This is a genomic window from Ferrovibrio sp. (assembly GCF_035304305.1).
Lineage (GTDB): Bacteria > Pseudomonadota > Alphaproteobacteria > Ferrovibrionales > Ferrovibrionaceae > Ferrovibrio.
The window spans coordinates 1-54,641 of the sequence record NZ_DATGQG010000023.1 but is presented as its reverse complement, the minus strand read 5'-3'; the positions used below and the strand labels follow the sequence as shown (position 1 = coordinate 54,641).

Below are 54,641 nucleotides of genomic sequence, written 5' to 3'. Positions count from 1 at the left end.
GCATCGCGCGGCCCTTCGCGATCGCCAGTCTCGACCGGCAGGCGCTGATCGACGACTTCCTCGCGGAATATGCGAAATGGAAGGGCTGGTGACGCTGCGCGAGGTTATCGTTTCTTAACTTTGTGTTACCGAGCCGTAACTTTCGGCGCCGGGCCATATGCCTACATTCACCCCCGACGGCATTCCGCCGCGGGGTTGAGGTTTCATGCTCAGGACACAGGAAGCGGCTGAATTCGGCGTCGGCACGGAAGGGATCGGCCTCATCTGCGAGGCGATGTGCCTGGACACCATCGAGGTGACGTCGGCCACCCGCGCCAGTGTCTGGTTTTTCGACAACAAGGGCGACATGGTCTGCCACCGGCTGGTGGACAGCCGCGACGGCCGCATCCAGCAGGGCGCGGTGATTCCGCGCGCGGCGGCAGAGCCCTATTTCAAGGCCGCGCTCGAGGGCCTGGCGTCCATCACCAGTGACGACGTCGTGCCCGAGGCGGGCGAGGCGCCGGCCGAGCGCAGTCGGCTGGACCTTCTGCTGGTCGACGGCCGCCGGCATCCGGCGGCGGTGTTCCGCGCCGAGCGGCTCACCAGTGGCGCGGACTGGTCCGAACGCGATCTGAAGCTGCTGCGCGAACTGGCGCAGGCGCTTGCCTGGGCGATCCGCAAGCAGTGCCAGCGCGAGGCGGAAAGCCGCGAGCAGCAGGGCCGCCGGCCCGACCGGATGATTGCCACGCAGTCTTCCGCCGAGCGCAATCCGCGCGGCTATCGCGAGATCGGCTCGACCAGGCCGGACATCTCCTGGCTGCGTTCCGATCCGGAGAACGACATCCGACTGCCGCAGCCCAAGCCGCAGCCGCAATCCGACCAGGACCGGCTTGCCGCGATGCTGACGGACGAAGACGGCTGGGAATGCTGAAGCGATTCGCCGCGGCCGAACCGGCCGCGGCGTCACGGGGTCATCCCGAGGGGTGACAGCCTCCTTGTTGGTACCGACTTGCCCGCGATCCCTGATCGCGGGCTTCTTTTTGCCGGGATCAGAAGGAGAGCGTCGCGGCGCCTTCCCGGATCTGGGCATGCATCACGCTGGCGCCGGTGATGATCACGCCGTCCAGCAGGTCGGCCTGTTCGTAGCCGCGCGACTGGACACAGGGCGTGCAGGCCCAGATCGTGCCGCCGCGCTTCTGGAAATCCTCGATCATCGCCGCCAGCGGCTGCAGCGGCGGTACATGGGTCATGGCCTGACCCCGCTTGCGCACCAGGTCGACGGCGGCGCTGGTCAGGAAGATCGAGACTTTCAGGCCGGCCGTCAGGCCGCCGAGGGCGATGGTGAAGGCCACCGAGGACAGCTCCGAATCGATGCCCTTGGTGGCCAGGATCACGAGTTTGTCAGTGCCGGTCGTCATGGTGCAATCTCCGCAGTTGGTATACCTGAAGGCGAGGGCGGCTCTATACGGCGGAAGGAGTGACAGGTCTTTGGCCGGTTTGCCGAATCACTTGACCGAAAAACCGCGTCTGCGGCGGGCTGCCGACGGCTCCGGCGCGGCGGCGCAGTCCGTGCGGGCGGTGGGCCGGGCGGGCGCCATGCGCAACCCTGCGCCTGCCGGGCCTTCCGGAGCCGACGTGCTGTCGGATGTGCTGCAGACCATCCGGCTGGCCGGCTCGCTGCAGTTCTGCTTCATCTCGAACGGCGACTGGGAAACCGGGCATGGATCGGAACTGGGCGAACTCGGCGCCGGCGTCGTCATGCCCTTCCACATCATCGTCGAGGGCCGCTGCTGGATGGTGCTCGACGGGGTGAGGACCGAGCTGGAGGCCGGCGACGTGGTGGCCTTTCCCTTTGCCAGCGGGCATCAGCTCGGCGCCGGCCGCGGCGGATCGCTCGTCTCCCCCACCGCCGGCCTGCCGCCCAGGCCCTGGCGCGACCTGCCGATCGTGCGCCATGGCGATCCGGCGGCGGGAAACCGCGTGCGGATTCTCTGTGGCTTCCTGCAATGCGACTCGCTCGGCTTCCGGCCGCTGCGCGAGGCCCTGCCGGTGCTGATCCATGTACGCACGCGCGGCGCCAATGACGGCGACGGCGGCCTGAGCTGGCTGCGTGCCACGGTGTCGCAGATCATCGCCGAAGCCGAGATGCCGCGCGCCGGCAGCCGCGGCATGCTGGAGCGGCTGACCGAGATCCTGTTCATCGAACTGCTGCGGCATCGCCTGGTCGGCGCCGGCGGCGCGACGGCAGGATGGCTGGCGGCGCTGGGCGATCCGGCGCTCTCGCGCTGCCTGTCGCTGATCCATGAGGCGCCGCGCCGCGACTGGTCGGTGCAGCAGCTTGCCGCCGCCTCGGGCCTGTCTCGCAGCGTGCTGGCGGAACGCTTCGAGACGGTGCTCGGCACCTCGCCGATGCGCTATGTGCGCGACTGGCGGCTCTGTCTTGCCAGCGTCGCGCTGGGCACGACGCGCCGGACCATCGCCGCGATCGCCGAGGAAGCCGGCTATGGCACCGAGGCCGCCTTCAACCGTGCCTTTTCCCGCACCTACGGCATTCCGCCCGCCGCCTGGCGACAGAAGGCGCGGCGTCAGGCCTGACGGAATGATTGCGAAACCGGCCGGTTCGGACCGCCAGGCAACAAAAAACCCGGCGGATTGCGCCGCCGGGCTGTCGTTTCCGAATGTCGGGCCGGATGATCAGGCCGTCGCCACCGCCTCGCCGGCATCGCGTCGCGCCGCGGCGCCGCGCACGGCCTTCTGCAGTTTCTCGAAGGCGCGCACCTCGATCTGGCGCACGCGCTCGCGGCTGATGCCGTAGCGCGTCGACAGGTCTTCCAGCGTGGTCGGCTCGTCGGTCAGCCGGCGCTGCACCAGGATGTCGCGCTCGCGCTCGTTCAGGTTCTGCATGGCCTGGGCCAGCAGCTCCCGGCGGCTGTCGAACTCATCGCCTTCCACCAGACGGGTTTCCTGGTTCGGAGTTTCGTCCACCAGCCAGTCCTGCCATTCGCCGCCGTTTTCCTCGTCGCCGCGCAGGGGCGCGTTCAGTGAGGTATCGCCGCCCGCCAGTCGGCGGTCCATGGTGATGACCTCTTCCTTGCTGACATCCAGCTGGTTGGCAATCTTCTCAACCTGGTCCGGGGTCAGCTGGCCGCCGTCGATGGCCTTCATCTGGCCGCGCAGGCGGCGCAGGTTGAAGAACAGCTTCTTCTGGGCGGCGGTGGTGCCGATCTTCACCAGCGACCAGGAGCGCAGGATGTATTCCTGGATCGAGGCGCGGATCCACCACATGGCATAGGTGGACAGGCGGAAGCCCTTGTCGGGATCGAAGCGCTTCACCGCCTGCATCATGCCGACATTGCCCTCGGAGATCAGTTCGCCGACCGGCAGGCCGTAGCCGCGGTAACCCATGGCGATCTTGGCCACCAGCCGCAGATGGCTGGTCACCAGCTTGTGCGCCGCCTCGACATCGCCGTGGTCGCGCCAGGCCTTGGCCAGCATGTACTCCTCCTCCGGTTCCAGCATGGGAAACCGGCGGATTTCAGCCAGATAGCGGGCAAGGCCGCCTTCGGTGGCAGAAATTGCAGGAAGGCTCGCTGCGGTGCTCATTACTGATTAACTCCCCCGGCCGACCCCCGGGCAATCCCGGAGTGGCTCGGCATCAACATGGTATCGCTCTTCATCGTTGCAAGGAGTTAACGGGCCGAATATGGCGCCAATGGGGCGGTAATCCGGGAATTCTGTGTGCCGTCGGTCACAAAACCGGCCGAACCCGGCCCGGTCCTCAGCCCAGCGCCGCCAGCAGGGCGGCGAAATCCGGCGGCAGGGGCGCCTCGAACCGCAGAACCCGGCCGCCGACCGGATGCCGGAAACCCAGGGTGGCGGCGTGCAGCGCCTGGCGGCGGAACCCCGCCAGCGCCGCCCGTGCCGCGTCGTCCAGGGCGAATCGCTGCAGGCTGCGCGAGCGGCCATAGGTCTGGTCGCCGACCAGCGGGTTGCCGCGGCTGGTCATGTGGACGCGGATCTGATGCGTGCGGCCGGTCTCGAGCCGGCAGCGCACCAGGGCGCAGACCGGCTGGCCCTTCGCGTCGTAGACCAGCTTCCGCGTCTCGTAATGGGTCACCGCCGGCTTGCCGTTGCGGCTCACCACCGCCATGCGCTTGCGGTCGCGCGGGTCGCGGCCGATATCGCCCTCGATGGTGCCATGGGGCGGATTGGGATGGCCCCAGACCAGCGCGTCATAGGCGCGCTCGATGTCGTGCTCGGCGAACAGCGCGGCGAGGCCCTGATGCGCGCGGTCGGTCTTGGCAGCGACGACGAGGCCCGAGGTGTCCTTGTCGATGCGGTGCACGATGCCGGGCCGCTTCACGCCGCCGATGCCCGAGAGGCTGTCGCCGCAGTGATGCAGCAGGGCATTCACCAGCGTGGCTTCCGGATTGCCCGGCGCGGGATGCACCACCAGGCCGGCCGGCTTGTTCACCACGATCAGATGCTCGTCCTCGTAGACGATGTCGAGCGGGATGTCCTGCGCCTGAGGGTCGGCGGCGACCGGCGGCGGCTCGCCGACCGCGTAGATCTCGCCCGGTTTGATCTTGCGGGAGGGGTCGGTTATCGTCGCGCCGCCTGCGGCGTCGACCAGTCGCACGTGCCCCTCCAGGATCAGCGCCTTCAGCCGCGAGCGCGAGCGGGCGGCATCCGCCAGGCGGGTGGAGAGATAGCGGTCGAGCCGCTCGCCGGCATCGCTGTCGGTCGCCGGCGGCAGGATCTGGACGTTCATCGCCTGAGTCGGGGCGGAAGGCATCGGGAGCGTTATGGCCGATCGGAATGCGGATGTGTTGCGGCAGGCCGCCGCCCAGCAGGAGCCCAGCATAAAGTGGCTGACCCGGCTCGTCATCGGTCTGGGCGTGGTGCTGATCGGCGGCGTGATCCTGCTTTTCGTGCTGCTCGCCACCGGCGCGCATCTGAAAAACCGGCCCGAGGCGGCGCCCGCAGCGGCGGAGCCGCGCAGCATCGCCGTGGAGGACTTCGCACTCACCCTGCCGAGCAACAGCCGCGTGACGGACGTCTTCGCCACCGGCAGCCGCGTCGTGGTACGCGTGCGGCTGGCCGATGGCACCGAGCGGCTCTATGCGCTGGACGCCACCACGCTGAAGCCGCTCAACAGCCTCACCATCCAGGTCGAGAGATGACGCTGGTGCTGACCTCGGCGCAGGCCGCGCATCTTGTGCGGCTGGCGGAAGCCGCCTATCCGCGCGAGGCCTGCGCGCTGCTGGTCGGCCGCGAGACGGAAGCACGCCGCGTCGTGTCGGAAATCGTGGAAGGCGCCAATGTCGCCGCCGCGCCGGAACAGGAATTCGAATTCGATCCCGCCACCCATATCGCGCTGCTGCGTCGCTTGCGCGAGAGCGGCGGCGACGAGCGGCTGATTGCGCATTTCCATTCCCATCCCGATGGCCGCGCCGAGCCTTCGGCGAAGGACGCCGCCATGGCGAACGATCCCTCCCTGCTCTGGCTGATCAGCGCGGTGGAGAAGGGCAGGGCGGGCTTGCCGCGCGCCTTCCGGTTCACTCCCGATCACGGCTTCGCGCCGTTTCCGCTTGATATCGTACGGCAGGATTCCTGACATGGATTTTCGCAGCGACAATATCTCCGGCGCCGCGCCGGAAATCATGGCCGCCCTGGCGGATGCCAATCACGGCACGGCTTCGGCCTATGGCAATGACGAGTGGAGCCGCAAGCTGGATGCCGCTTTCTCGGCGCTGTTCGAGACCGAATGCCGCGTCTTTCCGGTTGCCACAGGCACGGCGGCTAACGTGCTCTCGCTCAGCGCTATCACCCCGGGCCACGGCGTGATCTACTGCCATGAGGAAAGCCATATCGCGGTGGACGAATGCAATGCGCCGGAATTCTTCACCGGCGGGGCAAAACTGTTCACGCTGCCGGGCGTGGCCGGCAAGATCGATGTGGATGCGCTGAAGACGGCGCTCGGCCAGGGCTGGCGCGGCGTGCAGCATCATCCGCAGCCGGCCGCCGTCAGCATCGGCCAGGCCACCGAATCCGGCACGGTCTATGCGCCTGACGAGATCGCGGCGATCGCCGCGATCTGCCGCGAGCACGGCCTGCGCCTGCATATGGACGGCGCGCGCTTTGCCAATGCGGTGGCCGGCATCAATGCCAGCGCGGCCGATCTGAGCTGGCGCGCCGGCGTCGATGTGATGAGCTTCGGCGCGACCAAGAACGGCGCCGTTGCCGCCGAGGCGGTGGTCTTCTTCCGGCCGGAGCTGGCGCAGGATTTCCTCTACCGCCGCAAGCGCGGCGGACATCTCTTCTCCAAGATGCGGTTTATCTCCGCGCAGCTCTTGGCGATGCTGCAGGACGGATTGTGGCTGAAGCTGGCGCGGCAGGCCAATGCGCGGGCGAAGCAGCTGGCGGATGGCCTGCGGACGCTGCCCGATGTCACCGTCGCTTATCCGGTGCAGGCGAACGAGGTCTTCGCGACCATGCCCGATGCCATGGTGGCGCGCCTGAAGGCCGGCGGGGCGCAGTTTCACCCATGGTCATGGGACGGCAGGATGCACCGCTTCGTCTGCTCTTTCGACAAGACCGAGGCGGATGTCGCCGCACTGCTGAAGCTCGCGGCGGGCTAGGCTTTCCCGATCGCCCAGGGCGGCGTCGGGCTGAAATGCTCGACGAGGAAGTCGACGAAGACGCGAACCTTGGCGGCCAGGTGCTTGCGCGCCGGATAGACGGCGTAGATCGGCCATGTCGTCGGCACGGAGCAGTCCTGCAGCACCGTAACGAGACTGCCCTCCCGCAGGGCCTCGGCGATGCCGAAATCGGCGGCGTAGCACAGGCCTACGCCATCGAGCAGCAGCCGGAACAGTGCGTCGCCGCTGTTGGCCCTGAAATTGCCGCGTACGGAAATCCGCTCGATGCTGCCGTCCGGCCGGTAGAAGGGCCAGTGGTTCAGGCTCTCCGCGCTGTCGAACAGCAGGCAGTTGTGATGCAGCAGATCCGCCGGCTTCTGCGGCACGCCGTGGCGTTCGAGATAGGAGGGCGCGGCGCAGACCAGCCGGGCATGGCTGCCGAGCTTGCGTGCGATCAGGCTGTCGTCGCCCGGCGTGCCCATGCGGATGGCGATGTCGTCCCCCTCGGCCACCAGGTCGACGACATGGTCGGCAAACGTGATGCGCACATCCACCTTGGGATAGCGGGCCATGAAGCGGGGGATGATCGGCACGATCTGCGTCATGCCAAAGCCATGGGCGACGTTGATGCGGAGCTGACCGCGCGGCTCGGCCTCGGCGCCGCCGACACTCGACTCCACGGCATCGATGTCGGCGAGGATCTGGCGCACCTGGTCGAGATAGGCGCGGCCCTCGGGCGTGAGACTGACCCGCCGCGTGGTCCGGTGCAGCAGCCGGGTTCCGAGCCGGTCTTCCAGCCGGCCGATCACCTTGCTGACCGCCGACGGGGTGATGCGCAGGCCGTCGGCCGCGGCGGTGAAGCTGCCCGCTTCTGCAACCGCGACAAAGACTTCCATGTCGGCCAGGCGACTCATGGGGCCTCATTGATGAATCTGTGTCATCAAATAGTGCCATTTCTCCATATTAATGAACAGATGGATCTGGCCTACCTGAGTCAAGCCACCCACAAAAAAAGGACCGGCGCCATGACCCAGACCACCCATTTCACCGCAGGGCTCGACGCGCGTCTGCCGACCGCCGAGGCCTTCTCCATCCGCTATGTCTCGGCCGCCGAGCAGGCCTATTACCGCAACCGGGCCCGGGACCTCCGGAGCCAGCAGGTGGGCCGTCTCATCCGGGGCTTCGGCCGGTTCCTGCATGCTTTGGTGCATGCGCCGTCGCGGCTGCCGGACCGGCAGGTCGGCCGCAAGCTGCTGGTGACCGCGGAGTAACGTCTTGCGGCGGCGCGGCGGCGGGCATAGGTGAAGTCCGACGTTCCATTCGAGGCTTTTCCCATGACCCGCCTGCCGGCTGTTTTCGTCAGCCATGGTTCGCCCATGCTGGCACTCGAACCCCATCGCCCGGCGCACCAGTTCCTGCGCGGTGCGTCGCAGCACTGGCCGAAGCCGAAGGCGATACTGGCCGTTTCCGCGCATTGGGAAACCGAGGCGCCGGAAATCGGCGCCACGGCGCAGCCGGCCACCATCCACGATTTCTACGGATTTCCACCGGCGCTGTATCAGATGCGGTATCCGGCCCCCGGCGCGCCGCAGCTCGCCGGCCGCATCAAGTCGCTGCTCGAGGAAGCGGGCCATCCCGCGCGGCTTGATCCGGAACGCGGCCTCGATCACGGCGCCTGGTCGCCGCTGGCGCTGATCTATCCCGAGGCGGACATCCCCGTACTGCAGCTGTCGCTGCAGCCGCATCGCGATCCGGCGTATCATGCCGCCATCGGCAGGGCGCTGGCGCCGCTGCGCGACGAGGGCGTGCTGATCATGGCCACCGGCTCGCTGACCCACAACCTGCGCGAACTGTCGCGCGACGACAGCGGCGGCATCGCCGGCTGGGCCGAGGAATTCGCCGGCTGGATGGCGGCGAAACTGCAGGCCCGCGACGACGCTGCGCTGCTGGACTATCGCCGCCAGGCACCCCATGCGCAGCGCAGCCATCCGACCGACGAGCACCTGCTGCCGCTCTATGTGGCGCTGGGCGCGGCGACGCCGCAGCATCCGGCCGAACGCCTGCATGCCAGCTTCGCCCATGGCTCGCTGGCGATGGATACCTACCTGTTCAACTAGATCCGTCAGGCCGGTCGCGTACCGCTCCCGAGCGACCTCTCGCCCGGCCCGCGAAGCACCCGGCAGAATCTGCCGGGCGGCAAGACAGGCCGCTGCTGCCCCCGGCTAAATCAAGCTCTTATGTATTCTAAGTCAATAACTTAGCGCGGCGTGCGGCGTTGGCCCGGCCCTTGCTTCCTCCGGTGGCGAGGAATTGAGGATTGCCATGCAAGTCGTACCGCTGACCCCGTCTGCCGCCCCTGCATCGACCGCTCCTGCCGAGGATACCGGCAGCCGCGCCGAGCAGTTCGCGCGCATGCTGCAGAATGCCTTCTTCGGCAGCGGGACGAAGTCGGTGACCCGTGCGGCCGAACCGGCCGCCCCGGAGATGGCCAGCCGTCAGCCGCCGCGCGCCAGCGACAAGTCTTCGGGCGAGCGTCGCGACCCGCCGGCCACCGCCAGCCGCGGAAAACAGCCGGCAGCGCCGTCGAAGCCGGCCGAGAAGACCCAGGCCGCGGCGACCCGTCCGGCCGAGAAGACGCAGAGCGCAAAGCCTGCCGACTCCGCGGATGCCAAGACGGCGACCGACAAACCCGCCGCGGAGGATGATGCGACCGAGGCCACAGCCGCGGCCGAAACGCCGGTCCCGGCCGAAACCGAGGACGGCGCCCTGCCGGAGACGGTGCCGGTGGCTGCCGATATGGCGCCGTCGGAGCTGCTGCTGATTCTCAACCTGCTCCAGGAGGGCCAGGTTGCGCCCGAAGGTCAGCAGGTCGCGCCGGCGCAGGCTGAGGATCTGGCCGCGCTGGCTTCAGTCCAGCCGGACGTCCCGGCCGGCGAAGCGCCGGCTGCGCCCGTCGTCGCGCCGGCAGCGGCTGACGCCGCCGCCATGAAGGCCGCTGCCGCCGCGCGGGTTCCGGTCCTGCCGGAGGGTGCCGAACAGCCGGCGGTGAAGCCTGATCTGACCGCCGCTGCGAAGACGACGGAAACCAGTGCGGCTGCCCTGCTCATGCAGCAGCAGGATATGTCGGCGGAAGACTTCGCGGCCATCCAGCAGGCGCTGGCGGCCCAGAACCAGCAGGCGCCGGCAACGGCGTCCCAGGCCGTGAAGCCAGCTGCCAGGCCGGCCGCTGAAGGCACGGTGACGGTGGAGGTGCAGTCGGCACAGCAGGCGCCGAAGACGCTGGTCGACCAGTCCGCTCTGCTCTCGATGCAGGGTGACGATGCGGCCGAGGATGCCAGCCTGGCCCTGGTGCAGCAGCAGGCCCAGCCGCAGCCGCAGCCGGCCGCGCCAGAGGCCAAATTCGCCGCCGTCCTGCAGGCCCAGAGCGATGCCGCGCCGCAGCCTGCCGCAGCGCAGCCGCACAGCCCGCCACATCTGACCGCCCACGGCGCGCCGCAGGCCGCACAGGCGGCGGCCTCCACGCAGGCCTCGCAGCAGGCGGCGACGCAGACCGCTGCGCGCCATCTGGCCGGATATGTCCCGGCCGGCGAGCAGGTCGCGGTGCAGATCAAGCGCGGCATCGGTGAAGGGCTCGACAGGATCTCCATCCGCCTCGATCCCGGCAGCCTCGGCAAGGTCGAGGTGAAGATGGAAGTCGGTCATGACGGCAAGCTGATGGCCGTCATCGCCGCCGACAAGCCGGAAACCCTCGCCATGCTGCAGCGTGACGCGCAGAGCCTCGATCAGTCGCTGCGCGATGCCGGGCTGAAGACCGGCTCCGACTCGCTGAGCTTCCAGCTGCGCGACCAGAACCAGGCCGGCGAGGGCCGCGACGGGCAGGGCGGCGGCACGCGTCAGCGCGGCCATGCCCATGACGATTATGCCGGTGCCGGCCAGGCCACCGATCCCGCGGCGATTGCCGCCGCCAATGCCCAGCGCGCCGCCGATGCGCGCGGCGGGCTCGACATCCGCATCTGACGCGATCCCAGGAGAAGCGCCATGGTCACCTCCGTCTCCGGAACCGGCACCACGCAGACAGCGGCGGAAAACGCCGGCGTCTCGCTGGCGAAGAATTTCGACATGTTCCTGAAGCTGCTCACCACGCAGCTGAAGAACCAGGATCCGACCTCGCCGATGGACTCCAAGGAGTTCACCAACCAGCTGGTGCAGTTCAGCCAGGTCGAGCAGGCGATCAACCAGAACAAGAATCTGGAGAAGCTGATTGCGATGTTCGAGGCCGAGAAGAGCTCGAACCTCGTCAACTATATCGGCAAGCAGGTGGACCTGGATTCCAACAAGGCGACGCTGACCTCCAATTCGCCGGCGATCTGGTACTACGAGCTGCCGGCCGAAGCCTCCAGCGGGCAGCTGCGTGTCATCGACAAGAACGGCAAGATCGTCCACGTCGCCAACATGCAGACCCAGAAGGGCGAGCATACCTTCCTCTGGGACGGCACGGTGGCCGGCGGCATGAAGGCGCTGGGCGGCGATTACACGCTCGAAGTCGTGGCCAAGGATGCGTCCGGCAACGACATGCAGGCCACGATCATGACCCGCGGCCTCGTCGAGGGCGTCGAACGGATCGACGGCGTCGACTATCTGCTGGTCGATGGCAAGCGGATGGAAGTCGACCAGGTGCTTGCCCTGCGCAGCGCCGGGACGATGCCGACGATCCCGCAGGAGAACGGCTCCTACGTCAACTACATCGGCAAGGACGTCGAATTCTACGGCGAGAACAGCGTCTGCCAGAACGGCAGCGTCCGCTGGTCCTACGGCGTCGGCCATGGCGCGGCGGACGTCACGATCAAGGTCTACGATTCGGACAACAATCTCGTCTACGAGACCACCGGCGACGCCAGCAAGGGCCGCCACGATTTCAGCTGGGATGGCAGCAAGTCCGATGGCACCACCGCCAAGGCCGGAGAGATCTACAAGATCAAGGTCGAGGCGAAGACCGCCGATGGCCAGCCGGTGGGCGTGGATGTTCTTGGCCGCGGCCGGATCGACAGCGTGGCCTTCGAGAATATGCAGGCGATGTTCTCCATTGGCGGCCTGGGCGTTCCGCCGTCATGGGTTCTCGCGGTGCATTCGTAAGCTGCTGTTAACCATTGCGTTTAGGGCTTTGTTAAAAGGCGGAAACCTAGCATGCATCAGGTCCATTCCTTCAATTCGCGAGCGCGGATGCACCCGTCGCAGAATCCGCAAGCCGGTGTCGTCGGCCCCGAGGGTCAGCGTATCACCCTGGAAACCCTTCCCCCGCCGAATACCCGGCGCTGGGTGATCCGCCGCAAGGCGGAAGTGGTGGTGGCTGTCCGCGGCGGACTGCTGACCCTGGAGGACGCCTGCAAGCGCTACTCGCTCACGGTGGAGGAATTCCTGTCCTGGCAGCGCGCCATTGACCAGCATGGCCTGCCCGGGCTGCGCACCACCCGGCTGCAGGATTACCGTGCCGGCAGCCTGAAATCCCCGCCGGCCCGCAGCCGCGCGGCGGAGTAACGGCCGCTGCCGGATTCGCCCGGCAGCTCAGACATTTCTTTCCGGTCACCCCGGTCGGTCAGACAGCCCCGGTAGGCAAATTTTGCCGGGGTGTTAACCTCTTTTTCATTCCGGGTTTCTACCGTGACGCTCGAGGCAGGGGGCACCTGCTGCGAGGCGCCTGGCTGGCGCTCGGGTCATGGGGTGAAGCCGTGAACGGAATTATGACGATGCTGCGCAACATCGGTCCTGCGCGGCTGGCTATGCTGGCGGCAACCGCTGCGGTGCTGATCGGCTTCTTTGTTTTCCTCGGCATCAAGGTCACGCAGCCCAAGATGGTGCTGCTGTACGGCAATCTCGACCTGGAATCCTCGGCCGAGATCGTGAACCGCCTCGAGGCGCAGAAAATCCCCTACCAGCTCGCGTCCAACGGCGCGCAGATCCTGGTGCCGGAAGACCGCATGCTGCGCATCCGCATGCAGCTGGCCGAGTCGGGCCTGCCGTCGGGCGGCAGCGCCGGCTACGAGATCTTCGACAAGGCCAACGCCCTGTCGGCAACCAATTTCATGCAGAACATGAACCACCTGCGCGCGCTGGAAGGCGAACTGGCGCGCACGATCCGCTCGATCGATCAGGTGGCCTCGGCCCGCGTTCACCTCGTCCTGCCGCGCCGCGAAGTCTTCAGCCGCGAGCAGCGGGAGCCTTCGGCCTCGATCATCGTCAAGACCAAGGGCGGCCGGCTCGACCAGCCGCAGGTCCGTGCCATCCAGAATCTCGTCGCCTCGGCCGTACCCGACCTGAAGCCGAGCCGCATCGCCGTGGTGGATGATCGCGGCAACCTGCTGGCGGGCATGCAGGAGGAAGCCGATCCCGCGACGGCGGCGGCCAACCGCCTGGCCGACATGCGGCGCCAGTCGGAAGACCGCCTGCGCAAGAATATCGAGCAGCTGCTGGAGCGCTCGGTCGGCGTCGGCAATGTCCGCGCCGAGGTCTCCGTCGACATGGATTTCGACCGTGTCACCACCAACCAGGAACTCTACGATCCCGATGCCGCGGTGGTGCGCTCGACGCAGACCATCTCGGAAAACAACCAGACCCAGGAAGGCCAGAACGCCGTCACCGTCGCCAACAATCTGCCTGAGGCGCAGGGGCAGGGCGCCGGCGCGCAGGCGACCTCGAATTCCAACCGCACCGAGGAACTCGTCAATTACGAGATCTCCAAGACGGTGCGTACCCAGGTGCGTGAGGCCGGTGTGATCCGCCGCGTCTCGGCGGCCGTGCTGGTCAACCATGTCGTCCTCGTTGACGGCCAGGGCCAGCGCGCCTACCAGCCGCGCAGCCCGGAAGAGCTGCAGCAGCTGACGGCGCTGGTGCGCAACGCGATCGGCTTCGACCAGCAGCGCGGCGACACCGTGGAGGTGGTCTCCATGCGCTTTGCCGAGCCGGGCGACATTCCCGAAGAGGTCGATCCCGCTTCCCTGCCGGTCTTCCTCGGCCTGACCAAGGCCGAGCTGTTCAAGATCGGCGAGATTGCCGGCTATGTGCTGCTCGGCCTGCTGGCGATGCTTCTGGTGGTGCGCCCGCTGATCCGCCGCGTTCTGGAAGCCTCCAAGGAGAGCGAGGACATTCCGCCGGGCATGCTGACGCCGATGCAGCCGGCCCTGCCGATGGTGGTGGGTGGCGCGCCGATCGCCGAACTGCCGGCCGCGCCGGACATGGGCATGGCGCCGCCGACGCCCGGCATCGAATCGATGATCGACATCGCCCGCATCGAGGGCCAGGTGAAGGCCTCCTCGCTGAAGAAGATCGGCGAGATCGTCGACAAGCATCCCGAGGAAGCGGTCTCGATCATCCGCAACTGGCTCTACCAGGCGACGTAACGGCAGAGCGGGCAGGAGCGCGCCATGGCAAGTGAAAAGGATTTCCGCCAGCTGAAGGGCCCCGACAAGGCGGCCATGCTGATGCTGGCCCTCGGCGAGGAGCATTCGGCCAAGCTCTGGCCGCTGCTGGACGACGAGGAAATCAAGGAAATCTCGCAGAACATGGCCAATCTCGGCGCCGTCAGCTCCGAGATCGTCGAAAAGCTGTTCCTGGAATTCGTCAACAACTTCTCCTCCACGGGCTCGCTGACCGGTACCTTCGACAGCACCGAACGCCTGCTGCTGAAGGCGCTGCCCAGCGAGCGCGTCAACCAGATCATGGAGGAAATCCGCGGTCCCGCCGGCCGCACCATGTGGGACAAGCTCGCCAACGTGAACGAAAGCGTGCTGGCGAATTACCTGAAGAACGAATACCCGCAGACGGTCGCCGTCGTGCTGTCCAAGATCCGGCCCGAACATGCCGCCCGCGTGCTGGCGGCCCTGCCGGAGGAATTCTCGATGGAAGTCGTCATGCGCATGCTGCGCATGGAGGCCGTGCAGAAGGAAGTCCTCGACAAGGTCGAACAGACGCTGCGCACGGAATTCATGTCGAACCTGGCGCGCACCAACCGGCGCGACGCCCACGAGATGATGGCGGAAATCTTCAACAGCCTCGACCGCAACACCGAGGCGCGCTTTCTCGCCGCGCTGGAAGAGCGCAGCCGCGACGCAGCCGAACGCATCAAGGCGCTGATGTTCACCTTCGAGGACCTGATAAAGCTGGATCCCTCGGGCGTGCAGACGCTGCTCAAGAACGTCGAGAAGGAAAAGCTCGGCCTCGCCCTCAAGGGCGCCTCCGAGACCCTGCGCGACCTGTTCTTCTCCAACATGTCCGAACGCGCTGCCAAGCTGCTGCGCGAGGAAATGGAATCGATGGGGCCGGTGCGCCTCAAGGATGTCGACGAGGCGCAGATGATCATGGTCAACACCGCCAAGGAACTGGCGGCGAAGGGCGAGATCATGCTGGCCGACAACAAGGGCGAAGACGAACTCATCTACTGAGGACGGCAGGCGTAAGCATTCATGGCAAGCAAGGCGAAATATCTGTTCGACATGCCCTTCGACGGCTCGAAGCCGCGCGTCGAACGTTCCTATGCGCCGAAGCCGCCGCCGCCGAAATTCTCCGCCGAGGACATCGAGGCGGCCCGGATCGCCGCCCGCGCCGAGGGCGAGGCGGCCGGTCGCGAGGCTGCCTATGGCGAGCACCAGCACAATCTGGAGCAGGCGCTGCAGGCCATCGCGGCGGCCCTGGCCGACATAGCCGGTGCCGAGGAACGCTCGCGTATCGCCGCGCGCAAGGAAGCCGTCGAGCTGGCGGCGGCGATCGCCCGCAAGCTGGCCGGCCGCCTGATCGCGCGCCAGCCGCAGGTGGAGGTCGAAGCCCTCGTGCTGCGCTGCATGGATGACATGCGTGACGAGCCGCGCCTGGTGGTGCGCGCTGCCGAGTCGGTGGTGGAGCTGCTGAACCAGCGCGTGGATCAGCTGGTCGCCCAGTCGGGCTTCGGCGGCAAGGTCGTGCTGGTGCCGGATGCCGCCATGGCGCCGACGGACTGCCGCGTGGACTGGGCCGACGGATCGGCCGAACGGCAGCAGAAACTGCTGGAACAGGAAGTCGACCAGGCGGTCGAACGCTATGTCGCCGGGCTGCAGGGGCAGCTTGGCGAGCCGCAACCGTAATTCGTTCGCCGCGTCACGGCCGCGGCGGGAGGTGTGAGTATGGCTGAGAACGAAGATCTCGAACTGAAGGACCTCGACCAGGGTCCGGGGATGATGGATGAGGACGACCCGCTTGCGGCACGCACGGCGGCCGACCTGCAGGCCGTCTTCGACATCCCGGTGCATGTCTCGGCGGTGCTCGGCAAGGCCAACATGCAGGTCAGCCAGCTGCTGAAGCTGGGGCGCGGCGCGGTGGTCGAGCTCGACCGCAAGGTCGGCGAGGCGATCGATATCTATGTCAACAACCGGCTGGTGGCGCGCGGCGAGGTGGTGGTGGTGGAAGACCGCCTCGGCGTGACCATGACGGAAATCATCAAGGGCGGACGCAGCGGCTGATGCCGCGGCAGGATTAAGAGGCTTCGGGGCGGATCATGCGGCTGATCATCATCGGGACGCTTAACGGGCAGATCGGCGCGGCAACGCGTATCGCGCTGCAGCGCGGCGCCAAGGTGTCGCAGGTCGAGGATATCGAACAGGCGCTGAATGCGCTGCGGGCCGGCCGCGGTGCCGATCTCGCCATGATCGACGTCAGCCTGGACGTGAAGCATCTGGTCGAAAGCCTGAAGCTGGAGCGCATCAATCTGCCGGTCGTGGCCTGCGGCATCGGCAACGACGCGCGCGCCGCCGTGGCTGCCATCCGCGCCGGCGCCAAGGAATACCTGCCGCTGCCGCCCGAGCCCGATCTCATTGCCGCCGTGCTGGAGGCGGTGACGGAAGACAGCCACCAGATGCTGTTCCGCGATCCCTCCATGGGGCAGGTGGTCAAGCTGGCGGAGCAGATCGCGCCGAGTTCGGCCTCGGTGCTGATCACCGGCGAGAGCGGCACCGGCAAGGAAGTGATGGCGCGCTTCATCCATGCGCGTTCGCCGCGCAGCGACCGGCCCTTCGTCTCGGTCAACTGCGCCGCGATCCCCGACACCCTGCTGGAATCGGAGCTGTTCGGTCACGAGAAGGGTGCCTTCACTGGCGCCGTCGCCCGCCGTCTCGGCAAGTTCGAGGAGGCCAACGGCGGCACCCTGCTGCTGGACGAAATCAGCGAGATGGACGTGCGCCTGCAGGCCAAGCTGCTGCGCGCCATCCAGGAGCGCGAGATTGACCGCATCGGCGGCAGCAAGCCGGTCAAGGTCGATATCCGCGTGATCGCCACCTCGAACCGCAATCTCGCTGACGAGGTCGCGAAGGGCACTTTCCGCGAAGACCTTCTGTTCCGCCTCAACGTCGTCAATCTCAAGCTGCCGCCGCTGCGCAGCCGTCCGGCCGATGTCGAGCTGCTGGCGACGCATTTCATCAAGAAATACGCCGAGGCCAACGGCGTGCCGGAGCGCCCGCTGGCGCCGGAGACGCTGGACGCGCTGCGCAAGGCACCCTGGCGCGGCAACGTGCGCGAGCTCGAGAACACCATGCACCGCGCCGTGCTGCTCGCCACCGGCGCGCAGATCGAGCTGGGCGACATCCGCCTGCCCGACGGCACGGCCCTGGCCGACGCGGTCGGCGGCGGCGCCGCGGCTGCCACCGGCGCTGCGGGAGAGGCATCGGCCGGTTCGCTGGTCGGCCGCACCGTGGCCGATGTCGAGCGCGACCTGATCATCGATACGCTGAAACACTGCCTGGGCAATCGGACGCATGCCGCGAACATCCTCGGCATCTCGATCCGCACGCTGCGCAACAAGCTGAAGCAGTATACCGACGAAGGCCTGGTCATTCCGGCCGCCAACGAGGGGACACGGGCAACGGCCTGACCGCCGTCCGCCTGCAGGGGGTAAGGAGCAAGCATGGCTGAGAACGCGCCGGCAGAGATGCCTGCAACGCCGCTGACCGGCGGTGGCAGCGTGTCCAGCCTGTTCGGCCGCTTCAGGCTCGGCGCCCATGGCGACATCATGCTCGCCATCGGCATCATGGCGATCCTGTCGGTTCTCATCCTGCCGATGCCGACCTGGATGCTCGACATCGCGCTGGCGGTGTCGATCACCGCGTCGGTGATGGTCATGATGACCTGCCTGTTCATCCAGCGGCCGCTGGAATTCTCCAGCTTCCCGACCGTTCTGCTGATCACCACCATGCTGCGCCTGGCGCTGAATCTGGCGTCGACGCGCCTAATCCTCGGCAATGGTCATGAAGGAACCGATGCCGCCGGTCATGTGATCGAGGCCTTCGGCCAGTTCGTCATGAGCGGCAACCTGGTGATCGGCATCATCGTTTTCGCGATCCTGGTGATCGTGAACTTCGTCGTCATCACCAAGGGTTCGGGCCGCATCGCCGAGGTCTCGGCGCGCTTCACCCTGGATGCCATGCCGGGCAAGCAGATGGCGATCGACGCCGATCTGTCCGCGGGGCTGATCGACGAGGCGACGGCGCGCACCCGCCGCAAGGAACTGGAGGATGAGTCCAGCTTCTTCGGCTCCATGGACGGTGCCTCGAAATTCGTCCGCGGCGACGCCGTGGCCGGCCTGCTGATCACCTTCATCAACCTGATCGGTGGCATCCTGATCGGCGTCCTGCAGAACGACATGACGTTTGCCGCGGCAGTGGGCACCTATTCAATCCTCACCGTGGGTGACGGCCTGGTGTCGCAGATCCCGGCGCTGATCATCTCGGTGGCCGCCGGTATCATGGTGTCCAAGGGCGGCGTGACCGGCTCTACCGACAAGGCGCTGTCCGCGCAGCTCTCCTCGGTCAAGGGACTGGGCATGTCGGCTGTCCTGGCGCTGGCCTTCGCGCTCATCCCGGGCATGCCCTTCATGCCGTTCATGGTGTTGGCCATCGTCATGGGCGGCCTGGCCTATCTTGCCTGGGAGCAGGAGAAGAAGGCGGCAGCCGCGGCCTTCGTGCCGCCGCCGGCCCCGCCGGCGCCGGTCAATCCGCTGGACGAGCCGGTGACCAATGCGCTGGCGATCGATGACCTGCGCCTCGAGCTTGGTTTCAGCCTCCTGCCGCTGATCAACGACGCGCGCGGCTATCGCCTGACCGACCAGATCAAGGCGCTGCGCCGGCAGATCGCGATCGACATGGGCTTCATCATGCCCAGCGTGCGCATCCTCGATAACATGCAGCTGCCGGGCACGACCTACGTCATCCGCGTCAAGGAAGTGGAGGCCGCCCGCGGCGAGGTGAAGCCGAACATGCTGCTGGTGATGGACCCGCGCGGCGAGCGGATCGCGCTGCAGGGCCAGGAAACCATCGAGCCGACCTTCGGCCTGCCGGCCATGTGGGTCGACGAGGCCCTGCGCGACGAGGCGATGTTCCGCGGCTACACCGTGGTCGACCCCGGCACCGTCATCACCACCCATCTCACCGAGGTGGTGAAGGACAACATGCCGGACCTGCTCAGCTTCGCCGAGACTCAGAAGCTGATCGAGGAGCTGAAGAAGACCAACGACAAGCTGGTCATGGAGGTTCTGCCCAACCGCATCAACGTGAACGGCATCCAGCGCGTGCTGCAGAACCTGCTGGCCGAGCGCGTGTCGATCCGCGACTTCGCCACCATCCTCGAGGCGATCGCCGAAGCCACCGGCTATACCCAGAGCATCACCCAGATCACCGAGCATGTCCGCTCGCGGCTGGCGCGGCAGATCTCGAATGCCAATGTCAGCCCCGACGGGTTCATTCCGCTGGTGACGCTGTCGCCGCAATGGGAGCAGAATTTCGCCGAGGCGCTGATCGGGCAGGGCGAGGAGCGCCAGCTCAGCATGCAGCCGAGCAAGCTGCAGGACTTCATCGCCCAGGTGCGCCAGACCTTCGAGCGTCTGGCGGGCGAGGGCCATATGCCGGTACTGCTGACCAGCCCCACCATCCGGCCCTATGTGCGCTCCATCATCGAGCGTTTCCGGCCGGCGACGGTCGTGATGTCGCAGCAGGAAATCCATCCGAAGGCCAAGCTTCGGACGGTGGGGCAGATCTGAGGGCTTAGGCGATGCGGCTGAAGACCTTCCAGGCGGCAACCATGAGCGAGGCGATGGACCTCGTGCGCCAGACGCTGGGCGACGAGGCGATCATCGTTTCGACGCTGACGCACCGCAATGGCGGCGTCGAGATCACCGCCGCGCTGGAGCAGCATGTCGAGGACGACTTCGTCACCAGCGGCGCGCAGAGCCTGCGCTACGGCGAGGGCAATGGCCGGCTGTTCGTTCCCGATGAGGATTTCGGCGGCGGCATCGAGCAGACGGTGGAGCTCATCCGCACCGTGCTGGCCTGGCATGGCGTGCCATCGCGCACGGCCGACCGCCTGGTCCAGGGCGTGCAGCGGGTCGGCCTCGACGATCCCGTGGGCGTGCTGGCCGAGGCGCTGGACGAGATGTACCGCTTCCCGGGCCTCAGCACCGACAACCGCCCGCTGATCGTCATCGGCCCGCCCGGCAGCGGCAAGACGATCGCGACGGCGAAGCTGGCCGCGCGCTGCGTGATGGAGCGCCGGCCGGTGCAGGTAATCTCCTGCGACGTCAGCCGGGCGGCAGCCGGCGACCAGCTGGCCGCGCTCTGCGGCATCATGAAGGCGCCGTTCACCGAGGCCGCCGACGCCGCGGAACTCGAACGCACCGTCGATGCCGCCCCCGGCGATGCCAAGCTGCTGATCGACACCGCCGGCATCAACCTGCATTCGTCCGCCGAACGAAAGGCGCTGAAGGAAATCATCCAGGCGAGCGGGGCCGAACCCGTCGCCGTCTTTGCCGCCGGCATGGATGCCATGGAGACCGGCGAGCTGGCCGCGCAGGCGGTGGCGCTCGGTGCGCGCCGCTATGTCGCCACGCGGCTGGATACGGCGCGGCGCCTGGGCGGACTGCTCGCGGCCGCCGATCTCGGCGGCCTGGCCTTTGCCGATGCCGGTGCCAGCCCCTTCGTCGGCAAAGGCTTCGAACGCCTCGACGCGCTCGCGCTGGCCCATCGCCTGCTGGCCGATCCCGATGCGGCCGCTTCCGACGAGACCGCACCTGACGACCACATTCATTTGAAACCCGCTGCACTGAAGGCCGCCGAATGACCGGGACCATCATGACGACATCCACGCCTCCGACCACCCAGAGACCCGCCCGCCATCCGGCGGCGGCGCTGCGACAGCCCCATGTGATCGCCATCGCCTCGGGCAAGGGCGGTGTGGGCAAGACCTGGCTGTCCGTTACCCTGGCGCACTGCTTCGCGCGGCAGGGCCAGCGTGTGCTGCTCTTCGACGGCGATATCGGCCTGGCGAATGTGGACATCCAGCTCGGCCTGATGCCGGATCGCGACCTGGGCAGCGTGATCGCCGGCCGTTTCAGCATCGCCGAGGCCATCATGCCGTCCGAGGCCGGTTTCGACATCATCGCCGGCAAGTCGGGTTCCGCGTCGCTGGCGACGCTCGACCAGGCGGCGCTGACCGATCTGCGCGACGAGCTGATGCAGGTGGCGAAAAGCTACGACCGGGTGATCATCGACCTCGGCGCCGGTGTGGACGGTGTGGTGCGCACCTTCTCGGCGGCGGCCGGCATCACGCTGGTGGTGACCAATGACGAGCCGACCGCGCTGACCGACGCCTATGCCTATATCAAGCTGGCGCGCATGGCCGACCGCAACGCCGATGTCCGCGTCGTGGTCAATATCGCGCCGACCACGCGCGAGGGCGAGCGCACCCATGCCAAGCTGAACAAGGCATCGGAGAATTTCCTGAAATACTCGCCGCCGCTGGCCGGCGTGATCCGCCGCGACGACAAGGTGCGGGATGCGATCCGCAACCAGGTGCCGCTGCTGACGCGCCATCCGATGTGCGAGGCGGCGGAGGACGTGGAAGCGCTGGCGGCGAGCCTGACGCGCGTGCCGCACGCGGCGCGGCTCTGAGCCGTGATGCCGGACCGGGTGATTCGCCATGAGCGACATCGGTCCGGTCGTTCCGCCGTCCGTTCCGCCGGCCACAACACCGGCGGCCGGTAGCCCGCCGGCATCGCCGTCGCCGCAGCCGGTTCCGCAACAGCATGCTCCGCAGCAACCCGCTCCGCAGCAACCCGCCCCGCAGCAATCCGTCCCGCCGTCGCCGACCGGTCAGGCTGGCGGGCAGCCGCCGCCCAATCCGCAGCAGCCGCCGGCTGCAACACCGACCGGCGCCGATCCGGCGGCGCAGATTTCCGCCGCCCTGCGTGAACTGGCCCAGGGCGGCCAGATCACCGCGACCGTGGTGGCACGCGACCAGGCGGCGCTGCTGGTGCGCACGGCGGCCGGCGCCACGCTGGCGCTGAACAATCTCGCCGCGGCGCTCGAACAGGCCAATGTCGCGGTCCTGAACGCGGCGCTGAAGCTTCAGCTCAATCCGGCCAGCCCGAACCAGGCGACCGTCACCCATGCGAATGGCGCCAGCCTGCAGCCGCCGCTGCAGGCCATGGTACAGCCGCCCAGCGCGGCGCAGATGCAGCTTGCGGCCAGTCCGCCGCTGCCGTCCGCCGCCCTGCCACCGGCCAGCCTGCCGCAGCCGGGCCAGACGCTGTCGGCCACGGTGACCGCGCCGCCGCCCGCACCGGCGGCGGCATCCGGTGCGACACCGCCGCCGATGCAGACTCTGCCGCCGGGCAGCCAGCTGCAGCTGGTGGTGAAATCCGTGTCGCCGCCGGCTTCGGTCCAGCAGCCTGCAGCACCGGCACCCGTTGCGCCGCAGGCCGCGGCGCCCACCGCGCCGACCGCGACGCCCGCTGCCCCGCCGGTCGCGCAGGCACCGGTGTCGCCGCTGCCGAATGTTGCCCTTGAGACGCGTCCGACACTGCCGAATGCGTCACTGGCATCGCCACAGCCGCCGGCTGCTGCGTCTCCAGCCGCGATGGCGCAGCAGAGTGCGGCGCCCCGCGCGATGCCGCCGCAGATCACCGGTATCGTTTCGGGCCAGGGGCAACCCGGGCAGGTGCCCGTCTCGACGCCGCAGGGCGTGCTGTCGCTCAGCCTGCCGCAGCCGCTGCCGCCCGGCACGCAGATCTCGTTCGAGCTCGCCGCGCTGGTGCGCCCGTCGGCCCAGGCGACACAGGTCGGTCCGGCGCCGCTGGCCGGTGTGCTGAGCCGGCTGCAGGGCGAATGGCCGGTCCTGCAGCAGACGCTCGATGCCCTGCGTGCCGCCGATCCCGCGCTGGCGCAGCGGCTGCAGGCCGATCTGCTGCCGCAGCCCAATGCGCGGCTGGCCTCGACCGCGCTGCAGTTCATGGCTGCCGCGGCGATCGGTTCGGCGCAGGCCTGGCTGGGCGCGGAGGCTGCGCGCAAGCTCGAACAGGCGGGCAGAAGCGATCTGCTGCGCCGGCTGGACGACGATTTCCGCGAGCTCGGGCGGCTTAACCAGCGCCAGGGCGACAGCGACTGGCAGGCGCTGGTCATGCCGATGCTGGTCGGCGGCCGGGTTGAGCCGATCCACATCTTCATGCGGCGGCGGCGCGACCCGAAGCGGCAACAGCAGCAGACCCGCTTCATCATCGATTTCGACCTCGAAAGCACCGGCCCGATCCAGTTCGACGGCTTCGTCGGCGCAAAGCAGCTCGATCTCATCCTGCGCTCGGAAAGCGAATTCGGCCCCGCCTTCCGCCTCGACGTGACGGAGATCTTCACCAGCGCGCTGGAGGTCACCGGCATGACCGGCAGCATCCGCTTCCACGATCGCGAGAAGCCGCTGGCCTGGCCGAGTCCCGAGCTCGAAGCCGCGGGGCCGAGCACCGAGGTGAAGGCCTGAGCCTTCGCGGAAGATGGCCGCAAGAAGCGGGATGCACTTTGCGCGCGGCTGCCCTATAAGCCATCAATGTCTCAGCAGATGGATAACCGCGCCTGGGCGGGATTGCTGTTCCTCTCGGTGCTGTGGGGCGGCTCGTTTTTCTTCGTCGGCGTGGCGGTCACGGAAGTCCCGCCGCTCACCATTGCCGCGATCCGCGTGCTGCTGGCGGCTGTCATACTGCAGATCGTGCTGCGGCTCTCCGGGCTGGTCCTGCCCTGGCGGCGCGAGGTCTGGCAGGGCTTCCTCGTCTCGGGCCTGCTCAACAACGCCATTCCCTTCAGCCTGTTCTTCTGGGCGCAGAGCCAGATCCCGAGCGGCCTCGCCTCGATCCTCAACGCGATGACGCCGATCTTCACGGTGCTGGTGGCGCATGTCTTCACCGCGGACGAGAAGCTGACGCCGCCCCGGCTGCTGGGCGTGCTGATCGGCTTCACCGGCGTCACGGTGATGATCGGCACCGATCTGCTGTCGGGCATCGGCCATAACGTGCTGGCGCAGGGCGCCTGCCTGCTGGCGACCCTTTCCTATGCCCTCGGCGCGGTCTACAGCCGCCGCTTTTCGCGGCTCGGCGTGGCGCCGATGCAGGTGGCCGGCGGCCAGTTCATCGCTTCCTCGGCGATCCTGGTGCCGCTGGCGCTTCTGGTCGAGCAGAGCTGGCAGATCGCGACGCCGTCCTGGCCGGCCATCGCGGCGATCGTCGCGCTTGCGGTGCTCTCCACCGCCCTTGGCTTCGTGATCTACTTCCGCGTCATGACGGTGGCCGGCAGCAACGTCAACCTGGTCACCCTGCTGGTGCCGGTCAGCGCCATCCTGCTCGGCGCGCTGGTGCTGGGCGAGCAGCTGGCGCCGCGCCATTTCGCCGGCATGGCGATCATCGCGCTCGGCCTCCTCGCCATCGACGGGCGGGTATTGTCTCTTATCCGTCGCTCGCGGGCCTGACGGGCATATTCAGCCCGGCGTGTTCTCCGGCGCTTCCTGCCGGCGGCGGAAGCCCTGCAGGCCGGCCTCGTCCATCTCGGCCTGTTCGCGGCGCTCCTGCTTCTGGCGCTCGCGGCGCTCCCAGTTCTCGAGCACGAGTTCGTATTTCTTCAGCTCGCGGAAGGCGGCGTTGACCTCTTCCTGGGCCGCGGCGATGCGGTCGATCACCTCCTCGCGCGAGGCTTCCAGATTGGCGCGGCGCTCGCGGTTGGCCTTGCGGTAATTGGCGAAGCCGAGGCTGGCCTCGTAATGCTGCGTCGCGACCTTGCGCTCGTGTTCCAGTTCCTCGTCCAGCTTCACCATCTGGCGCTCGATGCCGCTGCGCAGGATCTCGAGGTCGACGACGATGCGCCGACGCTCGTCCAGGCGCCATTTCCACAAACGGATCAGTCCATCCACGCCGCGCATCTGCCGTTACCTCAGTTCGCGGCTTCGCCTTCGAGGAAGATTTCTGCCAGCCGGGCATAGCCCGAGGCGAGGTCGGCGCGTTCGGTCTTCTGCTGCTTGAGGAAGGCCTCCAGCAGCGGCTGGTAACGGATCGCCTCGTCCACCTTGGGATCGGAGCCCATGCGATAGGCGCCGAGCCGGATCAGCTCGGCCATGTCGTCATAGGTCGCCATCAGCTGCCGCGCCCGCGTCACCAGCATGTTCTCGTCTTCGGTGTTGCAGCCCGGCATGGTTCGGGAGATCGAGCGCAGGATGTTGATTGCGGGATAGCGGCCGCGCTCGGCGATGCTGCGCTCCATGACGATATGGCCGTCGAGAATGCCGCGGGTGGCGTCAGCGATCGGCTCGTTATGGTCGTCGCCATCCACCAGTACCGTGAAGAGTCCGGTGATGCTGCCATCGCCGGTGCCGGGGCCGGCGCGTTCCAGCAGGCGCGGCAGTTCGGCAAAGGTGGTCGGCGGATAGCCCTTAGTGGTCGGCGGTTCGCCGCCGGAGAGGCCGATCTCGCGCTGCGCCATGGCGAAGCGGGTGACCGAGTCCATCAGGCAGAGCACCTGCAGCCCCTGGTCGCGGAAGTATTCGGCGACGGCAAGGGTCATGTAGGCGGCCTGGCGGCGCACCAGCGCCGGCTCGTCCGAGGTCGCGACCACGATCACGGTGCGCGCGAGGCCCGCCTCGCCGAGATCGTCCTCGATGAATTCCTGCACCTCGCGGCCGCGCTCGCCGATCAGGCCGACCACGTTCACGTCGGCCTCGGTGTAGCGCGCCATCATCGAGAGCAGCACCGACTTGCCGACGCCGGAACCGGCGAAGATGCCCATGCGCTGGCCGCGGCAGCAGGAAATGAAGGTGTTGATCGAGCGCACGCCGAGATCGATCTTGCGGCCGACCCGCTTGCGCGAATTGGCCGGCGGCGGGTTGGCCCGCAGAGGATAGGGGCGGGTGCCGTTGGCGAGCGGCAGGCCGCCGTCGAGCGGGCGGCCGAGGCCGTCGATCACGCGGCCGAGCCAGCTGTGGTCGGGATAGATCACCGGCTGGTCCTCGGCCACCACGGCGCGGCAGCCCAGTCCGACGCCTTCCAGCGAGCCATAAGGCATCAGCAGGGCGCGGTTCTGGCGGAAGCCGACCACTTCGCATTCCACCTCGCGATGGTCGCGGGTGGCGACCCGGACCCGGCTGCCGATGGAGAGATAGCGTTCGACGCCGGCAATCTCGACCAGCAGGCCCTGGATGGACGTCACCCGGCCGGTGAAATTCACGTCCTTGATCCGGTCGAGGTCCATCAGGAGAGAGTGCATCGGCGGCCTGGCGTTAACGGAATGGCGTCAAGAAAAAGAGCCTACAGGTCAAAGCCTTAATTGCGGGTAAAGCCGGCCGTCCGGCGCGGAAAACCGGGCCTGATTGAGACCCGTTAACCTTTACGAATCTTAATATGAATCGCTTCCGCGCGCCTGCTACACCCCGAATTGTCCGAAGGACATTAACTTTATTTATTAACCATGGTAAATTGCCCGGCGATTCGGGCAGGCCAGCTGGGGGGTGCCATGCGAGTACTGCTGATTGAAGACGATGCCGCCATGGCGAAAAGCATCGAGATGATGCTCGGCCAGGAAGGCTTCAACGTTTACAAGACGGAATACGGCGAAGAGGGTCTCGACCTCGGCAAGCTGTACGACTACGACATCATCGTCCTCGACCTCAATCTTCCCGACATGCACGGCTACGACGTGCTGAAGAAGCTGCGCGCGGCAAAGGTGAATACGCCGATCCTGATTCTCTCGGGGATGGGCGAGGCGGACAAGAAGGTGAAGGGCCTCGGCTTCGGCGCCGACGACTACCTCACCAAGCCCTTCAACAAGGACGAGCTGGTTGCCCGCATCAATGCCATCGTGCGGCGCGCCAAGGGCCATTCCCAGTCGGTGATCAAGACCGGCAAGCTGACCGTCAACCTCGACGCCAAGTCGGTCGAGGTGGAAGACGGCCGCCTGCATCTCACCGGCAAGGAATATGCCATGCTCGAGCTGCTGTCGCTGCGCAAGGGCACGACGCTGACCAAGGAGATGTTCCTGAACCATCTCTATGGCGGCATGGACGAGCCGGAACTGAAGATCATCGACGTCTTTATCTGCAAGCTGCGCAAGAAGATCGCGGCTGCGACCGGCGGCGAGAATTACATCGAGACGGTCTGGGGCCGCGGCTATGTGCTGCGCGACCAGGTCGAGCCGGTGCCTTCCAGCAAACGCCAGATGGCGATGGCGCGGTAGGCACAGCATCGCGTGAGTTTGAAAAAGCCGGCTTCATGCCGGCTTTTTTTATCGCCGCAGATCCGGCCAGAAGCGGGCGTCGGCGCGGGCCAGGCCGCCGCTCAGGCCCACCGGTGTGCCATCGGCGCGCCAGCAGGCGGCGCCGGTCATCGTGCCGTCGTCATGGAAGGCGATGGCATTCATGCCGCCACCGACATGCGGCACCGTCACCACGTCATGGCCGCGTTCCCGCAGCGCCTCCCGCACCGCCGGCGCGAAGCCCTCCTCGACTTCCACGGTCTGGCCCTGGGTCCAGAGCCGCGGAGCCTCGACAGCCTCCTGCAGGCTCATGCCGTGGTCGATCAGGTTGATCACCGCCTGCATGGCCGAGCCGAAGATGCGCAGGCCGCCGGGCAGGCCAAGCGCGAAGGCCGGTTTCCCGTCCTTCAGCGCGATCAGCGGCGCCTGGCTGGTGGTGATGCGTTTGCCCGGCTGCACCGACAGCGCTTTGCCGGGATGCGGGTCGAACAGGTACATGTAGTTGTTCGGGATGATACCGGTGCCGGGCAGGATGAAGCGCGCGCCGAACAGCGAATTGATCGTCTGCGTCGTGCTGATCACATGACCGTCGCGGTCGGCGACGGTGACATGGGTGGTGTTGGCGGATTCCCCGGCAGCGACCCCCGCACTCCAGCTTTGCGCCCTTCCGAGGTCGATGCTGGCCCGCCGCTCGGCGGCATAGTCTTTCGAGATCAGCCTCTCCACCGGCACCTGGACGAAGGCGGGATCGGCGGTGGCCGCGGCGCGGTCGGCGAAAGCGATCTTCAGCACCTCGGCGACCAGATGCAGATGGTCAGCCGAGCCGAAGCCCATGGCGGCGATGTCATACCCTTCCAGGATGTTGAGCATCTGCAGCACATGCACGCCGCCCGATGACGGCGGCGGCGGGCCGACGATCTCGAAGCCGCGATAGGGACCGCGCACCGGCGCGCGCTCGACGGTGCGGTAAGCGGTCAGGTCGTCAAGCGTGAGGAAGCCGCCGGCCTGCGCGATCGCCGCCGTGACGCTTCGCCCCAGCGTACCGCCATAGAGGATATCCGCACCCTCGCGGGCAATGCCGCGCAGGGTCCCCGCATAGTCGCTCTGCACCAGCCGGTGCCCCGCCGGAGCCGGCTTGCCACCGGGGAGATAAAGCCGCGCGATCTCGGCATCGCGCGCCAGATCGGCGGCGCATTCCTCGATGCAGGAAGACAGATAGGGCGTGACCGCGAAGCCGCGCGAGGCATGGCGTATGGCCGGATCGATCACGTCGCCGAGCGGCAGGCGGCCGAAGCGTGCCAGCGTCTCGCACCACGCTTTCAGATTGCCCGGCGCGGCGACCGCCCGGGGGCCGACGGCATTCTCGCGGCCTTCGGTTTCCAGATAGTCCGGTCCGGGCATGTCGCTGACCGGGCGATACGTGTCCGGGCCGGTGGCGGCCGGTGCGGTGCTCAGGCCGTCGATCACGGTATGCGTGCCGTCGGGCAGGCGGATATGCGCCATGCCGCCGCCGAAGATGCCAACCATCATCGGCTCGACGACGGTAAGCGTGAACAGCGCGGCAATCGCTGCATCCACTGCATTGCCCCCGGCTGCCAGCATCTCGGCGCCGGCTGCCGACGCCAGCGGATGATTGGTCACTACCATGCCGCGGCTGGAGGTCGCCGGCTGCTTCTCGCACCGGAAGGGCGATGCCGCCCGGGCCCGCCAGCTCATGGCGCAAACCGCAGGGCGAGCGTGGTGGCCGTCGGTTCCGCCTGCAGCCGATAGCTGACGGAAGCGGCAAGACGGACGGCGTAGCGTGCCATGGCGCCATGCGGTTCGCGCGGCGGCGCGGCGCCGCCGTCCAGCGCCGCCGCCACTTCCTCGGTCCAGCGCAGCATGGGCCCCTGCGCCTCGATCTGCCATGCGGTCCCGTTCGGCAGCAGGGCCATGCTGCCGCCGCGCGGCAGCGCCTGGGCCGCCAGCGCGAGACCGATCAGCAGGGCCTTGCCCAGCGGCTTCGGCAGGCTCTGCGCCGTCGCATCGGGCGTGCTGACCGCAACCTTGCCGCCGGCGAAATAGTCCCTGGCGACGCGGTTCAGCTCCTCGAGGCCCATCGGCTCGTCCGTGCCGCCCGAGGCGCCCAGCGCGAAGCGGAAGAAGGCCAGCCGTCGCGCGGCGTCACTAGCCGATTGTGCGATCAGGCCGAAGGCCTCGTCGCGCATTGCCGGATCGGTCTCCTCGGCCAGCAGTTCGACGCCGTTGTTGATCGCGCCGATGCTGCCGGCCAGGTCATGGCACAGGCGCGAGCAGATCAGGGCGACAAGATCGAGGTCGTCGGCGGACATCCGTCATTCTCCGGCAAATCGCAGAATCTACAAATCACGGCGCTGCATGGTGGCAGGACACTGCAACCCTGTCTAAGATGGATGCTGCATGCGATCAACGGCAAGCCGACAGGAATGACGATGCTGGCGCCCTATGCTCCGGGCGACTGGGTGGAAAACCCGCTTGAGCCCGACTGGGGTCCCGGACAGGTGCAGTCTGCCATCGGTGCGCGTGTGACCGTGAATTTCCTTCATGCCGGCAAGCGGCTGATCAACACCGATCAGGTGCCGCTCGTGACGATCGACGAGCCCGACGACGCGGCATGACGGACTCTGAAATCGAACAGCTCGGCCCGGCCCTCCTGACGCTCGCCTATGATGCGGGGCGGGCCGTGATGGCGGTCTATGCCACCGAATTCGAGCGGCGGGTGAAGGACGATCACAGTCCGGTGACCGATGCCGACGAAGCGGCGGAAGAGATCATCCTGGCCGGCCTTGATCGCCTCACGCCGGGCATGCCGGTGATCGCCGAGGAAATGGCCGCCGCCGGCCGGTTGCCGGCCATCGGTGAGGGGCCGTTCTGGCTGGTGGATCCCCTGGACGGCACGCGCGAATTCATCGCCCGCAACGGCGAGTTCACCGTCAACATCGCGCTGGTCTGCGAGGCAAAGCCGCGCCTTGGCGTGGTGCTGGCGCCGGCGCAGCGCAACACCGCCTGGCTCGGCCGGCCCGGCGGTGCCTTCCGCTTCACCGCGCCGGACTCCGTCGGCGAGCCGGTCGCCGCGCGCGTGGCGCCACCCTTCGCTGCGGTGGCGCTGGTCAGCCGCTCCCATCGCGAGAAGGAAGTCGAGGCCTGGCTGGCGCGGCAGGACCGGGTGCAGACGGCCTCCGTCGGCTCGTCGCTGAAATTCTGCCGCATCGCCGAAGGCGCGGCCGACTTCTATCCGCGCTTCGCCTCCATCTCGGAATGGGATACCGCCGCGGGTCAGGCGGTGCTTGAGGCGGCCGGCGGCGAAGTGGTGACCTGGGACGGCAAGCCGCTCACCTACGGCAAGCCGGGTTTCCGCAATCCCGGTTTTCTCGCCAGGGGCCGCAGCTGATCAGCTGATCGCCACGTCCACCAGGATGGCGGAGAAATGGCAGGCGGCTGCCGCGAGCACGAAGATGTGCCAGATCGCCGTCTGGTAGGGCAGTCGTTCCCAGAGATGGAAGATGACGCCGAGGCTGTAGAGCGCGCCACCGGTGCTCAGCAGGATAAGTCCCGCGGTTGAGGCGCCGTTCAGCAGCGGCTCGAAAGCCACCACGACGCTCCAGCCCAGCAGCAGATAGGCCACCACCGACAGGCCGTCATAGCGCAGGGGATAGCAGAGCTTCATCGCCGCGCCGACCAGCGCCACGGTCCAGACGAAGGCGAGCAGGCCATATCCCCAGGTGCCGCCGATCACCACCAGTGCCAGCGGCGTGTAGCTGCCGGCGATCATGATGAAGATCGCGGCATGGTCCAGCCGGCGGAAGCGCGCCTTCCAGGTGATGTGATGGGTCATGTTGTAGAGGGCCGAGCAGGCCAGCATGGCAAGCAGGCCAAGGCCGTAGATGCCGAGCCCGACCAGCCGCGGCCATTCCGGCTGCAGCAGGGCGAGAATGGCCAGCGTGACGCAGGCGCCGACGCCGAATGCCAGGCCGATCAGGTGAACCACGGCATCGGCAAGATATTCGGCGCGGCTGCATTGACGGACCATGGCATCTCCTTCGGGGCATTTACTGCGGCTGAAGGCGAAGATAGTCCGGTCATTGGGTCGGAAATATGACAGCGTCGGTTTTCACCGGCATGTCACAGCCGGCCGCCGCTCAGCGGTCCAGCTCGTCGACATAGGCGTCGGCCTCGGCGGCCTGGAAGCCGCGCAGCTCGGCATAGCGCAGCAGCTGCTCGGGGCTGAGCAGGTCGCGGGTCGCCAGATGTGCCCGCAGCCGCGCCGCGCGCCGCTGCGCCTGCAGCGCGCCGATCCGCGCGGTCAGGCCGTCGATGCGGCCGATATCGATGACGTTGTCCATGAAGGCGCGGTCGAGCCGGGCTTCCTCGGCCTGGATGCGGCGGCCGATCGTGGCGATCTCGGCATCGAGTGCCTGCTGCAGTTCGTGCAGCCGGAGCCGCTGGTCCTGCGACAGGCCGAGATCGTTGGCGAGAAAGATGGCGGTATGCGGCGCGGGAAACAGGTTGCGTTCGGCGCCGGAGACGTCCTCGGCATTGACCGGCACGACGACAGGCGCGGCAGCGGCCGTCTCGCCGGTGTCGTTCTGTGTGGTGTGGTGGCGGCCGATGGCACCGAGCCCGATTCCCGCAGCCAGAGTCAGGGCAAGCGCCGCGATGGCGGCGATGCGTCGCATTTGGCTGACCTCCGATGAGTGATCCCGTCCGTGATGTGGCACGGGATATGGAGTCAGTATGCGGGGAAGGGAAGTCCTCAGTCGGTGATGGTGATCACGCCGTCGTCCGGTTGTTCGGCATAAACGCGCATCACATCGGCGTGACGGCGCTCCAGCGTGGCGCGCTGGTTGATATAGCCCTTGTCGGTGATCTCGTTGGCGTCGATCGAGGGCGGTTCGCTGAGCAGCAGGATGCGGCGGATGCGCATGGAGGAGCCGCTCTGGCTTGCATTGTATGCGGCGAGCTTCTGCGCAATCTGCCGGTGCAGATCCGCGTCCGGCATGCTCTTGGCCGCCGCCGTGGGCCAGGCGAGCAGGGCGATGTAATCGCGATCCTGGCCGCAGACCACGGCATCCTGCAGCAGCGGCGAGCAGGCGGCCAGAGCCGCGACGCGAATGCCGCCGACATGCACCCATGTACCGGTGGTGAGCTTGAAGTCCTCGGCGATGCGGCCGTCGAAGACAATGCCGCGCGCGGGATCGGCCTCATCGGCCAGCCTGCAGGCATCGCCGATGCAGTAGAAGCCGTCCGGATCGAAGGCCGCCTGGGTCTGCTCCGGCTGGCCGATATAGCCCGGCGTCACGTTGGGGCCCTTGACGCGGACTTCCAGCTTGCCGCCCGAGGGCACGCATTTGAGCTGCACGCCGGGCACCGGCACGCCGATCACGCCGGCGCGCTCGATCGGGAAATGCGCCGCGGTGGCCAGCGGCGCCGTTTCGGTCGAGCCCCAGGAGGAGGTCATGGTGACGCGCTTGCCCAGCGTACGGATCGAGAGTGTTTCCAGCCGCGCCCAGAGATCGGGCGGCAGGGCCGCGCCGGCGTAGAAGATCAGGTCGAGATTGCCGAAGAAGCGCCGGCAGAGTTCCTCGTCCTTCTCCAGGAAGGGCACCAGCATCGAATAGCCGGCGGGCACGTTGAAATAGATGCTGGGCGACACGTCGGCGAGATTGGCGACGGTCTTCTCGACCAGCCCGGGCGCCGGCTTGCCGTCGTCGATATACATCGTGCCGCCATGGCGCAGCACCAGGTTGAAATTGTGGTTGCCGCCGAACGTGTGGTTCCAGGGCAGCCAGTCGAGCAGCGTCAGCCGCTTCTTCTCCAGGAAGGGCCAGATCTGGGCCAGCGCCTGCTGGTTGCTCACCATCATGCGGTGGGTGTTGATCACGCCCTTGGGCAGGCCGGTGGAGCCGGAGGTGAAGAGGTACTTCGCCACCGAGTCCGGGCCGATCGCGGCGAAGCGCGCATCGACCGCGTCCGTCGGCCTGGTGTCGAGCAGCGCCTGCAGCCTGGTGCCCGCCGCGCCGTCGGAGCTGACCACCTCGACGCGGTCGAGCGGCAGGCTCTGCAGCACCCGGGTGAACATCGCGGCCTTCTCGGCGAAGACCACCTTCGGCCGCACCAGCTTGTAGATGTGGTGCACCTTGGCGAAATTGTCGCTCATCAGCGAATAGGCGACGCTGACCGGTGCCACCGGCACGCCGGCGACGAAGCCGCCAAGCATCATCAGCGCGTGATCGATGCTGTTGCCCGAGAGGATCAGGACCGGCTGGCTCTGGTCCAGTCCGCGATCGATCAGCGCCTGGGCGATGCTGCGCGCATAGGCCCAGGCCTGGCCGTAGGTGACCTTGCGCCAGCCGCCGTTGCCGTCACGCTCGGCGAGGAAGAGGCCGTCGGGCTGCGTCTGCGCCTGGCGCTGCAGCAGAAGGCCGATATGGGCATCGTAGTCGCCGAGGGCCTCCTCCGATTCCAGCAGGAAGCCGCCGCCGGGCAGCGGCGTGCGCCTGATCCGCGGCGTGGCAAGCTCCAGATGCAGGAATGGCGGCTTTTCGGCGGCAATGACGCCCATGGTTTCCTCCCTGCTGCTCGTTTTGTAAGGCAGCATTACAATCTTGGTCCGATCATAACCGCGCGGCGAAGCCACGCAAGAGGGAATCCGGACGTTTACGCGTTGACGTCGATGACGACCCGGCCGCGCACCCGGCCGGCGAGAATCTTCGGCGCCAGATCCAGCACCGCCGACATCGGATGCACTTCGGTCATCTGGCCGAGCTTGCCGCGCGGCAGGTCCTGCGCCAGCTGCCACCAGGCACGCTTGCGCCTGTGCATCGGCGCCATCACGGAATCGACGCCGAGCAGGCTGACATTGCGCAGGATGAAGGGAAACACGCTGGCCGGCAGGTCGGCGCCGCCGGCAAGGCCGCAGGCGGCGACCCAGCCGCCGTATTTCATCTGACTGAGCACGGTGGCGAGCGTCTGGCCGCCGACGGAATCCACCGCCGCCGCCCAGCGCTCCTTGGCCAGCGGCGGGCCTTTCTGGCTGAGTTCCTCACGGGCGATGAAGCCGCTGGCGCCCAGCGAGGTCAGATACTCATGCGTCTCCGGCCGGCCGGTGGAGGCGATCACCTTGTAGCCGCGCCGCGCCAGCAGGGCGACGGCGACCGAACCGACGCCGCCGGCGGCACCGGTGACCAGCACCTCGCCGCCGTCATTGGGGTTGAGTCCCGCATCCTCCAGCGCCTGGACGCAGAGCATGGCGGTGTAGCCCGCCGTGCCGATCGCCATGGCTTCCTGCAGGGTGAAGGCGTCGGGCAGGCGCACCAGCCACTCGCTCTTCACGCTCTGGAATTTGGAATAGCCGCCCCACTGCGTCTCGGACAGGCCGTAGCCGTTCACGATCACCTTGTCGCCCGGCTTGAATTCCGGATTGGCCGAGACGACGACGGTGCCGGCGAGGTCGATGCCGGCGACCATCGGCAGCTTGCGCGCGATGCGGCCGCCGGTCAGCGCCAGACCGTCCTTGTAGTTGAGCGTCGAATAGGCGACCTCGACCAGCACGTCATGCTGGGGCAGGTCCTTCTTGGTCAGCTCCTTGAAACCCGCCTTCGGCTTGCCGTCGACCTCTTCGATGACGACGGCGCGGAATGTCTCGGCCATGCTTTCAACCTTCTTTGATCGTCATCCCCGCGACAGCGGGGATCCAGAGCGACGGACAGACCGGGTTCCCGCCTTCGCGGGAACGACGAGGCACCCTACCGCAGCGGCTCGAGGATCGAGACGTAGTTCGCCACCGCGACGCCCCCCATGTTGAAGACGCCGCCCAGCTTGGCGTTCTTCACCTGGATGTCGCCGGCGGTGCCGGACAGCTGCATGGCGGCCATGACATGCATCGACACGCCGGTGGCGCCGATCGGATGGCCCTTCGACTTCAGGCCGCCCGAAGGATTGACCGGCAGCTTGCCGTCCATCTGGGTCCAGCCTTCCTTGATCGCCTTGGCGCCCTCGCCCGGCTTGGTGAGGCCCATCGCCTCGTATTCGATCAGTTCGGCGATGGTGAAGCAGTCATGGCTCTCGGCGAAGGAGAGATCCCAGATGCTCAGGCCAGCCTCGCCCAGCGCATCGGCCCAGGCCTTGGCCGGACCCTCGAAGGCGATGACGTCGCGCTTGGCCATGGGCAGGAAATCCTGCACATGCTTCGCGGCGCGGAAGGCGATCGCCTTCTTCATGCCGAGCGCGGTCTGCACGTCGGTCAGCACGAGCGCGGCGGCGCCGTCGGACACCATCGAGCAGTCGGTACGGCGCATGCCGCCCACCACCAGCGGGTTCTTGTCCGAGACCGTGTTGCAGAACTCGAAGCCGAAATCCTTCTGCATGTGGGCGAGCGGATTCTTCGAGCCGTTCTTGTGGTTCTTCGCCGCGATCATCGCGGTCGCATCCGACTGGTCGCCGTAGCGCTGGAAATACTGCTTCTGGATCGCGTCGAAGACGCCGGCGAACCCGCCCTCGTTGAAGACCTCCGTCTTCTTGTAGCTGGCCTTGACAAGGATGTTGCCGACCACGTCGGTGGGCGTGGAGGTCATCTTCTCGACGCCGACGCAGAGCACGAAGCGCGCCCGCTTCGCCGCGATCAGGTTGAGGCCCTGGTAGATGGCGGCCGAGCCGGTGGAGCAGGCATTCTCGACGCGGGTGGCCGGCTTGAAGCGCAGGGCGGGATCGGCCTGCAGCACCAGCGAGGCGGTGAAATCCTGCTCGATCAGCCCGCCGTTGAAATGGCCGAGATAGATGGCATCGACATCCTTCGGCTCGATGCCGGCGTCCTTGATCGCGTTGACGGCGACCTCGACGATCAGGTCCTCGGCGTCGCGGCCGTCGAGTTTGCCGAACTTGCTGTGGCTCCAGCCGACGATGCAGGCGGTCATCTATCTCTCCATTCTCCGGGTGTTTTCTCTGACGGTTAAGAGAGTGTGCGGGCCGGAACAAGTCAACGGGCGGCGCCGGCCGGGAATGCGGTGTCGCCGGGTGTTTCCGGAGCGCCGGCCGCGTCCCGTCCGGAGCCTGTTCGATCCCGTTGAAGCCCGTTGAGTCCCGTTCGATGCCAGTTCAGTCCTGTTGGAGGCCAGTTGAATCCCGTTGAGAGCCAGTTGAGTCCCGTTCAGTCCCGTTGAATCCCGCATAACCCACTGGCCTCCCGTGCCAAACCATTGAATTTCCGTCTGTCGTATCGGCCTTTGACGCCTTGCCTGCCGGTCAGAGGCTCTTTTTTAACCAGTCCTGACGCCAGCTCAGGACTGGTGGTCAGCGTTAGAGAGAACAATAATAGAACATTATCCTCTAATGTCAAGCCTGATGCCGCTGCCCTCTATTGGCAGCCGCCTGTCACGAGTGCCAATTTTTCTTTTAGAAACAAATTCTTATTGCAAACCGCCGAACATTGGCGGCAGGCTTGGATTGTATGAGGCAGGCCCCGTCCGGTCCGGCATCCTCCTGCAGGGCGCCGGCGGGCGCGGCTCCGCAGAATGCAGGAGGCAAGCATGGTCGATCTGTCGTTTGTCCCCGGAGAACCGGAAACCCCCGAGCAGCAGCGTCTGGACAAGCTGCTGCGCTACCATCTCACCACGGCGGAAATCCTGTATCACATGCCGGACCATCCCCGGCTGCTGCAGAGCTATATCTGGCAGGAATACGATCTGGCGCCGAAATTCCCCGCCCTGAACCGGTTCCTCGGCTTCTGGGAAAGCCAGCTGGACGGCAAGCTGCATTCGGTGCGGGTGGTGTCGGCCCGGCTGGTCAGCCCGGCGGAATACCGCGCCGCCGCTGCCAGCTACGACCTGCACTAGGCCGGACCCCGAGCCGGCCGGCCTGCCGGCGCTGGAGCCGGCAGGCCGATATGCTAGGGTGCGCGGCGATTCCGCCGCTGCCCGAGCTGTCCATGTCCCTCATCCAGTATCTGCATGACTCCGCCGACCTGATCCGCCTGGCCGCCACGCCGGAAACCGCCGCGCAGGTGGATGCCGCGATCGGTCGCATCGCCGCCGCGCTGAAGGACGACCGGCCGCTGCTGGTCTGCGGCAATGGCGGCTCGGCGGCGGATGCCATGCACATTGCCGGCGAGCTGGTCGGGCGTTTCCTGAAGGAGCGCCGGGCGCTGAACTGCATCGCGCTGGGCGCCGACCCCGCCGTCGCCACGGCCTGGAGCAACGATTACGATTACGCCTCGCTGTTCGCCCGTCAGGTGCAGGCCTATGGCCGCGACGGCGGCGTGCTGCTGGGGATCAGTACCTCGGGCAATTCCGCCAATGTGCTGCAGGCCGCCGAGGCGGCCCGGGCGAAGGGCATGGCGGTGATCGGCCTGACCGGCCAGGGCGGCGGCCGGCTCGGCCCGCTCTGCGACATCCTGATCGCCGCGCCCTCGCGCCACACGCCGCAGATCCAGCAGATCCACGGCTGCCTGTATCACTACATCTGCGAACAGGTGGAAGCGCGGCTGGCGGGGTGAGTCGCCTGCCGGAACGGCGACGGGTTCATTCTTTCTTAAAAAGAATCTTTCTAACTGTGCCTGCCCGCATGGCGCCTGGCGGATATCGCCGGACAGCGGAGGGGTGCGGCCCCATTGCCGCGGTTCAGGGATACAGTCGGCATGGCAGGACTCACCTTCCAGGATTTCAAGAAGCTCGTGGAAACCTACGAGCAGCGCATGCCGGTGCTGGCCGTCAAGGTCAAGGACCACAAGTTTTCGATGTGCACGCCGAACCTCAAATGCCTGGGGTTCGCGGCGACGGCCAACGAGCGGGAGCCGGCGACCAATGCCTGGATCTACGGCTTCCGCCCGGGGGAGATTTTCTTCGATGTCGGCGCCAATAACGGATTGTACGGACTGATCGCTGCGGTCGTGTCCGGATGCGAGGTGCATGCCTTCGAGCCGCATTTCGCCAGCTATTACGTGACGACCCGGAACATCTATCTCAACAAGCTCGAGAACCGCATGTTCTGCTATCCGATCGCCGTATCGGACCAGGACGGGGCGGGAAAGCTTTTTCTCTCCAGCGTCACGGCGGGGAAATCGCTGAACAATTACGGCAACGCGCGGCCGTCGGACGATCCGATCTGGAATGCCATGATCCCGCAGGGCGCGGTCTCGATGAGCCTGGATTCCTTCATCGAGAAAACCGGCATCGTGCCGCATCATGTCAAGATCGACGTGGACGGGCTGGAGCCGCAGATCATCCGGGGTGCGGCGCGGCTTCTGCAGAATCCGAAACTGCAGAGCATGATGGTGGAGGCAATGGAATCCATACCGGAACATGCCGCCATCCACGACATCATGCTGGCGGCCGGCTTTTCACGCTTTATTAAGGACGCGGCCGGTAATTTCTACTTCCGCGACTAGATACCAGGGCCCTTCAGACGCGCATGTGCGGCATTGCCGGTTATCTAAATTTCCAGAACCGGCGATCGCCTGACGACATCCAGGCGACCATCAGCCGCATGAATGCCGCGATCGCGCATCGCGGTCCGGATAACCGCGGGCAATGGGCAGATCCGGAAAACTACTGCCATCTCGGCCACACGCGCCTGAGCATTCTCGATCTCTCGGCCGAGGGTCATCAGCCGATGACCTCGCACGACGAACGCTACGTCATCACCTTCAACGGCGAGATCTACAATTTCCGCTGGCTGCGCGGAAAGCTGGAAAAGCTGGGTCACCAGTTCCGCACCGGAACCGATACCGAAGTTCTGCTGGCGGGCTTCAGCCAGTTCGGCATCGACCTGTTTCCGAGTCTGGACGGGATGTTCGCGCTGGCGATCTACGATCGTGAAACGGGCCGCCTGACGCTGGCGCGCGACCGCGCCGGCGAAAAGCCGCTCTACTATGCCGCGGGCGACGGGTTCTTCGCATTCGCCTCCGAGCTGCGGGCCCTGCTGGCGGTGAACGAGCTGCCGGTTTCGCTTTCCGAGGAAGCGCTGGCGCTCTACTTCACGCTCCGCTACACGCCGGCGCCCTATTCGATCCTGGACCCGATCCGGAAGCTGGTGCCCGGAACGATCATGCAGATCGAGCGGGACGGGCGGATCAGTGCCCGCCGCTTCCATGTCTTCAGCATCAATCAGGACGAGGAAGTTCCCGCCGAGAAGATTGATGCCTATGCGGACGCCCTCGAGCAGTCGCTGACCCAGTCGCTGACCGACCGCCTGAACAGCGATGTGCCGCTCGGCATGTTTCTGTCCAGCGGCGTGGATTCGGCGCTGGCCTGCGCCCTGCTGTCGGCAAAACTCGGGCGGAAGGTGAAGACCTTCACCATCGGATTCGAGGGGGATGCCGGCTCCGAGCACGACGCCGCCCGGGCGATCGCGGGACACCTCGGTACCGAGCATCACGAACACATCTTCTCCGCGGCGGATTTCGACCGGATCTGCGATTCCATCGGAACGCTGATGGATGAGCCGAACGGTGACCGCTCCTGCGTGCCGACCTATCTGCTGTCGGAATTCACACGGAAGCATGTCACGGTGGCAATTTCCGGGGATGGCGGCGACGAGCTGTTTGGTGGATACAGCCGCTATCCCGGCTTTGCCGCCGCCTACGACCAGACCCCGGGCGCCCATCCGGTCGCCATGGTGCAGGCCTATATCGAGCGCGGGCTGCCGGTCTATCCCGCCGCGGCTGTGGAAAAGGCTTTTCCCGCGGGATACGGCGCCGTCAGGGGCTTCCACGAAATGTTCGCCCCCGTCTTCATGCATCTGTATCGCCCGGCCCTGCATGCGCTGCGGCAGCTGGATTTCGATACCTATCTGCCGGGCGCGGTTCTTGCGAAAGTCGACCGCATGAGCATGCGGCACGGTCTGGAAGTGCGGACGCCGTTCCTCCATCCGGTCGTCATGGGACTCGCCTCGCGGGCCAGCCTGGGTATCTGCATGACGAAACAGGGCGTGCAGAAGGCCGTGCTGCGCAACCTGCTCATGCGTTATCTGCCGAAGGAGCTTGCGCTGGCGCCGAAGAAGGGATTCGGCATGCCGGCCAGCGTGTTCCTCAACAATGCCGAGCGCATCAACGCGGAGCTGAACGCCGCCTACCAGCGCCTTTCGGGCACGCGCTTCTTCCGTGAACGCCCCACCGCGCTGGGCAGCCTGTTCATGAGCAAGGGTCTGAACGCCAACGCCCTCTGGTCGAGCATCGTGCTGGCGAAGTGGGTCGACAGCGTGGAGCGCCCGCTATGAGCAGCGACCAGTTCGCCGGCATGACGATGGATCAGTGGCTGGGTCATGTGTCGGAGCAGGCGACCGACACCATGCCGGCCGATGTCGCGGCGCGCGTCGCCTCGCTTGTGCCGCGCTTCGATGCCGCCGTGGAGGGACGTCCGGCCGCGCCGCTGAACATCGTCGTCTTCCATATGAAGGTGCCGGAAGAGCATCGTTACATCAATTATGTCGATGTGAAGGGCGATCACGGCAGCATCGACTACAAGTCCGTGCTTTCGCATTTCTTCACGATATCCCGCGCGCATCATCCCGACTGCCGGATCGTCTTCATCACCGGCGAGTCCGACGAGACCGACTTCGTGCCGGACGACGTCATCGTCGTGCGGCTGCCGCTCAACCCCGCCTGGCTGATGTACGAGCGCGTGGTCGCCGTGAACGGCTTCATGCAGTCGAAGGCCTTCGCGGCGAACACCGTCCTTCTCGATGGCGACGCCTTCCCCAACCATCCGCTGGGAAGGGTTTTCCAGCTGCCCTTCGATGTCGCGGTCACCTTCCGCGACGATCCCGGCTTCGTGCCGCTCAACGAGGGCGTGATCTTCGCCGCCGCGCGGGACATTCCCGCCACGCGGGCCTTCTTCTGGCGCTACCTCGCGACCTACGAGGCGCTGTGCCGGGACGAGCGTGTCATCAGGTTCTACAACGACATCAAGCGCTGGCGCGGCGGGCAGCTTTCCCTGAACGCCACCGCCGCCATCCGCGGCGCGATCAGCGAGGCCGACAGCTGCTTCATTGCCGGGGCGGTTGTCCGCTATCTTCCCTGCAGCGACTACAATTATTTCTTCAGCAAGAAGAACGCGTCGTATCCCTACGAGGTCCTGCGGCGCAAATACGTGCTGCATCTGAAGGGCGGGCTGAAGAACGTCCTCGAGCAGATCCGCCAGATGCAGCTTGCCGCCGTGGGGAAGGCGCCTGAGGCACCGGCCGCGCCGGCGCCTGCCGCCCCGCCGGCCGAATTCATCGCGCCGACCTTCACCCTGTTCAACAAGGAATACAACAAGCCGCCCTTCTCGGACCCGGCGGTCCGCAAGACCTTCATGGGGCACATCCAGGGCGCCGCGTCGATCATGGGCTCGAACAAGCCCGGTACCGGGGCGGTTGCGGTGGACGACATGATGGTGTGGTTCCGCAACGCGGCCTTCCTGGGGCCGGGCCGGTTCGCCGACGCCTTCAGGCCGTTCGCGAACGATTCGATCCTGCGCGCGCGCATCTGGCGCGTCTACATGCTGTGCTGGGCGGCCGCCAGCTGCCTCAAGCTGCCGGGCGACTTCATGGATGTCGGCTGCTACGACGGCAAGACGGTGGAGGTCATGGCCCGCTACTGCGGCTTCGACCAGGTACAGGACAAGACCTGGTGGCTGTACGACATGTTCGAGAATCCGCCGGAGGAAGCGCGCAAGGGTGGCCACGGGCCGCAGCTTTTCGACCAGGTGCGCCAGCGCGTCGAGCCGCTCGGGCGTTTCCGCGTCATCAAGGGCGCGGTGCCGGACAGCTTCGCCCAGGGCCTTCCCGAGAAGGTCGCGTTCGCGCAGCTCGACCTCAATGTCGCGGCCCCGGAACTGGCGGCGCTCGAGATTCTCTATGACCGCATGGTGCCGGGCGGCATGATAGTGTTCGACGATTTCGGCTTCCGCCGCTACCGCGACAGTCACGACGCGGAGACGGCGTTCCTGCAGTCGAAGGGCGACGTGATCTGGGAAAGCCCCACCGGACAGGGGCTGTTCATCAAGCGCTGAGTCGGCCTCAGGCCTGCGCGACCGCAGGCTCCGGCGCCGGCTGCGCTCCGGCCTGGTCGGTGAAATGGCTCGCCATGAACAGCCCGATGATCGCCTCCACGACCTTCGGGTTCACGTGCACCATGTCGGCCTGGTAGGCCGGGCGGCCGATGCCCCAGACGATCTCGAAGGACGGGAAATAGTGGACCCAGTCGTACTCGCGGCAGATCTGCGCCGCCACGGCGCGCAGCGTGGTCTTGCTTTCCATGTTGCCGACGAACACGTCGTATTCGTTGAAGCTGCGTTCCAGCGGCACGGGTGACACCGTGAGGACCACCTGGATGCGCGGGTTCATCTGCCTCAGCAGCGTCAGCGCGCGCTTCATGTTGTCGTAGTTCTCGGCGAAGCTGCTCTGGTGGAAGTAGGTTTCGCGCAGCCCCGCGCCGCCGGCATAGACGGGAATCTGGTTGCAGACCAGGCCGTTGTTCTTCTTTTTGAACACTTCCGTCATGCCCAGCGTGATGAAGCAGGCATCGGCGTTCAGCAGGCCGTCGCGGATCACCACGTTGATCTGGTCCAGCGCCTCCCAGAGGTCATCCGGCGTCTTGCCGAAGACCAGCCGCCGGTAGGGGTCCTGGTACAGGGTTCCCTCGCCCGGCTGCTGGATGCCGTTGACCAGAACCCGCTTGGGCACCTCCCAGATGTCGTGGCGGTCCTGCACCCACAGCCCCGCCGCCCGCTCGATCTCCTGCCGGATCGAGAAGGTGTTGTAGTAGTTCATGTGCTCGCGCGCGGGGAGCGTGTCGACGCGCATGCGCGCGTGATCGACCCTGATGCGGCGGTATTCCGGGTAGCAGACGATGTTGTTCGCGGTCAGCGCCTTGCGCACTTCCTCGGCAAAGCAGCTGCCGATGGTGAAGAAGCGGTGCGAGGCATTGAACAGCCGGTTCGTCCGCACCGTGAGGTTGCCGCCCTGCAGCAGCAGGTCCCACTTCTTGTTGGGACGGTCCACCGCGACGAGATTCTTGAAGAACATGCGGTGCTCGTCGCTATACGGCGGTGGCTTCCACGTGGTGCAGTTCGGCGCCGCTCTTGCCCGAGCGGCCCAGCATCTCGTCGTTGCCGAAGGCGCGCGGGTTCAGCGGGCAGCCGGTGCAGATCGGCGTCCTGTCCTGAACGAATTCGCGGATCCAGTTGCGCAGGCCCGGCTGCTGCCAGGCTTCCGCAAAGCTCATCTCGCCCACATTGGTGTAGCCGAACTGGGCGGGATCGAAGGTCGTGCAGCAGGGCGTGAGATAGCCCTGCACCGTGATCGCCGGGCGGAACCACGGCGCGGAGCAGATATGGCCCTTGGGCCGGGTGAAATTGGGCAGAAGGACCGGCAGGCCCTTGAAGCTCGGCGCCGCGGCCTGGACCAGGCGGATGAACTCCTCGCGCTGCTCCGTGGACATCAGGCCATAGGGTTCGCCGTAATCCTGGAATTCCTGCATGTGGACCGGTGGCGCGCCGAGTTCGCGCAGCTGGCGCAGGGTCTCGGGAATGTCGCGGTAGTTGACCGCGCTGACCACCATCGAGATGTGCAGCGGCAGCTTGCGCTCGAGGCAGGCGGCGATGTTGGCCTTCAGCTTCTCGACCTTGGTGCCCGAGCGCATGCGCTCGGCGATCGCGGGGTCGAAGCTGTCGACCGAAATCCAGAATTCATCCAGGCCGGCCCTGACCGCCTCGGCATAATAGTCCGGCGAACGGGTAATCCCGTTCGAGGTTACCTTCATGCGCTGGAACTTGCCGCTCTGGCGCGCCATCGCGACCAGTTCGACGAATTGCGGATGCAGCGTCGGCTCGCCGATGCCATGCAGGGTCACGAAGCCGGTGACGGGCCAGCCGTCGAGAATGCGGCGGAACAGCCCGAGATCCATGTGCTGGTCCACCCAGGTGCCATGGTTGATGCCCATGGTCCGCGGACAGCCCGCGCATTTGAGATTGCACAGGGTGGTGATCTCGATCGTCAGCTTCTGCAGTTTGGCCGGGGCCGCGAAAATATCCATCTGTCCGCTCCGTCATGCCCGCATTCTGCGGCATTGTTGCCAAGACTAGCTCAAAAGACGCCACGCCTTCATCCGTTTTCGGAGGCCTGAGCGGGCAGGGACAGGTTAAGACAGCTTTGTTAGCGACCCGTTAATGGGTGAAGAGCCGGGCAGTTCCAACGGGTTACGCGTGATCACCGCCCGGCCCGAGGCTCTCTCCGAACCGCAGCGGCTGGCCGATCGCCGGTCCCAGCTCGCCGTCGCGCATGGCGGTCCGGCCGCGGATGATCGTCGCCATGGGCCAGCCGGTCACGCTCATGCCGGTGAACGGCGACCAGCCGCATTTCGATTTCAGCCAGCTTTCCTCGATGACGCGCTTTGCCTTCAGGTCGACCAAAGTGAAATCGGCATCGTAGCCGAGCGCGATGCGGCCCTTGCCGAGCAGGCCGAAGACGCGCTGGGCGCCGGCAGAAGTCAGGTCGATCAATCGTTGCAGCGACAGCCGGCCCTGGTTCATGTGGTCGAGCAGCAGCGGCAGCAGGGTCTGCACGCCGGGCATGCCGCTCGGGCTCTGCGGATAGGGCTTTGCCTTTTCTTCCTTCGTATGCGGCGCATGGTCGGAGCCGATCACGTCCACCACGCCGTTGCGCACCGCCTCCCACAGGGCGGCGCGATGCTCGGCCGAGCGGATCGGCGGATTCATCTGCGCGTAAGTCCCCAGCCGGTCATAGCAGTCGGGCGCGGCAAGCGTCAGGTGCTGCGGCGTGGTCTCGACGGTGGCGATGTCCTTCTGGCCGGCCAGCCAGGCCATTTCCTGCGCCGTGGTGACATGCAGCACGTGCACGCGGCGGCCCACCCTGCGCGCCAGCCGCAGCAGGCGCTGGGTCGCGATCAGCGCGCTTTCCGCATCGCGCCATTCCGGATGCAGATGCGGCGTCGCGTCCGACACCTCCGTGAGATGCTTGCGCTCCCGCATGCGGTATTCATCCTCGCAATGCACCGCCATGCGCCGTTTGCCGTGGCGCAGCACGCGCTCCAGAGTCGCGTCGTCGGCCACCAGCAGATCGCCGGTGGAGGCGCCCATGAACAGCTTCACGCCGGCGCAGCCCGGCTGCAGCTCCAGTTCCGGCAGCTGCTCGACATTCTCCGCCGTGGCGCCGACATAGAAGGCGAAGTCACAATGGGCGCGGCCGGTGGCGCGCGTTACCTTGTCCTGCAGCTCGGCGAGCGTCGCCGTGCTCGGCTTGGTGTTCGGCATTTCGAACACGGCCGTCACGCCGCCCATCGCCGCCGCCGCGGTACCGGTGGCGAGGTCTTCCTTGTGTTCCAGACCGGGTTCGCGGAAATGCACCTGGGTGTCGATCACGCCCGGCAGGACCGTCAGCCCCTTGGCGTCGAAAATCTCGCCCGCATCGGCCTGGGCGAGCGTGTCCAGCGCGGCGATCCTGCCGTCCTGCACGCCGATATCGATGGCCTCGATGCCGTTGGGCGTGGCCACCATGCCGTTGCGGATGACGAGATCGTAGCGCATCGGCTCAGCCTTCCTTTTCCAGATTGGCCTTCAGATAGCTCAGGATCGGATAGAGGCCAGCCATCAGCGCGATCAGGAAGCCATACTGGCCTTCCCGGTAGCCCTTGCGACCGACATAGCATTTCCAGAAGCGGCTGAAGATGCGGCGCACGTTGTGGCCGTAGGAGCCGATATCCTCCCCGGCCGCGCGCCGCGCGCGCAGATCGGCCGCCCGGGCGCTGGTGTAACGGTTCAGCCGCGCGATCATGTCGCTGATGTCGCGGTCGACGTAATGCACCATGCGCGAGGCGAGGAACCGCTTCTCGCCCTTCAGTTCCAGCGAGGGGTGCACCCGCTGGTCGCCCCAGCGCTTGGCGCCGCGGGCAAACAGGCGGGGCGCCATCATCACGCCGAAGGAGCCGCCCCAGCCATAGCGGACCAGCCGCCTGCCGACATAATTGTCAAAGGGAATGAGGAAATGCGCGAACGGCGCCGTGGCGATGACGGTGCGGATTTCCTTCGCCATTTCCGGCGGCACGCGCTCGTCGGCATCGACTTCCAGGATCCAGTCGCCGCTGCAGGCGTCGATGCCGGTATTGCGGCGCTCGCCCTCCAGCGGCCAGGCGCCTTCGATCAGCTTCGCGCCGAAGCCGCGGGCGATCTCGGCCGAGCGGTCGGTGCAGCGGTCCAGCACCACGACGATCTCGTCGGCGAAACGCAACCGCTCCAGGCAGTCGGCGAGCTGCGCCTCCTCGTTATGCGCCACCACCAGCGCGGAGAGCTTCGGCGCACTCATGGTCACTCGTCCCGGCAGTAGCGCCAGAGATGCTCGGCGGCGCGCTGCGCCTTCTCGACGCTCAGGGTGAGCATGTGGCTGTCCTGCTTGCGGTAGTCGTAATCTTTCTGGCGGATGATCTCATCGTAGCTCAGATCGGTGCGCACCGCGGCGGTCTTTTCGCCCCAGGGGCCGTAGATCTGCTCCCTGCTCGGGCCGAACAGGCCGAGGGTGGGCACGCCGCTGGCGGCGGCCAGATGCATCAGGCCGCTGTCGTTGCCGATATAGAGGCTGCTGCGCTGCATGGCCGCGGCGATGGTGAGCAGGTCCAGCCTGCCGACCAGATTCAGCGTCCGCTCGGGCGGCAGGCCGTCCAGAGCGGGTTTGGCCAGCAGCTCCTCGCCGGGGCCGCCGAAGACGACGATGCGGGCATCGGGCAGGATGCCGTCGGCAGCGGTCAGGCGCCGGGCCAGTTCGGCAAAGCGCTCGCCGGGCCAGACCTTGCCGCCCCAGTTGGCCGTGGGGCCCAGCGCGAGCACCGGCCGGCCGTCATCGGGCCAGAGCCGTGCCGCTTCGGCGCGGTGCTGCTCGCCGATCCAGACGGTCGGACTGGCCGGACGGGGCAGCTTCAGCAGTTGCGACAGCGCGATGACCTTGTGGTGGCGCGGGCTGCCGCCGCTGAAGGTGCGCCGGCGCCGGGCGAGCAGGAACTGGCTGATGCCCGAGCCGCGCAGATCGATGATGATCCGCCAGCGCCGGGTCGCGACCTTTTTCCACAATTCCCACCAGTGCCGCGCCCAGGGCAGCTTCTCCATGACGATGAGGCGCTCGAGATTCGGCATCCCGGCGAAGATGCCGGCCGCGGCCGGCCCGCAGGCGACGGTGAAGCGGGCCTTGGGAAACCGGAGATGCAGCTCCTGGAGGAGGCCGGTCGACAGAATGGCGTCGCCCAGCCGGTTGGCAGTGATGAAGAGGATGCGCATACCCGGCCTGTCAGAGTTGGGCCGGTTATAGGCGGGCGCCCCGGACTTGCCAAGCGGCCCGGTCTTCCATAGGTCAGGAGGGCGCCGGGCCTGTTATCCAAGCAGATCCAGTCTTCCAAGCCGATTCGGAGGCGAATGCCGTGCTGACCTGTACGCCGCTGCTGACCGAGGGGCCCTCTGCCCGCACGCTGCTGCGCATCGCCGGCGAGGAGGCGGGCAGCTTCCTCAACGCGCTGGTCTCCAACGACGTCTCGGCATTGCCGCCGGGCCGGGCGACCTATGCCGCGCTGCTGACGCCGCAGGGCAAGTTCCTGCACGACATGCTCGTGGTCGGGCAGGAGAATGCCCTGCTGCTGGATGTCGCCGCAGCCGGCGCCGCCGACCTCAGGAAGCGCCTGATGCTCTACCGCCTGCGGGCAAAGATCGAGATCGCGGAACTGGACTGGCAGGGCTTCGCGCTGTTCGGCGAGGGGGCGGAACCCGCGATCGCGGGCGACGGCGTGCTGTTTCGCGATCCCCGCCATCCCGCTCTCGGCTGGCGGCTCTGGCTGCCGGCCGATGCCACGCCCGACCTGACCATCGCCGAACCCGAACTCTACGAGCGCCATCGTCTCGCGCTCGGCGTCCCCGATGGCGCCCGCGACATCGAGACCGGCAAGGGCCTGCTGCTGGAGAACCATTTCGAGGACCTGCACGGGGTCGATTTCCGCAAGGGCTGCTATATCGGCCAGGAACTCACCGCGCGCACCAAATATCGCGGCCTGGTGAAGAAGCAGCTGCACATCGTCACGGCGGCGCCCGGCAGCGTCCTGCCGCCGGCCGGCACGATCATCACCCTCGACGGGCAGGAAGCCGGCGAGATGCGCAGCAGTTTCGAACATGCCGGCCTCGCGCTGCTGCGGCTGGACGTCGTGGCGAAGGCGATGCAGTCTGGCGCGCCGCTCGACTGCGAGGGCGTCGCGCTGACGCCGCGCCGACCCGACTACGCATCGCCGGCGCCGGCAAAGGACTAGACTGGGGGAAAGATGGGGAGAGCCTCGATCATCGGCGAGGATGGCCGCTGCCGCTGCGGCTGGTGCGGCACGGACCCGCTCTATGTGGACTATCACGATACCGAATGGGGCGTGCCGGAATGGGATGACCGCGCGCTGTTCGAGAAGCTGATCCTCGACGGTTTCCAGGCCGGACTGTCCTGGATCACCATCCTGCGCAAGCGCGAGAATTTCCGCCGCGCCTTCGACGGCTTCCAGCCGGAGAAGATCGTGCGCTACACGCCGAAGAAGCTTGAGGCGCTGATGCAGGATCCCGGCATCGTGCGCAACCGGGCCAAGATCGAGGGCACGGTCGCCAATGCCCGCGGCTGGCTCGAGATCATGGAACACGAGAAGGGCGGCTTCTCGGGCTATCTGTGGAAGTATGTCGACGGCAAGCCGAAGCAGAATGAATGGGCGTCGCTGAAGCAGGTGCCGGCGGAAACGCCGGTCAGCCAGGCGATCTCGAAGGACCTGCGCAAGCGCGGCTTTACCTTCGTCGGCCCCACCATCGTCTATGCCTTCATGCAGGCGGTCGGCATGGTCAACGACCACACCACCGACTGCTTCCGGCACAAGGCGGTGAAAAAGCTGAAGCGCCGCACGGGCGCTTCAGCCTAAGTCCGAGGGGCAGGAGGAAACCTTACTTCTGCTCGCCGCCGTCGGCGGTGAAGCCGAGCGCGATCCGGCCGGCCAGGCGGTGCTGGGGCTGCATGGCGAGCGGGTGGTAGCGGGCGGCCTGGATGTCGCGGAACAGCTTCTCGATTCCGGCCGCGCGGTAGAAGGCGCTGCCGCCGGCCGCATCCATGGCGATGCTGGCTGCTTCCAGCATCTGCTCGGTCATCACGCGTTTCAGCGTCATCATCGTCGAGGTGACGGCCTCGCCGGGCGTCGCCGTCTCACCCAGCGCGACCATCTGCTCGTGGGCGGCGACGGCAGCGGCCAGCGCCGTATCCAGCGCGCCGATCAGCTGCAGGGTGTCGCCATCCTGCCGCTTGCGCATGGCGAGCGTCACTGTCTCGTCGCGCAGCTTCTCGGCCACGCCGCGATAGACGCTGTAGATCAGCGGCCAGGCGATGACCGAGACGAGATGGAAGAAGGGATGCCAGACCCCGGCCGGCCGCCGCACGGCGATGGCGGCCTCGGGCACGAAGACCTTGTCGAGCACGACGTCCTGCGAGCCGCTGGCCCGCATGCCCAGCGTTCGCCAGGTCTGCTCGATGCGCACGCCCTTACTTTTCATCGGCACGCCGGCATGCAGCACGGTGTCGCCCTCGCGCGCCATGGTCATCAGGATGTCGCCGGCCTCGCAGCCGCTGACGAAGCGCTTGCGGCCGGAGAAGAGATAACCGCCCTCGGTCTTTTCGGCGGTGCCCGAACCGCCCAGCCAGTCGTTGCCGCCGGTCGACAGCAGCATCAGGTTCTCGGCGGCAACGCGCTTCAGCAGACCTTCGACCGGCGCCTTGTCGCCCTTGCGCCAGCGCCAGACGGCGGCGGCCAGCGGATGCGTGTGCATGGCCAGCGCCAGCGCCGTGCCGCTGCAGTGGCGCGCGGTCTCGCGCAGCATCCCGCAGAGCTCGCGGTAGCTGGCGTCGCCGCCGCCCAGTTCGGCAGGCACGCCGATGGACAGCAAACCGGCCTCCCTGATCTCGCGGAAATTTTCCGCCGCGAAGCTGTCGGTGGCGTCGTAGTCCGCGGCGCGCGCGGCAAAGTCCCGGCCCAGCGCGCGGGCGATCTCGGTGGCGTTGCGGATTTTCGTACTGTCCTTGAGGTGGACGTTCATGGCGACTCTCCTGTCAGGAATTCGGGCGCGCAAGATTGCGCGGAGTCCGGCTTCGCTAAAGTTCCATTTCAGAACCACGGTGGCGTCGGGCGCTCACATCCACGTGATCGGCGATCAGGTGGCTGAGCAGAGGCGCGTGGGTGATCGGCGTCATGTGACCGGCGCCGGCGATGGCCGTGGCACGCGCCACGGGCAGAGCGGCGGCCAGCATCGCGTTCATGTGTCGCACGGGTGCCGGCGAATGCTGGCCGCCGATCAGCAGGACCGGCATGGGCAGGCCGGCATAGTCGCGCAGGCGGCTGTCCTCGGTGAGGGCTGCGGCGATGTCATGGGCGACCACGCCGAGCATGTCCGTCATGGCGTCCTGCAAGGCAGGCGTGAAGGCATCCCACCGCCCGGCGCCGTTCCAGTATTCCACGAAGCAGCGCATGGCATGGCGCCGCGCGGTGCGATCCCGTTCCGCCGCGGCGTCGCGTATGACGGCGCCGAGCGCCTCGAACTCGGCCAGAAGGCGGCTCTCTCGTTCACCCTGGTCGCGCAGGATGAAGAAGGCCGCCGGTTCGATGAGGGTCAGCGAGGCGATCGTCTCCGGCCGGTCGCGGGCGATCTGCAGCGCGACGGCGCCGCCGAAGGAATGGCCGACCAGATCGATCGGCTCATCCACATGCGCCAGCGCGTGGCCGACCAGGGCGGCGTAGTCCTGCAGCGAGGGATGGCCGTCGAACGGCCAGGGGGCGGTACCGCCGCAGCCGAACAGTTCCGGCATCAGGAAGCGGCGCGGCGGGAGGCCGGCGGCGGACCAGGCGCCGAGGCAGCGGCTCCAGTGCTGGCGGTCGCTGCCCGAGCAATGCAGCAGCACAAGCGGTATGCCCTGTCCGGTATCACCGCAGCCGACCGGGAAGCCCTGCAGCAGGGCCAATGCCGCCGGCACTTGCTCCGCATACTGTTCAATGCGCATGGCAAACCTCTTCGTTGAAGGGGGCGCACCATGCGCGCGGCCATTTGCCGTTTACAGTTCAAAATTCGAACTAGGCAGATTTTCGCCGGAGCGGTAAACCATGCGTCATGGCGGTTCGATACGGTTCATTCTGCCCGGTGGCGAAAGCCGCCGAGGTCATCACGGGGCGGTGGACGCCGCTGATCCTGTATGAACTCATGCGCGGCAGCGAGCGCTTCGGTGAGATCCAGAATGGCGTGCCGCTGATGCCGCGCAGCCTGCTGGCGCGCCGGCTGCGCGAACTCGAGCTCGACGGCATCATCTACCGGATCAGCCAGCCGGGCCTGCGCGGCCACATCTACCGGCTCACGCCGGCAGGCGAATCGCTGCGGCCGCTGATCGACCAGCTCGGCGCCTGGGGCAACGAGTGGCGCGTGCCGCATATCGACGACAATGATCGCAACGTTGCGCATCTGATGTGGTCGATGCGGGTGTTGTTCGGCGTGCCGACGCCGGGCGGCAGGGATTTCGTCATCCATTTCGACTTCAGCAACGTGCCGCGCCGCGACCACAAGATCCGGCAATGGTGGTACATCCTGCGCGATGGCACCGTGGATCTCTGCTATACCGACATGGGATTCGATCCCGATGTCACGGTGCGGGCCGACCTGCTGGAATTCTTCCGCGTGGTGCATGGCCATGGCAGCCTGCAGAAGGCGCGGCGCGAGGGGCATATCGCCTTCGAAGGCGATCCGCGCGCGGTGGCGTTCTTCCTGGAGTGCTTGGATGTCAGCGAGCCGCCGGTGCCGCGCTTCATCCGGATCACCACGCCGCCTCCGCCGCCACCCTCGCGGGTGCTCAGAATGAAGAGCCAGGCTGCCTGAGAAACTCGATTTCCGGCGGCGTGCTCTCGCGGCCGAGAATCACGTTGCGGTGGGGAAAGCGGCCGAACTCGATCACCACGTCGCGGTGCCGCTCTGCCCAGTGCAGCAGGTCATGGCCGGGCAGCTCCTTCTCCAGCGCGGTGAACAGCAGCACGCTCAGATTCTGCTCCTCCACCGTCTCGCTGTGCTGCAGCGGCATGTAGAAGAACTGCCGCATCACCGGCGGCACGGCAATGTCGAAGCCGCGCCCGATCGCGGCATGGGTGATGCCGCGGGCGCGTTCATCGCCGGCATAGCATTTCGCCTGGCCGCGATAGATGTTGCGGGTGAACTGGTCGAGCAGGATGATCAGCGCCAGCGCGCCCTCTGCGGTCGCGGTCCAGTCTTCGAAGGCGCCGGCCAGGGCCTGCTCCACCGCCGCGCCGAAGCGCCGCTCGATCTCGCGGTCGAAGGCGGGATTCTTCTCCCACCATTCCTTGCGCGGCTGCAGCGTCGCGCCATCGCCGCGGGCGAACCAGAAATCGAGGATGGCGGCCGGCGTGATTCCGTCCGGGGCGGTGCTGTCCATGCTCACGGTTGGTCGTTCTCCCAGTGCCAGTAGCCGATGACATGGCGTGGGATGCCCTGCTCATCAAGCAGAGGGCAGAGGATTCTCCGGAAGGTGATGAATTCCCGGTTCAGTTTCAGCGACGAGCGCCGGGCCAGCTGGGGCTCGCCGCCGGCCAGTACGGCACCGTATTCCCGCTCGAAGGCCGCAACCTGTTCCGGCGTGTAGAGGTCGTCGAAGCTGCGGCCGCTGTAATCGCGGCCGGTAGCGCGCCGATGCCCGGTGCCGAGCAGGCGGAAGCGCAGATTGAGGCGGCCGTCTGCCGGGCGGGCCTCGACCAGTCCGATATTGGGCAGCAGGCTGCGCGGGATCTGCAGCGGGTCCACGGCGCTGCGCGGCGGCACGCCGCCCGCGGCATCGCGCAGTCCCTGCCAGTAGTCGACAAACAGCGCCAGCGGGGCCGGCAGGGTTGCCAGCCAGGCGTCGGCGCCCGTCCATTCGGCAGCGTCCGGCATCGTTCCTCCCGGCACGAAGTCTACGGGCTTCGCGGCCGCAATCCCAGCAGTGAAATGCGCGAGAACTTCTGCTAGCTTCGCGCAAAAGGGGAGAGACCATGAACCAGATCGATCTGCACGGCAAACGGGGGGTGGTCACCGGGGGCGCCCAGGGCATCGGGCGCGCTGTGGTGGAGCGGCTGCTGCGCTCGGGCGCCAGCGTGGCGATCTGGGACCGCGACGCCGCGCTGGCGCAGAAAGCCGCGAGCGAGCTCGGCAGCCTCGGCCGGGTGGTGCCGCTCAGCGTGGAGCTGACCGACTGGAAGGCCGTGGAGGCGGCGGCGGAGGAGAGCAGCGCGGCGCTCGGTGGCATCGACCTGCTGGTGAACAATGCCGGCATCGCCGGGCCGAACGCGCCGCTGCATGAATATCCGGTGGAAGCCTGGCGCGAGGTCGTCGACATCGACCTGAACGGCGTCTTCTACTGCTGCCGGGCCGTGGTGCCGCTGATGAAGCAGCAGGGCTACGGCCGCATCGTCAATGTCGCCTCGGTGGCCGGCAAGGAGGGCAACCCGAATGCCGCGGCCTATTCGGCGGCCAAGGCCGGCGTGATCGCGCTGACCAAGTCGCTCGGCAAGGAGCTGGCCGGGCAGGATATCGCGGTCAACTGCATCACGCCGGCGGCGGCGAAAACCGCCATATTCGACCAGATGACGCAGACGCATATCGATTATATGTTGTCCAAGATTCCCCGCGGCCGCTTCGTCGCGGTGGACGAGATCGCCGCCATGGTGGCCTGGCTGCTGTCGGCGGAGAATTCGTTCACCACCGGCGCGGTCTTCGACCTGAGCGGCGGACGGGCAACATACTGAGGATCGGTCAAACAGAGGATGAGTGGGGGCGTGGGTATCGATGGCTGAGGCGCGTCAGGCCAAGTTTGCGATCGGCGATGTGGTGAAGCATCGCCTGTTTCCCTTTCGCGGTGTGATCTTCGACGTCGATCCGGTCTTCAACAACACCGAGGAATGGTGGCTGTCCATTCCGCCCGACATGCGGCCGCGCAAGGACCAGCCCTTCTATCACCTGCTGGCCGAGAACGCGCAGTCCTCCTACGTGGCCTATGTCTCGGAGCAGAACCTGCTGCCGGATCCCGATTCCGGCCCGGTGAACCATCCCGACATCAAGAAGCATTTCGCCGGCTTCCGGAACGGCCGTTACGACTGGCGCGCGCCGGTCCGGATGTAGCCGGAAACGGCTAGGACGCGGGCGGGAAGACCTGTCCGCGCTTGGCGGTAAGCACGACGCGATCGCCCGGCTGCAGCGGCTGCTGCTCGAAGCGCTCGTGCAGCTGCATCACCTCGACCAGCTGGCCCTCGGGCAGTTCCACCTCGCTGCGCACCACGGCGCCGATGGGCGAGACGAAGCGCACCAGTGCGCGGCCGTCCGCGCTGGCTTCCATCTCGAGATCATGGGGGCGCACATAGAGCCGCGCCGGGCCGTTCGGCAGATGCACG

General features: G+C 67.0%; 56 protein-coding genes and 1 pseudogene (1 of these 57 running past the window's edge). 34 read left to right on the top strand and 23 right to left on the bottom strand.

From position 1 onward, the window contains the following. Positions 1-92: pseudogene (locus tag VKZ87_RS02785) on the top strand (BCCT family transporter) (its annotated part extends 454 nt beyond the left edge of the window); the annotation flags it as partial. Positions 93-205: 113 nt separating this feature from the next. Next, positions 206-910, top strand: coding sequence for a hypothetical protein (locus VKZ87_RS02780; protein WP_324219721.1), 705 nt, complete (start codon positions 206-208; stop codon positions 908-910). A gap of 118 nt (positions 911-1,028) precedes the next feature. On the opposite strand, the gene VKZ87_RS02775 is transcribed toward VKZ87_RS02780, so the two are convergent. Then, complete coding sequence (locus VKZ87_RS02775) at positions 1,029-1,397, bottom strand: DsrE family protein (protein WP_324219720.1); 369 nt, start codon at positions 1,395-1,397, stop codon at positions 1,029-1,031. 178 nt (positions 1,398-1,575) lie between these two features. On the opposite strand from VKZ87_RS02775, the gene VKZ87_RS02770 reads away from it, so the two are divergent. Then, positions 1,576-2,574 carry an AraC family transcriptional regulator gene (locus VKZ87_RS02770; protein ID WP_324219719.1) on the top strand — a complete coding sequence of 333 codons (999 nt, stop codon included), beginning with the start codon at positions 1,576-1,578 and terminating at the stop codon, positions 2,572-2,574. A 99-nt stretch (positions 2,575-2,673) separates the two neighbouring features. On the opposite strand, the gene rpoH is transcribed toward VKZ87_RS02770, so the two are convergent. Both rpoH and VKZ87_RS02760 read right to left on the bottom strand, forming a co-directional pair. Further along, entirely contained in the window at positions 2,674-3,582 is a 909-nt protein-coding gene (rpoH, locus tag VKZ87_RS02765) for an RNA polymerase sigma factor RpoH (protein ID WP_324219718.1), read from the bottom strand. A 175-nt stretch (positions 3,583-3,757) separates the two neighbouring features. After that, on the bottom strand, positions 3,758-4,750 hold the full coding sequence (locus VKZ87_RS02760) for an RluA family pseudouridine synthase (protein WP_324219717.1): 993 nt from the start codon (positions 4,748-4,750) through the stop codon (positions 3,758-3,760). Positions 4,751-4,784: 34 nt separating this feature from the next. Here VKZ87_RS02760 and VKZ87_RS02755 point away from each other — a divergent pair, with 34 nt between their 5' ends. The 3 genes from VKZ87_RS02755 to VKZ87_RS02745 are packed head-to-tail and all read left to right on the top strand — an operon-like array spanning position 4,785 to position 6,620. Further along, on the top strand, positions 4,785-5,162 hold the full coding sequence (locus VKZ87_RS02755) for a hypothetical protein (RefSeq protein WP_324219716.1): 378 nt from the start codon (positions 4,785-4,787) through the stop codon (positions 5,160-5,162). Next, entirely contained in the window at positions 5,159-5,596 is a 438-nt protein-coding gene (locus VKZ87_RS02750; protein WP_324219715.1) for a M67 family metallopeptidase, read from the top strand. Before VKZ87_RS02755 ends, VKZ87_RS02750 begins: the two co-directional genes overlap by 4 nt. 1 nt (position 5,597) lies before the next feature. Continuing rightward, positions 5,598-6,620, top strand: a complete 1,023-nt coding sequence (locus tag VKZ87_RS02745) for a low specificity L-threonine aldolase (RefSeq protein WP_324219714.1) — start codon at positions 5,598-5,600, stop codon at positions 6,618-6,620. Here VKZ87_RS02745 and VKZ87_RS02740 read toward each other — a convergent pair. After that, a complete protein-coding gene (locus VKZ87_RS02740) occupies positions 6,617-7,534 on the bottom strand; it encodes a LysR family transcriptional regulator (protein WP_324219713.1) in 918 nt (305 codons plus the stop codon). The genes VKZ87_RS02745 and VKZ87_RS02740 overlap by 4 nt on opposite strands. Positions 7,535-7,645: 111 nt before the next feature. Between VKZ87_RS02740 and VKZ87_RS02735 the strand changes: the two genes are divergently transcribed. The 15 genes from VKZ87_RS02735 to VKZ87_RS02665 all read left to right on the top strand — a co-directional run bounded on the left by VKZ87_RS02735 (position 7,646) and on the right by VKZ87_RS02665 (position 24,410). Then, a complete protein-coding gene (locus VKZ87_RS02735; protein ID WP_324219712.1) occupies positions 7,646-7,891 on the top strand; it encodes a hypothetical protein in 246 nt (81 codons plus the stop codon). A gap of 63 nt (positions 7,892-7,954) precedes the next feature. After that, the gene (locus tag VKZ87_RS02730) at positions 7,955-8,737 is read left to right on the top strand and encodes a class III extradiol ring-cleavage dioxygenase (protein WP_324219711.1); all 783 of its coding nucleotides are present in this window, start codon (positions 7,955-7,957) and stop codon (positions 8,735-8,737) included. Positions 8,738-8,942: 205 nt separating this feature from the next. Next, positions 8,943-10,637, top strand: coding sequence for a flagellar hook-length control protein FliK (locus tag VKZ87_RS02725; protein WP_324219710.1), 1,695 nt, complete (start codon positions 8,943-8,945; stop codon positions 10,635-10,637). 21 nt (positions 10,638-10,658) lie between these two features. Beyond that, positions 10,659-11,753: a FlgD immunoglobulin-like domain containing protein gene (locus tag VKZ87_RS02720; protein WP_324219709.1), complete on the top strand. Its 1,095-nt coding sequence runs from the start codon at positions 10,659-10,661 to the stop codon at positions 11,751-11,753. An 87-nt stretch (positions 11,754-11,840) separates the two neighbouring features. Further along, positions 11,841-12,155 (top strand): DUF1153 domain-containing protein, encoded by a 315-nt coding sequence (locus VKZ87_RS02715; protein WP_324219723.1) that lies wholly within the window; start codon positions 11,841-11,843, stop codon positions 12,153-12,155. Between the two features lie 209 nt (positions 12,156-12,364). Beyond that, the gene (gene fliF / locus VKZ87_RS02710) at positions 12,365-14,014 is read left to right on the top strand and encodes a flagellar basal-body MS-ring/collar protein FliF (RefSeq protein ID WP_324219708.1); all 1,650 of its coding nucleotides are present in this window, start codon (positions 12,365-12,367) and stop codon (positions 14,012-14,014) included. A 24-nt stretch (positions 14,015-14,038) separates the two neighbouring features. Further along, complete coding sequence (gene fliG / locus VKZ87_RS02705; RefSeq protein WP_324219707.1) at positions 14,039-15,055, top strand: flagellar motor switch protein FliG; 1,017 nt, start codon at positions 14,039-14,041, stop codon at positions 15,053-15,055. A 21-nt stretch (positions 15,056-15,076) separates the two neighbouring features. Beyond that, positions 15,077-15,730 carry a FliH/SctL family protein gene (locus VKZ87_RS02700; RefSeq protein WP_324219706.1) on the top strand — a complete coding sequence of 218 codons (654 nt, stop codon included), beginning with the start codon at positions 15,077-15,079 and terminating at the stop codon, positions 15,728-15,730. Between the two features lie 90 nt (positions 15,731-15,820). Then, positions 15,821-16,105 (top strand): flagellar motor switch protein FliN, encoded by a 285-nt coding sequence (gene fliN, locus VKZ87_RS02695; protein WP_414655618.1) that lies wholly within the window; start codon positions 15,821-15,823, stop codon positions 16,103-16,105. A gap of 35 nt (positions 16,106-16,140) precedes the next feature. Continuing rightward, positions 16,141-17,508: a sigma-54 dependent transcriptional regulator gene (locus VKZ87_RS02690; RefSeq protein WP_324219704.1), complete on the top strand. Its 1,368-nt coding sequence runs from the start codon at positions 16,141-16,143 to the stop codon at positions 17,506-17,508. Positions 17,509-17,541: 33 nt separating this feature from the next. Next, positions 17,542-19,668: a flagellar biosynthesis protein FlhA gene (gene flhA / locus VKZ87_RS02685; protein ID WP_324219703.1), complete on the top strand. Its 2,127-nt coding sequence runs from the start codon at positions 17,542-17,544 to the stop codon at positions 19,666-19,668. An 11-nt stretch (positions 19,669-19,679) separates the two neighbouring features. Further along, on the top strand, positions 19,680-20,744 hold the full coding sequence (locus VKZ87_RS02680; RefSeq protein WP_324219702.1) for a hypothetical protein: 1,065 nt from the start codon (positions 19,680-19,682) through the stop codon (positions 20,742-20,744). Further along, positions 20,741-21,574 (top strand): MinD/ParA family protein, encoded by an 834-nt coding sequence (locus VKZ87_RS02675; protein WP_324219701.1) that lies wholly within the window; start codon positions 20,741-20,743, stop codon positions 21,572-21,574. Before VKZ87_RS02680 ends, VKZ87_RS02675 begins: the two co-directional genes overlap by 4 nt. A 28-nt stretch (positions 21,575-21,602) precedes the next feature. Next, a complete protein-coding gene (locus tag VKZ87_RS02670; protein ID WP_324219700.1) occupies positions 21,603-23,432 on the top strand; it encodes a hypothetical protein in 1,830 nt (609 codons plus the stop codon). Between the two features lie 66 nt (positions 23,433-23,498). Further along, positions 23,499-24,410, top strand: coding sequence for a DMT family transporter (locus tag VKZ87_RS02665; protein ID WP_324219699.1), 912 nt, complete (start codon positions 23,499-23,501; stop codon positions 24,408-24,410). 9 nt (positions 24,411-24,419) lie between these two features. Here VKZ87_RS02665 and VKZ87_RS02660 read toward each other — a convergent pair whose 3' ends face one another. Together VKZ87_RS02660 and fliI are read right to left on the bottom strand one after the other, a co-directional pair. Then, a complete protein-coding gene (locus VKZ87_RS02660) occupies positions 24,420-24,857 on the bottom strand; it encodes a flagellar FliJ family protein (RefSeq protein WP_324219698.1) in 438 nt (145 codons plus the stop codon). An 11-nt stretch (positions 24,858-24,868) separates the two neighbouring features. Continuing rightward, positions 24,869-26,194: a flagellar protein export ATPase FliI gene (gene fliI, locus VKZ87_RS02655; RefSeq protein WP_324219697.1), complete on the bottom strand. Its 1,326-nt coding sequence runs from the start codon at positions 26,192-26,194 to the stop codon at positions 24,869-24,871. A 246-nt stretch (positions 26,195-26,440) separates the two neighbouring features. Between fliI and ctrA the strand changes: the two genes are divergently transcribed. Then, positions 26,441-27,160, top strand: coding sequence for a response regulator transcription factor CtrA (ctrA, locus tag VKZ87_RS02650; protein ID WP_324219696.1), 720 nt, complete (start codon positions 26,441-26,443; stop codon positions 27,158-27,160). A gap of 48 nt (positions 27,161-27,208) precedes the next feature. Here the strand turns inward: ctrA and ggt are convergent, their stop codons facing one another. Next, positions 27,209-28,894: a gamma-glutamyltransferase gene (gene ggt / locus VKZ87_RS02645; protein ID WP_324219695.1), complete on the bottom strand. Its 1,686-nt coding sequence runs from the start codon at positions 28,892-28,894 to the stop codon at positions 27,209-27,211. Continuing rightward, positions 28,891-29,508 carry a histidine phosphotransferase family protein gene (locus VKZ87_RS02640; protein WP_324219694.1) on the bottom strand — a complete coding sequence of 206 codons (618 nt, stop codon included), beginning with the start codon at positions 29,506-29,508 and terminating at the stop codon, positions 28,891-28,893. The genes ggt and VKZ87_RS02640 overlap by 4 nt, the downstream gene beginning before the upstream one ends. 81 nt (positions 29,509-29,589) lie before the next feature. Between VKZ87_RS02640 and VKZ87_RS02635 the strand changes: the two genes are divergently transcribed. Continuing rightward, entirely contained in the window at positions 29,590-29,814 is a 225-nt protein-coding gene (locus VKZ87_RS02635) for a DUF3553 domain-containing protein (RefSeq protein ID WP_324219693.1), read from the top strand. After that, positions 29,811-30,587, top strand: a complete 777-nt coding sequence (gene cysQ, locus VKZ87_RS02630) for a 3'(2'),5'-bisphosphate nucleotidase CysQ (RefSeq protein WP_324219692.1) — start codon at positions 29,811-29,813, stop codon at positions 30,585-30,587. Before VKZ87_RS02635 ends, cysQ begins: the two co-directional genes overlap by 4 nt. On the opposite strand, the gene trhA is transcribed toward cysQ, so the two are convergent. The 5 genes from trhA to VKZ87_RS02605 all read right to left on the bottom strand — a co-directional run bounded on the left by trhA (position 30,588) and on the right by VKZ87_RS02605 (position 36,108). Next, positions 30,588-31,226: a PAQR family membrane homeostasis protein TrhA gene (trhA, locus tag VKZ87_RS02625; RefSeq protein ID WP_324219691.1), complete on the bottom strand. Its 639-nt coding sequence runs from the start codon at positions 31,224-31,226 to the stop codon at positions 30,588-30,590. Between the two features lie 109 nt (positions 31,227-31,335). Next, positions 31,336-31,872 (bottom strand): Spy/CpxP family protein refolding chaperone, encoded by a 537-nt coding sequence (locus VKZ87_RS02620; protein ID WP_324219690.1) that lies wholly within the window; start codon positions 31,870-31,872, stop codon positions 31,336-31,338. 77 nt (positions 31,873-31,949) lie between these two features. Continuing rightward, complete coding sequence (locus VKZ87_RS02615; protein ID WP_324219689.1) at positions 31,950-33,758, bottom strand: feruloyl-CoA synthase; 1,809 nt, start codon at positions 33,756-33,758, stop codon at positions 31,950-31,952. Between the two features lie 95 nt (positions 33,759-33,853). Beyond that, a complete protein-coding gene (locus VKZ87_RS02610) occupies positions 33,854-34,846 on the bottom strand; it encodes an MDR family oxidoreductase (RefSeq protein WP_324219688.1) in 993 nt (330 codons plus the stop codon). Between the two features lie 95 nt (positions 34,847-34,941). After that, positions 34,942-36,108, bottom strand: coding sequence for an acetyl-CoA acetyltransferase (locus VKZ87_RS02605; protein ID WP_324219687.1), 1,167 nt, complete (start codon positions 36,106-36,108; stop codon positions 34,942-34,944). A gap of 612 nt (positions 36,109-36,720) precedes the next feature. Between VKZ87_RS02605 and VKZ87_RS02600 the strand changes: the two genes are divergently transcribed. From VKZ87_RS02600 to VKZ87_RS02580, 5 genes are all read left to right on the top strand, one after another. After that, entirely contained in the window at positions 36,721-37,026 is a 306-nt protein-coding gene (locus VKZ87_RS02600; RefSeq protein ID WP_324219686.1) for a Usg family protein, read from the top strand. A 92-nt stretch (positions 37,027-37,118) separates the two neighbouring features. Then, positions 37,119-37,685: a D-sedoheptulose-7-phosphate isomerase gene (locus VKZ87_RS02595; protein WP_324219685.1), complete on the top strand. Its 567-nt coding sequence runs from the start codon at positions 37,119-37,121 to the stop codon at positions 37,683-37,685. A 141-nt stretch (positions 37,686-37,826) separates the two neighbouring features. After that, positions 37,827-38,576, top strand: coding sequence for an FkbM family methyltransferase (locus VKZ87_RS02590; protein ID WP_324219684.1), 750 nt, complete (start codon positions 37,827-37,829; stop codon positions 38,574-38,576). 23 nt (positions 38,577-38,599) lie between these two features. Further along, positions 38,600-40,405, top strand: a complete 1,806-nt coding sequence (asnB, locus tag VKZ87_RS02585; protein ID WP_324219683.1) for an asparagine synthase (glutamine-hydrolyzing) — start codon at positions 38,600-38,602, stop codon at positions 40,403-40,405. Then, positions 40,402-42,180 (top strand): TylF/MycF/NovP-related O-methyltransferase, encoded by a 1,779-nt coding sequence (locus VKZ87_RS02580; protein WP_324219682.1) that lies wholly within the window; start codon positions 40,402-40,404, stop codon positions 42,178-42,180. Before asnB ends, VKZ87_RS02580 begins: the two co-directional genes overlap by 4 nt. 7 nt (positions 42,181-42,187) lie before the next feature. On the opposite strand, the gene VKZ87_RS02575 is transcribed toward VKZ87_RS02580, so the two are convergent. The 5 genes from VKZ87_RS02575 to VKZ87_RS02555 form a co-directional block, all read right to left on the bottom strand. After that, positions 42,188-43,195 (bottom strand): GSCFA domain-containing protein, encoded by a 1,008-nt coding sequence (locus VKZ87_RS02575; protein ID WP_324219681.1) that lies wholly within the window; start codon positions 43,193-43,195, stop codon positions 42,188-42,190. Between the two features lie 13 nt (positions 43,196-43,208). Beyond that, positions 43,209-44,204, bottom strand: coding sequence for a radical SAM protein (locus VKZ87_RS02570; protein ID WP_324219680.1), 996 nt, complete (start codon positions 44,202-44,204; stop codon positions 43,209-43,211). Positions 44,205-44,367: 163 nt separating this feature from the next. Beyond that, complete coding sequence (locus VKZ87_RS02565) at positions 44,368-45,714, bottom strand: dihydroorotase (protein ID WP_324219679.1); 1,347 nt, start codon at positions 45,712-45,714, stop codon at positions 44,368-44,370. 4 nt (positions 45,715-45,718) lie between these two features. After that, positions 45,719-46,489: a glycosyltransferase family 2 protein gene (locus VKZ87_RS02560; protein WP_324219678.1), complete on the bottom strand. Its 771-nt coding sequence runs from the start codon at positions 46,487-46,489 to the stop codon at positions 45,719-45,721. A gap of 2 nt (positions 46,490-46,491) precedes the next feature. Then, on the bottom strand, positions 46,492-47,451 hold the full coding sequence (locus VKZ87_RS02555; RefSeq protein ID WP_324219677.1) for a glycosyltransferase family 9 protein: 960 nt from the start codon (positions 47,449-47,451) through the stop codon (positions 46,492-46,494). Positions 47,452-47,591: 140 nt separating this feature from the next. Between VKZ87_RS02555 and VKZ87_RS02550 the strand changes: the two genes are divergently transcribed. Together VKZ87_RS02550 and VKZ87_RS02545 are read left to right on the top strand one after the other, a co-directional pair. Further along, a complete protein-coding gene (locus tag VKZ87_RS02550) occupies positions 47,592-48,464 on the top strand; it encodes a folate-binding protein (RefSeq protein ID WP_324219676.1) in 873 nt (290 codons plus the stop codon). A 12-nt stretch (positions 48,465-48,476) separates the two neighbouring features. Continuing rightward, positions 48,477-49,103 carry a DNA-3-methyladenine glycosylase I gene (locus tag VKZ87_RS02545; RefSeq protein WP_324219675.1) on the top strand — a complete coding sequence of 209 codons (627 nt, stop codon included), beginning with the start codon at positions 48,477-48,479 and terminating at the stop codon, positions 49,101-49,103. 22 nt (positions 49,104-49,125) lie between these two features. Here the strand turns inward: VKZ87_RS02545 and VKZ87_RS02540 are convergent, their stop codons facing one another. Together VKZ87_RS02540 and VKZ87_RS02535 are read right to left on the bottom strand one after the other, a co-directional pair. Continuing rightward, positions 49,126-50,265, bottom strand: a complete 1,140-nt coding sequence (locus tag VKZ87_RS02540) for an acyl-CoA dehydrogenase family protein (protein ID WP_324219674.1) — start codon at positions 50,263-50,265, stop codon at positions 49,126-49,128. Between the two features lie 55 nt (positions 50,266-50,320). Further along, complete coding sequence (locus VKZ87_RS02535) at positions 50,321-51,223, bottom strand: alpha/beta fold hydrolase (RefSeq protein ID WP_324219673.1); 903 nt, start codon at positions 51,221-51,223, stop codon at positions 50,321-50,323. 107 nt (positions 51,224-51,330) lie between these two features. On the opposite strand from VKZ87_RS02535, the gene VKZ87_RS02530 reads away from it, so the two are divergent. Beyond that, entirely contained in the window at positions 51,331-52,086 is a 756-nt protein-coding gene (locus tag VKZ87_RS02530; protein ID WP_324219672.1) for a winged helix-turn-helix transcriptional regulator, read from the top strand. Here the strand turns inward: VKZ87_RS02530 and VKZ87_RS02525 are convergent. Together VKZ87_RS02525 and VKZ87_RS02520 are read right to left on the bottom strand one after the other, a co-directional pair. After that, positions 52,061-52,654 (bottom strand): DUF924 family protein, encoded by a 594-nt coding sequence (locus VKZ87_RS02525; protein WP_324219722.1) that lies wholly within the window; start codon positions 52,652-52,654, stop codon positions 52,061-52,063. The two genes, VKZ87_RS02530 and VKZ87_RS02525, sit on opposite strands and share 26 nt — an antisense overlap. 2 nt (positions 52,655-52,656) lie before the next feature. Continuing rightward, on the bottom strand, positions 52,657-53,148 hold the full coding sequence (locus VKZ87_RS02520) for a PAS domain-containing protein (RefSeq protein ID WP_324219671.1): 492 nt from the start codon (positions 53,146-53,148) through the stop codon (positions 52,657-52,659). Between the two features lie 98 nt (positions 53,149-53,246). Here VKZ87_RS02520 and VKZ87_RS02515 point away from each other — a divergent pair, with 98 nt between their 5' ends. Together VKZ87_RS02515 and hspQ are read left to right on the top strand one after the other, a co-directional pair. Then, complete coding sequence (locus VKZ87_RS02515) at positions 53,247-53,999, top strand: SDR family NAD(P)-dependent oxidoreductase (RefSeq protein ID WP_324219670.1); 753 nt, start codon at positions 53,247-53,249, stop codon at positions 53,997-53,999. A 40-nt stretch (positions 54,000-54,039) separates the two neighbouring features. Beyond that, a complete protein-coding gene (gene hspQ / locus VKZ87_RS02510) occupies positions 54,040-54,372 on the top strand; it encodes a heat shock protein HspQ (RefSeq protein ID WP_324219669.1) in 333 nt (110 codons plus the stop codon). 10 nt (positions 54,373-54,382) lie between these two features. Here the strand turns inward: hspQ and VKZ87_RS02505 are convergent. Continuing rightward, a partial coding sequence (locus tag VKZ87_RS02505) for a TOBE-like domain-containing protein (RefSeq protein ID WP_324219668.1) occupies positions 54,383-54,641 on the bottom strand: 259 nt, incomplete at its 5' end.

Excerpts from the sequence above, each read along its gene's own strand:
- VKZ87_RS02635 (WP_324219693.1), top strand. The coding sequence starts at position 29,590 with ATGCTGCATGCGATCAACGGCAAGCCGACAGGAATGACGATGCTGGCG.
- VKZ87_RS02590 (WP_324219684.1), top strand. The coding sequence starts at position 37,827 with ATGGCAGGACTCACCTTCCAGGATTTCAAGAAGCTCGTGGAAACCTAC.
- VKZ87_RS02725 (WP_324219710.1), top strand. The coding sequence starts at position 8,943 with ATGCAAGTCGTACCGCTGACCCCGTCTGCCGCCCCTGCATCGACCGCT.
- VKZ87_RS02675 (WP_324219701.1), top strand. The coding sequence starts at position 20,741 with ATGACCGGGACCATCATGACGACATCCACGCCTCCGACCACCCAGAGA.
- VKZ87_RS02775 (WP_324219720.1), bottom strand. The coding sequence starts at position 1,397 with ATGACGACCGGCACTGACAAACTCGTGATCCTGGCCACCAAGGGCATC.
- VKZ87_RS02615 (WP_324219689.1), bottom strand. The coding sequence starts at position 33,758 with ATGGGCGTCATTGCCGCCGAAAAGCCGCCATTCCTGCATCTGGAGCTT.
- cysQ (WP_324219692.1), top strand. The coding sequence starts at position 29,811 with ATGACGGACTCTGAAATCGAACAGCTCGGCCCGGCCCTCCTGACGCTC.
- VKZ87_RS02580 (WP_324219682.1), top strand. The coding sequence starts at position 40,402 with ATGAGCAGCGACCAGTTCGCCGGCATGACGATGGATCAGTGGCTGGGT.
- VKZ87_RS02700 (WP_324219706.1), top strand. The coding sequence starts at position 15,077 with ATGGCAAGCAAGGCGAAATATCTGTTCGACATGCCCTTCGACGGCTCG.
- VKZ87_RS02745 (WP_324219714.1), top strand. The coding sequence starts at position 5,598 with ATGGATTTTCGCAGCGACAATATCTCCGGCGCCGCGCCGGAAATCATG.
- VKZ87_RS02715 (WP_324219723.1), top strand. The coding sequence starts at position 11,841 with ATGCACCCGTCGCAGAATCCGCAAGCCGGTGTCGTCGGCCCCGAGGGT.
- VKZ87_RS02535 (WP_324219673.1), bottom strand. The coding sequence starts at position 51,223 with ATGCGCATTGAACAGTATGCGGAGCAAGTGCCGGCGGCATTGGCCCTG.
- VKZ87_RS02610 (WP_324219688.1), bottom strand. The coding sequence starts at position 34,846 with ATGGCCGAGACATTCCGCGCCGTCGTCATCGAAGAGGTCGACGGCAAG.
- VKZ87_RS02755 (WP_324219716.1), top strand. The coding sequence starts at position 4,785 with ATGGCCGATCGGAATGCGGATGTGTTGCGGCAGGCCGCCGCCCAGCAG.
- VKZ87_RS02730 (WP_324219711.1), top strand. The coding sequence starts at position 7,955 with ATGACCCGCCTGCCGGCTGTTTTCGTCAGCCATGGTTCGCCCATGCTG.
- VKZ87_RS02555 (WP_324219677.1), bottom strand. The coding sequence starts at position 47,451 with ATGCGCATCCTCTTCATCACTGCCAACCGGCTGGGCGACGCCATTCTG.
- VKZ87_RS02515 (WP_324219670.1), top strand. The coding sequence starts at position 53,247 with ATGAACCAGATCGATCTGCACGGCAAACGGGGGGTGGTCACCGGGGGC.
- VKZ87_RS02620 (WP_324219690.1), bottom strand. The coding sequence starts at position 31,872 with ATGCGACGCATCGCCGCCATCGCGGCGCTTGCCCTGACTCTGGCTGCG.
- VKZ87_RS02780 (WP_324219721.1), top strand. The coding sequence starts at position 206 with ATGCTCAGGACACAGGAAGCGGCTGAATTCGGCGTCGGCACGGAAGGG.
- fliF (WP_324219708.1), top strand. The coding sequence starts at position 12,365 with ATGCTGCGCAACATCGGTCCTGCGCGGCTGGCTATGCTGGCGGCAACC.
- rpoH (WP_324219718.1), bottom strand. The coding sequence starts at position 3,582 with ATGAGCACCGCAGCGAGCCTTCCTGCAATTTCTGCCACCGAAGGCGGC.
- VKZ87_RS02770 (WP_324219719.1), top strand. The coding sequence starts at position 1,576 with ATGCGCAACCCTGCGCCTGCCGGGCCTTCCGGAGCCGACGTGCTGTCG.
- fliN (WP_414655618.1), top strand. The coding sequence starts at position 15,821 with ATGATGGATGAGGACGACCCGCTTGCGGCACGCACGGCGGCCGACCTG.
- VKZ87_RS02690 (WP_324219704.1), top strand. The coding sequence starts at position 16,141 with ATGCGGCTGATCATCATCGGGACGCTTAACGGGCAGATCGGCGCGGCA.
- VKZ87_RS02530 (WP_324219672.1), top strand. The coding sequence starts at position 51,331 with ATGGCGGTTCGATACGGTTCATTCTGCCCGGTGGCGAAAGCCGCCGAG.
- VKZ87_RS02760 (WP_324219717.1), bottom strand. The coding sequence starts at position 4,750 with ATGAACGTCCAGATCCTGCCGCCGGCGACCGACAGCGATGCCGGCGAG.
- VKZ87_RS02740 (WP_324219713.1), bottom strand. The coding sequence starts at position 7,534 with ATGAGTCGCCTGGCCGACATGGAAGTCTTTGTCGCGGTTGCAGAAGCG.
- flhA (WP_324219703.1), top strand. The coding sequence starts at position 17,542 with ATGGCTGAGAACGCGCCGGCAGAGATGCCTGCAACGCCGCTGACCGGC.
- VKZ87_RS02565 (WP_324219679.1), bottom strand. The coding sequence starts at position 45,714 with ATGCGCTACGATCTCGTCATCCGCAACGGCATGGTGGCCACGCCCAAC.
- fliI (WP_324219697.1), bottom strand. The coding sequence starts at position 26,194 with ATGCACTCTCTCCTGATGGACCTCGACCGGATCAAGGACGTGAATTTC.
- ctrA (WP_324219696.1), top strand. The coding sequence starts at position 26,441 with ATGCGAGTACTGCTGATTGAAGACGATGCCGCCATGGCGAAAAGCATC.
- VKZ87_RS02670 (WP_324219700.1), top strand. The coding sequence starts at position 21,603 with ATGAGCGACATCGGTCCGGTCGTTCCGCCGTCCGTTCCGCCGGCCACA.
- VKZ87_RS02605 (WP_324219687.1), bottom strand. The coding sequence starts at position 36,108 with ATGACCGCCTGCATCGTCGGCTGGAGCCACAGCAAGTTCGGCAAACTC.
- VKZ87_RS02540 (WP_324219674.1), bottom strand. The coding sequence starts at position 50,265 with ATGAACGTCCACCTCAAGGACAGTACGAAAATCCGCAACGCCACCGAG.
- VKZ87_RS02735 (WP_324219712.1), top strand. The coding sequence starts at position 7,646 with ATGACCCAGACCACCCATTTCACCGCAGGGCTCGACGCGCGTCTGCCG.
- ggt (WP_324219695.1), bottom strand. The coding sequence starts at position 28,894 with ATGAGCTGGCGGGCCCGGGCGGCATCGCCCTTCCGGTGCGAGAAGCAG.
- VKZ87_RS02600 (WP_324219686.1), top strand. The coding sequence starts at position 36,721 with ATGGTCGATCTGTCGTTTGTCCCCGGAGAACCGGAAACCCCCGAGCAG.
- VKZ87_RS02560 (WP_324219678.1), bottom strand. The coding sequence starts at position 46,489 with ATGAGTGCGCCGAAGCTCTCCGCGCTGGTGGTGGCGCATAACGAGGAG.
- VKZ87_RS02665 (WP_324219699.1), top strand. The coding sequence starts at position 23,499 with ATGTCTCAGCAGATGGATAACCGCGCCTGGGCGGGATTGCTGTTCCTC.
- VKZ87_RS02575 (WP_324219681.1), bottom strand. The coding sequence starts at position 43,195 with ATGTTCTTCAAGAATCTCGTCGCGGTGGACCGTCCCAACAAGAAGTGG.
- VKZ87_RS02520 (WP_324219671.1), bottom strand. The coding sequence starts at position 53,148 with ATGCCGGACGCTGCCGAATGGACGGGCGCCGACGCCTGGCTGGCAACC.
- hspQ (WP_324219669.1), top strand. The coding sequence starts at position 54,040 with ATGGCTGAGGCGCGTCAGGCCAAGTTTGCGATCGGCGATGTGGTGAAG.
- asnB (WP_324219683.1), top strand. The coding sequence starts at position 38,600 with ATGTGCGGCATTGCCGGTTATCTAAATTTCCAGAACCGGCGATCGCCT.
- VKZ87_RS02680 (WP_324219702.1), top strand. The coding sequence starts at position 19,680 with ATGCGGCTGAAGACCTTCCAGGCGGCAACCATGAGCGAGGCGATGGAC.
- VKZ87_RS02750 (WP_324219715.1), top strand. The coding sequence starts at position 5,159 with ATGACGCTGGTGCTGACCTCGGCGCAGGCCGCGCATCTTGTGCGGCTG.
- VKZ87_RS02525 (WP_324219722.1), bottom strand. The coding sequence starts at position 52,654 with ATGGACAGCACCGCCCCGGACGGAATCACGCCGGCCGCCATCCTCGAT.
- fliG (WP_324219707.1), top strand. The coding sequence starts at position 14,039 with ATGGCAAGTGAAAAGGATTTCCGCCAGCTGAAGGGCCCCGACAAGGCG.
- VKZ87_RS02720 (WP_324219709.1), top strand. The coding sequence starts at position 10,659 with ATGGTCACCTCCGTCTCCGGAACCGGCACCACGCAGACAGCGGCGGAA.
- VKZ87_RS02595 (WP_324219685.1), top strand. The coding sequence starts at position 37,119 with ATGTCCCTCATCCAGTATCTGCATGACTCCGCCGACCTGATCCGCCTG.
- VKZ87_RS02640 (WP_324219694.1), bottom strand. The coding sequence starts at position 29,508 with ATGTCCGCCGACGACCTCGATCTTGTCGCCCTGATCTGCTCGCGCCTG.
- VKZ87_RS02545 (WP_324219675.1), top strand. The coding sequence starts at position 48,477 with ATGGGGAGAGCCTCGATCATCGGCGAGGATGGCCGCTGCCGCTGCGGC.
- VKZ87_RS02570 (WP_324219680.1), bottom strand. The coding sequence starts at position 44,204 with ATGGATATTTTCGCGGCCCCGGCCAAACTGCAGAAGCTGACGATCGAG.
- VKZ87_RS02660 (WP_324219698.1), bottom strand. The coding sequence starts at position 24,857 with ATGCGCGGCGTGGATGGACTGATCCGTTTGTGGAAATGGCGCCTGGAC.
- trhA (WP_324219691.1), bottom strand. The coding sequence starts at position 31,226 with ATGGTCCGTCAATGCAGCCGCGCCGAATATCTTGCCGATGCCGTGGTT.